The 57164-nt window shown below is 70.4% G+C and carries 46 protein-coding genes, 1 tRNA gene and 1 pseudogene (1 of these 48 only partly in view); 27 read left to right on the forward strand and 21 right to left on the reverse strand.

The genetic code is table 11. The features are described 5' to 3' along the window. Nucleotides 1–238: 238 nt before the first annotated feature. Together VZQ01_RS33225 and VZQ01_RS33230 are read left to right on the forward strand one after the other, a co-directional pair. A complete protein-coding gene (locus VZQ01_RS33225; RefSeq protein WP_426745649.1) occupies nucleotides 239–1384 on the forward strand; it encodes an efflux RND transporter periplasmic adaptor subunit in 1146 nt (381 codons plus the stop codon). Further along, nucleotides 1381–4566 carry an efflux RND transporter permease subunit gene (locus VZQ01_RS33230; protein WP_426745650.1) on the forward strand — a complete coding sequence of 1062 codons (3186 nt, stop codon included), beginning with the start codon at nucleotides 1381–1383 and terminating at the stop codon, nucleotides 4564–4566. The genes VZQ01_RS33225 and VZQ01_RS33230 overlap by 4 nt, the downstream gene beginning before the upstream one ends. A gap of 222 nt (nucleotides 4567–4788) precedes the next feature. Here VZQ01_RS33230 and VZQ01_RS33235 read toward each other — a convergent pair. Further along, nucleotides 4789–5052 (reverse strand): annotated as a pseudogene (locus VZQ01_RS33235) (transposase); the annotation flags it as partial. 261 nt (nucleotides 5053–5313) lie between these two features. Here VZQ01_RS33235 and VZQ01_RS33240 point away from each other — a divergent pair. The 12 genes from VZQ01_RS33240 to VZQ01_RS33295 all read left to right on the forward strand — a co-directional run bounded on the left by VZQ01_RS33240 (nucleotide 5314) and on the right by VZQ01_RS33295 (nucleotide 17815). After that, entirely contained in the window at nucleotides 5314–5634 is a 321-nt protein-coding gene (locus tag VZQ01_RS33240; protein ID WP_223745861.1) for a putative quinol monooxygenase, read from the forward strand. 44 nt (nucleotides 5635–5678) lie between these two features. Next, nucleotides 5679–6458, forward strand: a complete 780-nt coding sequence (locus tag VZQ01_RS33245) for an SDR family oxidoreductase (RefSeq protein WP_223784036.1) — start codon at nucleotides 5679–5681, stop codon at nucleotides 6456–6458. A 42-nt stretch (nucleotides 6459–6500) separates the two neighbouring features. After that, a complete protein-coding gene (locus tag VZQ01_RS33250) occupies nucleotides 6501–7991 on the forward strand; it encodes an aldehyde dehydrogenase family protein (RefSeq protein WP_426745651.1) in 1491 nt (496 codons plus the stop codon). Between the two features lie 4 nt (nucleotides 7992–7995). Beyond that, nucleotides 7996–9120, forward strand: coding sequence for a metallophosphoesterase (locus VZQ01_RS33255; RefSeq protein WP_426745652.1), 1125 nt, complete (start codon nucleotides 7996–7998; stop codon nucleotides 9118–9120). Beyond that, complete coding sequence (locus tag VZQ01_RS33260) at nucleotides 9113–10084, forward strand: AraC family transcriptional regulator (RefSeq protein ID WP_267700189.1); 972 nt, start codon at nucleotides 9113–9115, stop codon at nucleotides 10082–10084. The genes VZQ01_RS33255 and VZQ01_RS33260 overlap by 8 nt, the downstream gene beginning before the upstream one ends. A 130-nt stretch (nucleotides 10085–10214) precedes the next feature. After that, a complete protein-coding gene (locus VZQ01_RS33265) occupies nucleotides 10215–10862 on the forward strand; it encodes a cysteine hydrolase family protein (protein WP_223745594.1) in 648 nt (215 codons plus the stop codon). A gap of 54 nt (nucleotides 10863–10916) precedes the next feature. Beyond that, the gene (locus VZQ01_RS33270) at nucleotides 10917–11777 is read left to right on the forward strand and encodes an ion transporter (RefSeq protein WP_223745595.1); all 861 of its coding nucleotides are present in this window, start codon (nucleotides 10917–10919) and stop codon (nucleotides 11775–11777) included. Between the two features lie 143 nt (nucleotides 11778–11920). Beyond that, entirely contained in the window at nucleotides 11921–12817 is an 897-nt protein-coding gene (locus VZQ01_RS33275; RefSeq protein ID WP_426745653.1) for an NAD-dependent epimerase/dehydratase family protein, read from the forward strand. Between the two features lie 105 nt (nucleotides 12818–12922). Then, on the forward strand, nucleotides 12923–14224 hold the full coding sequence (locus tag VZQ01_RS33280) for a PQQ-dependent sugar dehydrogenase (protein ID WP_267700191.1): 1302 nt from the start codon (nucleotides 12923–12925) through the stop codon (nucleotides 14222–14224). A 238-nt stretch (nucleotides 14225–14462) separates the two neighbouring features. After that, the gene (locus VZQ01_RS33285; RefSeq protein ID WP_223745862.1) at nucleotides 14463–15182 is read left to right on the forward strand and encodes a 2OG-Fe(II) oxygenase; all 720 of its coding nucleotides are present in this window, start codon (nucleotides 14463–14465) and stop codon (nucleotides 15180–15182) included. Between the two features lie 257 nt (nucleotides 15183–15439). Then, nucleotides 15440–16354: a glutaminase gene (locus VZQ01_RS33290; RefSeq protein WP_223745598.1), complete on the forward strand. Its 915-nt coding sequence runs from the start codon at nucleotides 15440–15442 to the stop codon at nucleotides 16352–16354. A gap of 1086 nt (nucleotides 16355–17440) precedes the next feature. After that, nucleotides 17441–17815, forward strand: a complete 375-nt coding sequence (locus VZQ01_RS33295; protein WP_074956160.1) for a DUF488 domain-containing protein — start codon at nucleotides 17441–17443, stop codon at nucleotides 17813–17815. Nucleotides 17816–17902: 87 nt separating this feature from the next. Here VZQ01_RS33295 and VZQ01_RS33300 read toward each other — a convergent pair whose 3' ends face one another. The 3 genes from VZQ01_RS33300 to VZQ01_RS33310 all read right to left on the reverse strand — a co-directional run bounded on the left by VZQ01_RS33300 (nucleotide 17903) and on the right by VZQ01_RS33310 (nucleotide 23638). Then, entirely contained in the window at nucleotides 17903–21049 is a 3147-nt protein-coding gene (locus VZQ01_RS33300) for an efflux RND transporter permease subunit (protein WP_426749008.1), read from the reverse strand. Between the two features lie 76 nt (nucleotides 21050–21125). Then, the gene (locus VZQ01_RS33305; RefSeq protein ID WP_370640310.1) at nucleotides 21126–22265 is read right to left on the reverse strand and encodes an efflux RND transporter periplasmic adaptor subunit; all 1140 of its coding nucleotides are present in this window, start codon (nucleotides 22263–22265) and stop codon (nucleotides 21126–21128) included. Beyond that, the gene (locus tag VZQ01_RS33310; protein ID WP_074956163.1) at nucleotides 22262–23638 is read right to left on the reverse strand and encodes a TolC family protein; all 1377 of its coding nucleotides are present in this window, start codon (nucleotides 23636–23638) and stop codon (nucleotides 22262–22264) included. Before VZQ01_RS33310 ends, VZQ01_RS33305 begins: the two co-directional genes overlap by 4 nt. 143 nt (nucleotides 23639–23781) lie before the next feature. Here VZQ01_RS33310 and VZQ01_RS33315 point away from each other — a divergent pair, with 143 nt between their 5' ends. Further along, nucleotides 23782–24204, forward strand: coding sequence for a MarR family winged helix-turn-helix transcriptional regulator (locus tag VZQ01_RS33315; RefSeq protein ID WP_267700192.1), 423 nt, complete (start codon nucleotides 23782–23784; stop codon nucleotides 24202–24204). 106 nt (nucleotides 24205–24310) lie between these two features. Here the strand turns inward: VZQ01_RS33315 and VZQ01_RS33320 are convergent, their stop codons facing one another. After that, complete coding sequence (locus VZQ01_RS33320; RefSeq protein WP_223745600.1) at nucleotides 24311–25342, reverse strand: coiled-coil domain-containing protein; 1032 nt, start codon at nucleotides 25340–25342, stop codon at nucleotides 24311–24313. Between the two features lie 240 nt (nucleotides 25343–25582). Here VZQ01_RS33320 and VZQ01_RS33325 point away from each other — a divergent pair, with 240 nt between their 5' ends. Beyond that, nucleotides 25583–26398 carry a 2-oxo acid dehydrogenase subunit E2 gene (locus VZQ01_RS33325; protein WP_426745654.1) on the forward strand — a complete coding sequence of 272 codons (816 nt, stop codon included), beginning with the start codon at nucleotides 25583–25585 and terminating at the stop codon, nucleotides 26396–26398. Nucleotides 26399–26446: 48 nt separating this feature from the next. On the opposite strand, the gene VZQ01_RS33330 is transcribed toward VZQ01_RS33325, so the two are convergent. The 3 genes from VZQ01_RS33330 to VZQ01_RS33340 form a co-directional block, all read right to left on the reverse strand. Further along, nucleotides 26447–27433, reverse strand: a complete 987-nt coding sequence (locus VZQ01_RS33330; protein WP_223745602.1) for a zinc metalloprotease HtpX — start codon at nucleotides 27431–27433, stop codon at nucleotides 26447–26449. 746 nt (nucleotides 27434–28179) lie between these two features. Further along, a complete protein-coding gene (locus VZQ01_RS33335; protein ID WP_426745655.1) occupies nucleotides 28180–29604 on the reverse strand; it encodes an HTTM domain-containing protein in 1425 nt (474 codons plus the stop codon). After that, the gene (locus VZQ01_RS33340) at nucleotides 29597–30829 is read right to left on the reverse strand and encodes an imelysin family protein (protein WP_426745656.1); all 1233 of its coding nucleotides are present in this window, start codon (nucleotides 30827–30829) and stop codon (nucleotides 29597–29599) included. Before VZQ01_RS33340 ends, VZQ01_RS33335 begins: the two co-directional genes overlap by 8 nt. Nucleotides 30830–31028: 199 nt before the next feature. On the opposite strand from VZQ01_RS33340, the gene VZQ01_RS33345 reads away from it, so the two are divergent. Further along, nucleotides 31029–32438 carry an NHL repeat-containing protein gene (locus VZQ01_RS33345; protein WP_426745657.1) on the forward strand — a complete coding sequence of 470 codons (1410 nt, stop codon included), beginning with the start codon at nucleotides 31029–31031 and terminating at the stop codon, nucleotides 32436–32438. Between the two features lie 121 nt (nucleotides 32439–32559). Next, on the forward strand, nucleotides 32560–35157 hold the full coding sequence (locus VZQ01_RS33350; RefSeq protein ID WP_426745658.1) for a TonB-dependent receptor family protein: 2598 nt from the start codon (nucleotides 32560–32562) through the stop codon (nucleotides 35155–35157). A 49-nt stretch (nucleotides 35158–35206) separates the two neighbouring features. On the opposite strand, the gene VZQ01_RS33355 is transcribed toward VZQ01_RS33350, so the two are convergent. Then, entirely contained in the window at nucleotides 35207–35617 is a 411-nt protein-coding gene (locus VZQ01_RS33355; protein WP_223745606.1) for a hypothetical protein, read from the reverse strand. Nucleotides 35618–35775: 158 nt separating this feature from the next. Here VZQ01_RS33355 and fni point away from each other — a divergent pair, with 158 nt between their 5' ends. The 5 genes from fni to VZQ01_RS33380 are packed head-to-tail and all read left to right on the forward strand — an operon-like array spanning nucleotide 35776 to nucleotide 41219. Continuing rightward, nucleotides 35776–36834, forward strand: a complete 1059-nt coding sequence (gene fni / locus VZQ01_RS33360) for a type 2 isopentenyl-diphosphate Delta-isomerase (protein WP_267700198.1) — start codon at nucleotides 35776–35778, stop codon at nucleotides 36832–36834. Between the two features lie 36 nt (nucleotides 36835–36870). Next, nucleotides 36871–38202 carry a hydroxymethylglutaryl-CoA reductase, degradative gene (locus tag VZQ01_RS33365; RefSeq protein ID WP_223745608.1) on the forward strand — a complete coding sequence of 444 codons (1332 nt, stop codon included), beginning with the start codon at nucleotides 36871–36873 and terminating at the stop codon, nucleotides 38200–38202. A 7-nt stretch (nucleotides 38203–38209) separates the two neighbouring features. Beyond that, nucleotides 38210–39142: a mevalonate kinase gene (mvk, locus tag VZQ01_RS33370; RefSeq protein ID WP_141325181.1), complete on the forward strand. Its 933-nt coding sequence runs from the start codon at nucleotides 38210–38212 to the stop codon at nucleotides 39140–39142. Nucleotides 39143–39150: 8 nt separating this feature from the next. Beyond that, complete coding sequence (gene mvaD / locus VZQ01_RS33375; RefSeq protein ID WP_141325180.1) at nucleotides 39151–40140, forward strand: diphosphomevalonate decarboxylase; 990 nt, start codon at nucleotides 39151–39153, stop codon at nucleotides 40138–40140. After that, on the forward strand, nucleotides 40140–41219 hold the full coding sequence (locus VZQ01_RS33380; protein ID WP_426745659.1) for a mevalonate kinase family protein: 1080 nt from the start codon (nucleotides 40140–40142) through the stop codon (nucleotides 41217–41219). The genes mvaD and VZQ01_RS33380 overlap by 1 nt, the downstream gene beginning before the upstream one ends. A 28-nt stretch (nucleotides 41220–41247) precedes the next feature. Here the strand turns inward: VZQ01_RS33380 and VZQ01_RS33385 are convergent, their stop codons facing one another. After that, on the reverse strand, nucleotides 41248–41655 hold the full coding sequence (locus tag VZQ01_RS33385; protein ID WP_223784051.1) for a hypothetical protein: 408 nt from the start codon (nucleotides 41653–41655) through the stop codon (nucleotides 41248–41250). Between the two features lie 199 nt (nucleotides 41656–41854). Then, nucleotides 41855–43027 carry an Omp85 family outer membrane protein gene (gene omp85 / locus VZQ01_RS33390; RefSeq protein ID WP_223745611.1) on the reverse strand — a complete coding sequence of 391 codons (1173 nt, stop codon included), beginning with the start codon at nucleotides 43025–43027 and terminating at the stop codon, nucleotides 41855–41857. Between the two features lie 182 nt (nucleotides 43028–43209). Here omp85 and VZQ01_RS33395 point away from each other — a divergent pair, with 182 nt between their 5' ends. Then, nucleotides 43210–44757 carry an alkaline phosphatase family protein gene (locus tag VZQ01_RS33395; protein WP_426749009.1) on the forward strand — a complete coding sequence of 516 codons (1548 nt, stop codon included), beginning with the start codon at nucleotides 43210–43212 and terminating at the stop codon, nucleotides 44755–44757. Between the two features lie 80 nt (nucleotides 44758–44837). Then, nucleotides 44838–45869, forward strand: a complete 1032-nt coding sequence (locus VZQ01_RS33400) for a lysylphosphatidylglycerol synthase transmembrane domain-containing protein (protein ID WP_426749010.1) — start codon at nucleotides 44838–44840, stop codon at nucleotides 45867–45869. A 75-nt stretch (nucleotides 45870–45944) separates the two neighbouring features. On the opposite strand, the gene VZQ01_RS33405 is transcribed toward VZQ01_RS33400, so the two are convergent. The 7 genes from VZQ01_RS33405 to VZQ01_RS33435 all read right to left on the reverse strand — a co-directional run bounded on the left by VZQ01_RS33405 (nucleotide 45945) and on the right by VZQ01_RS33435 (nucleotide 51315). After that, nucleotides 45945–46028 (reverse strand) — tRNA-Leu (locus VZQ01_RS33405). 93 nt (nucleotides 46029–46121) lie between these two features. After that, a complete protein-coding gene (locus VZQ01_RS33410) occupies nucleotides 46122–46499 on the reverse strand; it encodes a 2Fe-2S iron-sulfur cluster-binding protein (RefSeq protein WP_046715064.1) in 378 nt (125 codons plus the stop codon). A 1-nt stretch (nucleotide 46500) separates the two neighbouring features. Next, nucleotides 46501–48345: a Fe-S protein assembly chaperone HscA gene (hscA, locus tag VZQ01_RS33415; protein WP_426745661.1), complete on the reverse strand. Its 1845-nt coding sequence runs from the start codon at nucleotides 48343–48345 to the stop codon at nucleotides 46501–46503. Beyond that, nucleotides 48342–48890, reverse strand: coding sequence for a Fe-S protein assembly co-chaperone HscB (hscB, locus tag VZQ01_RS33420; protein ID WP_223745614.1), 549 nt, complete (start codon nucleotides 48888–48890; stop codon nucleotides 48342–48344). The genes hscA and hscB overlap by 4 nt, the downstream gene beginning before the upstream one ends. A gap of 115 nt (nucleotides 48891–49005) precedes the next feature. Continuing rightward, nucleotides 49006–49407: a HesB/IscA family protein gene (locus tag VZQ01_RS33425; RefSeq protein WP_141325174.1), complete on the reverse strand. Its 402-nt coding sequence runs from the start codon at nucleotides 49405–49407 to the stop codon at nucleotides 49006–49008. A gap of 46 nt (nucleotides 49408–49453) precedes the next feature. Beyond that, a complete protein-coding gene (gene iscU, locus VZQ01_RS33430; protein ID WP_015351027.1) occupies nucleotides 49454–49855 on the reverse strand; it encodes a Fe-S cluster assembly scaffold IscU in 402 nt (133 codons plus the stop codon). A gap of 98 nt (nucleotides 49856–49953) precedes the next feature. Next, nucleotides 49954–51315, reverse strand: a complete 1362-nt coding sequence (locus tag VZQ01_RS33435) for an IscS subfamily cysteine desulfurase (protein ID WP_223745867.1) — start codon at nucleotides 51313–51315, stop codon at nucleotides 49954–49956. A 370-nt stretch (nucleotides 51316–51685) separates the two neighbouring features. Here VZQ01_RS33435 and VZQ01_RS33440 point away from each other — a divergent pair, with 370 nt between their 5' ends. Together VZQ01_RS33440 and VZQ01_RS33445 are read left to right on the forward strand one after the other, a co-directional pair. Beyond that, a complete protein-coding gene (locus tag VZQ01_RS33440; RefSeq protein WP_223745615.1) occupies nucleotides 51686–53512 on the forward strand; it encodes an SPFH domain-containing protein in 1827 nt (608 codons plus the stop codon). A 67-nt stretch (nucleotides 53513–53579) separates the two neighbouring features. After that, nucleotides 53580–55022: a protein-disulfide reductase DsbD family protein gene (locus VZQ01_RS33445; protein WP_223745616.1), complete on the forward strand. Its 1443-nt coding sequence runs from the start codon at nucleotides 53580–53582 to the stop codon at nucleotides 55020–55022. A 33-nt stretch (nucleotides 55023–55055) separates the two neighbouring features. Here VZQ01_RS33445 and VZQ01_RS33450 read toward each other — a convergent pair whose 3' ends face one another. The 3 genes from VZQ01_RS33450 to VZQ01_RS33460 form a co-directional block, all read right to left on the reverse strand. Further along, complete coding sequence (locus VZQ01_RS33450) at nucleotides 55056–55673, reverse strand: tRNA-uridine aminocarboxypropyltransferase (protein ID WP_426745662.1); 618 nt, start codon at nucleotides 55671–55673, stop codon at nucleotides 55056–55058. Then, nucleotides 55670–56218 (reverse strand): hypothetical protein, encoded by a 549-nt coding sequence (locus tag VZQ01_RS33455; RefSeq protein ID WP_141325169.1) that lies wholly within the window; start codon nucleotides 56216–56218, stop codon nucleotides 55670–55672. The genes VZQ01_RS33450 and VZQ01_RS33455 overlap by 4 nt, the downstream gene beginning before the upstream one ends. Nucleotides 56219–56321: 103 nt before the next feature. Continuing rightward, nucleotides 56322–57164: the 3' portion of a DMT family transporter gene (locus tag VZQ01_RS33460; protein ID WP_426745663.1), read on the reverse strand. The gene runs 27 nt beyond the window's last position; only the last 843 of its 870 coding nucleotides appear in the window; the start codon falls outside the window, past its right edge; it ends in the stop codon at nucleotides 56322–56324.

Below are 57164 nucleotides of genomic sequence, written 5' to 3' on the forward strand. Positions count from 1 at the left end.
GGCGACCTCGTGCGCCGCACGGGAGACGTCCTCGAAGACGCATTCCTAGAGCCATCCCAGTCCCCCGTCGGCGATGTCGCACGCCGCACGGGAGACGTCCGTGAAGTCGTTCCTCGTCCTGTCACCCAGGGCCGTCGGCGGTGGGCGCGCACGAGCGCGAACGCCACCGGTGTGTCCCGACCCTTGGAAGAAGTCGGAGTCCCCCATGAATTGGAAGCGTGCAGCAGTCGGAGGGGCCTTGTCCCTTCCTCTCGTCATCGGTGGTCTGGTCCTCGCGCGGAGCGAGAGCGCGGATGCGTCCGGTGGAGCAGGTGGCGCGAAGATGGCGGCGGCCCCCGTTGTCGCCGCGGAGGTCGTCACCCGGCAGGTGGCCGACAGCGCCGAGTTCACCGGTACGTTGGCGGCGGTGCAGAGCGTGGAGCTGCGGCCTCGCGTCGGCGGCTACATCGACTCGGTGCGCTTCGCGGAGGGCGGGTTGGTGACGGCGGGGCAGGTGTTGTTCCAGCTCGACTCGCGCACCTTCGAGGCCGTGCTGGACCGGGCGCGCGCGGACCTGCGTCAGGCCGAGGAGCGCCGCACGCTGGCCGAGAAGCGGTTCGAGCGCGGCGAGAAGCTGGTCGCCGAGCAGGCCATCTCCCAGGGTGACTTCGATGTGCTGACGGCGGAGCGCGCGGAGTCCCGCGCACGCGTCGAGTCCGCCAAGGCGGCGGTGCGAGGCGCGGAGGTCGACCTGCAGGACACGCGCGTGCGCGCACCCGTGAGTGGACGGGTGGGGCGGGCGCTGGTGACGCAGGGCAACCTGGTCAGCGGCGGCGCGCTGCTCACGACCATCGTCTCGGTGGAGCCCTTCTACGTGTACTTCGACGTGGACGAGGCCACGTACCTGCGCTTCGCGGGCACGACCTCCGGGGCCCGCGGGAAGGACGGGCGCGTCAACGCGGTGCCGGTGCGGGTGGCGTTGACGGGGGACGAGGGCTTCCCCCGCGAGGCGCGGCTCGACTTCCTGGACAATCAAGTGGTGGCGGGGACGGGGACTGCGCGAGCGCGCGCGGTGCTGCCCAATCCGGACGGGAAGCTGACGGCGGGGCTGTTCGCGCGGGTGCGGCTGGAAACGGGCGCGGCGCGGCCCACGGTCCTCATCCAGGACCTGGCGGTGGGCACGGACCAGAAGGGGCGCTACGTGCTGGTGGTGCGTCCGGACCAGACGCTGGAGCAGCGGCGCGTGGAGCTGGGGACGACGGAGGGGGGGCTGAGGGTGGTGCGCTCGGGGTTGGCGGCGGGTGAGAAGGTGGTGCTCAAGGGCCTGGCGAGGCCGGGGATGGCGGTGGCGCCGACGCTGGTCGCCATGGCCGGCTCCGAGCACGCCGAGGGGGCGCAGCCGTGAAGTTCGCGCACTTCTTCGTCGACCGGCCCATCTTCGCGGCCGTGTTGTCGGTGCTGCTGCTGATTGGCGGCGGCCTGTCGTTGTTCCAGCTGCCGTTGAGTGAGTACCCAGCGGTGTCTCCGCCCACGGTGGTGGTGCGCGCGGCCTATCCCGGCGCGGACCCGGCGGTCATCGCGGAGACGGTGGCCGCGCCGCTGGAGCAGGAGATCAACGGCGTGGAGGGCATGCTCTACATGTCCTCGCAGGCGACGAGCGACGGCCGGGTGGCGGTGACGATTACCTTCGGCATGGGCGTCAACCCGGACACCGCGCAGGTGCAGGTGCAGAACCGGGTGGCTCGCGCGATTCCGCGACTGCCGGCGGAGGTGCAGCGACTGGGTGTGCTCACCGAGAAGTCGAGCCCGGACCTGCTGATGGTGGTGCACCTGGTGTCCCCGGAGGGGAAGCAGGACCCGCTCTTCCTCTCCAACTACGCGGTGCTCCAGGTGCGGGACGTGCTTCAGCGCGTGCCCGGCGTGGGCAGCGTGAACGTGCTGGGCGCGGGCGAGTACAGCATGCGTGTCTGGTTGGACCCGCGGTTGCTCGCCGCGAGGGGCCTCACCGCGAGCGACGTGGTGGCCGCCATCCGCGAGCAGAACGTGCAGGTGGCCGCGGGTGTCATCGGCCAGCAGCCGGACGAGCGGTCCGCGTTCCAGCTCACCGTCACCACGCAGGGCCGGCTCACGGAGGAGGAGCAGTTCCGCGACATCGTGGTCAAGGTGGGCGAGGAGGGGCAGGTGACGCGCCTGCGGGACGTGGCCCGCGTGGAGCTGGGTGCGAGCTCCTACTCCGTGCGAGCGCGACTGGATGGGAAGTCGGCGGTGGCCATCGGCATCAGCCAGGCGTCCGGCTCCAACGCGCTGGACGTGTCCGCTGGCATCCGCGCGCGGATGACGGAGCTGAAGGAGGCCTTCCCCCAGGGCATGGAGTACAAGATTGCCTACGACCCGACGCTCTTCGTGCGCGCGTCCATCCGCAACGTGGTGACGACGCTGCTGGAGGCGGTGGTGCTGGTGGTGTTGGTGGTGCTGCTGTTCCTCCAGACGTGGCGCGCCTCCATCATCCCGCTGGCGGCGGTGCCCGTGTCGCTGGTGGGAACAGCGGCGATCATGCAGATGCTGGGCTTCTCGCTCAACACGCTGTCGCTCTTCGGCCTGGTGCTCTCCATCGGCATCGTGGTGGATGACGCCATCGTCGTCGTGGAGAATGTGGAGCGGCACATCGCGCAGGGCGTGAGTCCGAAGGAGGCGGCCCGCAGGGCGATGACGGAGGTGACCGGTCCCATCATCGCGATTACCTCCGTGCTGTCAGCGGTGTTCGTCCCCACGGCGTTCCTGGGTGGTTTGACGGGACAGTTCTATCGACAGTTCGCGCTGACCATCGCCATCTCGACCCTCCTCTCGGCGTTCAACTCGCTCACGCTCAGCCCGGCGCTCGCGGGGGTGCTGCTGCGCGGACACCACGGCCCGAAGGATGGACTGACGCGCTTCATGGAGAAGGCGTTCGGCGGGTGGCTGTTCGGGCCGTTCAACCGCTTCTTCGACCGGGCGTCCTCGGGCTACGTGTCCCTGGTGCGCAGGGGGGTGCGGGTCAGCGGGCTGGCGCTCGTGGTGTACGGCGGGCTGCTGGTGCTGACGTGGCTGGGCTTCGCGAAGGTGCCCGCGGGCTTCGTGCCTATGCAGGACAAGTACTACCTGGTGGGCCTGGCGCAGCTGCCCCCCGCGTCGTCGCTGGAGCGGACGGACGCGGTGGTGAAGAAGATGTCGGACCTGATGCTGGCGGAGAAGGGCGTGGCCAACGTGGTGGCCTTCTCGGGCATCTCCATCAACGGCTTCGTCAACTCGCCCAACTCGGCCGTCGTGTTCGCCATCCTGGACGACTTCGAGAAGCGACAGTCGCCGGAGCTGTCGGCCGGGGCCATCGCGGGGAAGCTCCAGGGGAAGTTCATGGGCGTGCAGGAGGGCTTCGCGGCCATCTTCCCGCCGCCGCCGGTGCCGGGCATGGGCTCGACGGCGGGCTTCAAGCTCCAGGTGGAGGACCGGGCGGGGCTGGGCTCGCAGGCGCTGTACGAGGCCACGCAGGCCCTGGTGCAGCGTGCGTCCGCGGACCCGCAGGTGATGGGGTTGATGTCGGGGTTCGAGATCAACGTGCCGCAGCTCCACGCGGAGGTGGACCGGGTGAAGGCGAAGCAGCAGGGTGTGCCGTTGGGCTCGGTCTTCGAGACGCTCCAGATTCACCTGGGCTCGCTGTACGTGAACGACTTCAACCGCTTCGGTCGGACGTACCAGGTGAACGTGCAGGCGGACGCGAAGCACCGCATGGAGCCGGAGGACATCGGCCGGCTGCAGGTGAGAAACCCACAGGGCGGGATGGTGCCCCTGGCCTCGCTGGTGGACGTGACGCCCTCGTTCGGGCCGGACCAGGTGCTGCGCTACAACGGGTATCCCTCCGCGGACATCAACGGGGCGGCGGCGCCGGGTGTGAGCACGGGACAGGCGGTGGCCGCGATGGAGCGACTGGCCGCGGAGACGCTCCCCGCTGGCATGAGCTTCGAGTGGACCGACCTGACGTATCAGGAGAAGCTCGCGGGCAAGGAGGGCCTGTTCGTCTTCCCGCTGGCCATCCTGTTGGCGTTCCTCATCCTGGCGGCGCAGTACAACAGCTGGTCACTGCCGCTGGCGGTGCTGCTCACGGTGCCGCTGGCATTGCTCAGCGCGATTGCCGGGGTGTGGCTGGTGGGTGGGGACAACAACATCTTCACGCAGATTGGGCTGGTGGTGCTGGTGGGGCTCGCGGCGAAGAACGCCATCCTCATCGTCGAGTTCGCCCGGGCGCAGGAGGATGAGGGGATGGGCGTGGTTCAGGCGGCGCTGGAGGCGTGCCGGCTGCGGCTGCGGCCCATCCTGATGACGTCCATCGCGTTCATCATGGGCGTGGTGCCGCTGGCGGTGGCGACGGGGGCGGGCGCGGAGATGCGTCAGGCGATGGGCGTGGCGGTGTTCGCCGGCATGCTCGGCGTGACGCTGTTCGGCCTGGTGCTGACGCCCATCTTCTACATCGTCATCCGGAAGCTCGCGCTGCGCGGCGAGGAGCGGGAGGCCCCGGCCATCCCCGCCGGCGCGACGGGGGCAGAAGGTCACTGAGTCACTCAGAAGTTGTCGGGGGCCGAGGGGCCGTCTTCTCAGGGGGAAGGCGGCCTCTCGTGTTTGGGGCGGGGTGCATGGCTCTGGACGAAGGTGCTGCGCTCGGACACGGCGCTGCTCATCATCCATGAAGAAGCGCGTCAGTGCATGTCATGGCCCCTTCGGTGCGCGAAGGGCGACGCCCAGGGGGCTCTTGGGCGGATGGAGTGGATTCTGTCCATCCAGCCGCACAACCCTCACCCCTCGCGCGAGCAGTTGCCGCAGCAGCTCCAGCCAGGAGTCCTGCGACGCGCTGCCAGCCAGGGGCACGGCCAACAGGTTCCCATCCTCTCCCACGCCGTAGGCCACCAGGGCCGAGCCGCGCTGCACCGTGCGCGCCCACCGGGCGTCCAGGAAGGTGGCGTCCAAGTACAGATAGGGGAAGGGATCGGTGCGAAGGCCCTCCACCTTCTCGTCGAGGGACTTCGTCACGCGGCTCACCGTCGAGCTCCTCGCTGCGCCGCTTGTAGCGGCCCAGGACGGCCTGCGCCGAGCCGCTTGCGCGGGAGCGGGCTGCCAGCGCTCGGAACGACGTGCCCCAGCGGCGCTGGTGCGCCTTGGCGTACTGCTCGGGTTCCGACGCCCAAGACGATCTCGAAAGAGATTCAGACGCCGCGTTATAGATGGTCTTGGGGAGAAGGGCTTATTGAGAGGGTGTGGACAACGCGGAGGCCCTGACGGCTCCGACGCTCACCCAGGAGATAAGTGATGCCCCAGGCAAGACTGAAGGCGACCCACGGCTTCCATGCGACGATGCGAGCTCGTCCGGGGCGGGCCGACGCGCTGATCGATGCACTGCTCGCGGGAGCGCCGACGAGCAACGAGAACTGCCTCGTCTATCTCGTGGGGCGCTCGTCGAGCGAGCCCGACGTCATTGACGTCACCGAGGGCTGGACTTCGAAGGAGGCCCACGCCGAGGCGTTCGCGAGCGCGTCGGCGCAGGCGCTGATCGCGAGGCTCGCGCCGCTCGTGACTGACGCCGCGCAGTACCGGGATGTCGTCCCAGTGGGCGGCTCCGTGCGCGGCTGAAGTGAACCCCAAACCCAAAACCCCAACCACCGAAGGAGATTTCCATGAACACCACGAAGACCCTCAAGACTGTTCTCATCACCGGCTGCTCGTCTGGCTACGGCGAGGCGACGGCCCGCTACTTCCACGACCAGGGCTGGAATGTCATCGCGACGATGCGCACCCCTCGGCTCGGCGAGCTGCCGAAGTCCGACCGGCTCCGCGTCCTGGCGTTGGACGTGACGAAGCCCGAGACCATCGCAGCAGCCCTCGAGCAGGCGGGGCCCATCGACGTGCTGGTCAACAACGCCGGCATCGGCGTCGTCGGCGCGTTCGAGGCCACCCCCATGTCGACGATTCGCGAGGTCTTCGAGACCAACACCTTCGGCGTCATGGCGGTGCTCCAGGCCGCGGTGCCTCGGTTCCGCGAGCGCCGGGCGGGCGTGATCGTGAACGTGACCTCGAGCGTGACGCTCGCGCCGATGCCGCTCGCCGCCGTGTACACGGCCAGCAAGCTCGCCGTCGAGGGCTTCACCGCCTCGCTCGCCCACGAGTTGGGCGCCTTCAACGTGAAGGTGAAGCTCGTCGAGCCTGGCTACGGACCGGGCACGCGCTTCACCGCGAACGGCACCACGCGCATGCAGGGGTTGATCCCCAAGTCCTACGAGGCGTTCGCGCAGCCCATCTTCGCGGCCTTCGCGCAGCCGGGGCTCACGACGACGGCGTCCGATGTGGCCGAGGCCATCTGGCGCGCGGCCAACGATGAGACCGGGACGCTCCGTTTTCCAGCCGGGCCAGACGCCGTCGCGCTCGCGAAGTCGGCGTCGCTCATCAAGGTCGCCTGACGTCGGCACCCACTTCAACCTCAACACCCAGGAGAGAACACCATGTCACAGCTCAACGCGGAACATCGTCTCTTCATCAACGGCACCCTCGTCGAGGCCGAGGGCGGCGCCACCTACGACGTCATCAACCCGGCGACGGAGGAGATCGTCGGCGTCGTAGCCGCCGCCTCCGTCGCGGATGGCGACCGCGCCATCGCCGCTGCCCGCCGGTGCTTCGACGAGTCGGACTGGTCGACCAACACCGCGAGGCGCATCCGCGCACTGACACAATTGCGTGATGGCCTCAAGGCGGTCAGCGAGGAGTGGCGGCGTCAGGTCGTCGCCGAGAGCGGGTGCCCCCTCGCGTTCACCCATGGCCCGATGCTCGACAGCCCGGTGGCGGACATCGACTACTCGCTGAAGCTCCTCGAGACCTACGACTTCGAGCGCGAACTCGAGGACCTTGGCTCGCCCATCGGAGGCCCCGCGCGTCGCCTGGTGTGCAAGGAGGCCGCCGGAGTGGTGGTGGCCATCACGCCGTGGAACGCGCCGGTGCAGACCAACATGCAGAAGAGCATCCCCGCGCTGGCCGCGGGCTGCACGGTGGTCCTCAAGGCGGCCCAGAATACGCCGTGGGCGGCGACCATGCTCGGTCGCGTCGCGGCCCAGTGCCCGGACCTGCCTCCGGGAGCCTTCAACGTGCTGACGTCGACGGGGAGCGGCTCGCTCGGCTCGATGCTCACGTCCGACCCGCGCGTCGACGTCATCTCCTTCACGGGCTCGACGGCCACGGGCCGTCGCGTGATGGAGAGCGCGTCGAAGACCATCAAGCGCACGCTGCTCGAGCTGGGCGGCAAGTCGGCGATGATCGTCCTCGACGACGCGAAGTTCCCAGAGGCGCTGAAGGGCGCGGCCTTCGTCTGCGCCAACGCGGGCCAGGGCTGCGTGCTGAACACGCGCTTGCTCGTCCCGCGCTCCCGTTACGACGAGGCCATCGCGATCCTCGAGCAGATCTACCGCGACGTTCCCTACGGTGACCCGGCCGACGTGAAGAACATCATGGGCCCGATGATCAGCGCGGGGCAGCGCGAGCGCGTGCTCGCCTACATCGAGAAAGGCAAGGCCGAGGGCGCTCGCCTCGTGGTGGGCGGCGGCACGCCGAAGCACCTCAGCAAGGGCTACTTCGTCGAGCCGACCCTGTTCGCCGACGTCGACAACTCGATGACGATCGCGCAGGAGGAGATCTTCGGCCCGGTGCTCGTCGTCATCCCGTTCGATGACGACGACGACGCGGTCCGCATCGCGAACGACTCCATCGACGGGCTCTCGGGTTCGGTCATCTCGGCGTCGCCGTCGCGCGCGATGCGGGTGGCCCGTCGCATCCGCACGGGCTCGATGAACGTCAACGGCGCCTTCTTCTTCTCTCCGAACGCACCCTTCGGCGGCTACAAGCAGTCGGGGCTGGGCAGGGAGAACGGCGTCGAGGGCTTCGAGGAGTACCTTGAGACCAAGACCATCGCCGTCCCCAGCGACTTCCCGCGCCTGGTCGGATGACATCATGGGACGCCTTCTTCCGCTCGTCGTGTACCTCCCCGCCGGCGTCGCCATCATCGGCGGGATCCACTACTACCTCTGGGCGCGGCTCGTGCGCGACGTGGGCTTCGGGCCGACGACGGCGTTCGGATTGAAGGCGCTCCTCGTGTTCCTCGCGGCGAGCGTTCCGCTCGGCGTGATCGCGAGTCGACTCGTGCCCTATCGATGGTCGGTCTGGTGGCTCGAGCCCATCTACCTCTGGCTCGGCACCTCCATGCTCCTCGCGATGGGGTTGGCCGTGATGGAGGTGCTGCCCATCACGACGTCCCGAGCGTCGAGCGCGGCTGTCGTCCTGGTGATGGGCCTCGGCGCGGCCGCGTTGGCCGCGCATGAAGCCCGCAGGGTGCGTGTCGAACGCGTGGAAATCCCCCTGCGCAAGCTGCCGCGAGAGTTCGATCGGCTGCGCCTCGTCCAGCTCTCGGACCTGCACATCGGCCAGACGCTCGGGCGCGCGTTCCTCGAGGAGGTCGTCTCGCAAGTGAACGCCCTCGCGCCCGACGCCGTGCTCATCACGGGCGACCTGGTGGACGGCCGCGTCGCGGACATCGCGGCCGACATCGCGCCGCTTGCCGCGCTCACCTCGACCTACGGCACGTTCTTCGTCACCGGGAACCACGAGTACCACGCGGATGCGCCCGAGTGGTGCGAGCATCTTGGCAAGCTCGGCGTCCGAGTCCTACGCAATGAGCACGTCGCCCTCGAGCGCGCCGGACAGGTCCTCCACCTCGCGGGCATTGACGACTATGAGGCGGCGCACTTCGACGTCGGCCATGGCCCCGATCTCGCGCGAGCCGTCGAGGGCCGCGACCGCAGCAAGGTGCTCATCCTCATGGCGCACCAGCCGAAGGCCGTTCAGGAGGCTGTGCGGCACGGCGTCGACCTGCAGCTCTCCGGGCACACTCACGGAGGCCAGTTCTGGCCACTGCGTTGGCTGCTTCGGGCGAGGCAGCCCGTCGTCGATGGGCTCCGCAGGGTGGGAGACACGCTCGTCTACGTCAGCCGAGGCACGGGCCACTCAGGGCCACCCATGCGGCTCGGCGTTCCGCCGGAGATCACCGAACTCGTGCTGAGGAGTGAAGACGATGTATGATGTCGAAATGGCAAAACGTTCGCCAGCGTCCGACATGCCGCCGCCCACGCACGAATCCTCCGACCCGCTCGCGGCGGTCATCTCCCTGCTCCGTCCGCAGACAGTCTTGCCCAAGGTCATCAGCGGCGCGGGGCAGTGGAGTGTGCGGTACCCGGCGCACAACGAGCCCGGCTTCTGCATCATGCTGGAAGGAACATGCTTCCTTGATGTCGACGGCGTCGACGGGGTGCAGCTCGAGGAGGGCGACTTCGTGCTCCTGCCTTCGACGCCGGGCTTCACGATGTCGAGCGCCCAGGGGCTGAAGCCGAGGCTCATCACCGCGGCGGACGGCAACGAGCTACGGCACGGTACGCCCACGGGCCGCCCGACGATGCGCCAGCTCGGCGGCTACTTCCTCGTGGACCGCGCGAACGCGAGTCTCCTCGAGAAGTTCCTGCCCGTGATGATCCTCATCCGACGCGATGATCCCGGTGCCGTGCGTCTGCGGCGGCTCGTCGAGCTCATCGCAGACGAGGCGGCGACCCGTCGAACAGGGCGGGCGCTGATCCTCGAGCGGCTCGTCGAGGTGCTGCTCGTCGAGGCGCTGCGCCTTCGACCCGCGGAAGCGGCGGGGCGGGAGACGGGCTTGCTCGCTGGCCTCGCTGACCCTGACCTTGCGCGTGCCCTTCGGAAGATGCACGCCGACGTCGCGCACCGGTGGACCGTCGCGGAGCTCGGACGTGTCGCCGGCATGTCGCGCGCGGTGTTCGCCGAGCGATTCGCGAGAACGGTGGGCATGCCTCCGATGGAGTACCTGCTCGAGTGGCGCATCGCGATCGCCAAGGACGTCCTGCTTCGCGAGCACACGCCCCTCGCCGAGCTCGCCGAGAGGATCGGCTACCAGTCGGCAAGCGCCTTCAGCGTCGCGTTCTCGCGTCACGCCGGGTGTTCCCCGAGCGGGTTCGCGCGCTCGATGCGCGCGTGACCGGAGGCCCGCGAGGGGCCGTCTTCTCAGGGGGAAGGCGACCTCTCGTGTTGGGGGCGGGGTGCACGGTTCTGGACGAAAGGTGCCGGCGTGCGGGGGGAGTGCCTAGCTTGGCCGCCAGGAGGTGCACGTGGCGAAGTCAGGGGCACGGTCCGGCGGGAAGGCGCGCGCGACGAAGGAGCGACGCTCGGACACGGCGCTGCTCATCATCGACGTCATCAATGACCTGGAGTTCCCGGGCGGGGAGAAGGTGCTGCCCTGGGCGCTGCGCATGGTGGAGCGGCTGGGGCCGCTGGCCCGGCGGATGCGCTCGGCGGGGGTGCCGGTCATCTACGTCAACGACAACTTCAACCACTGGCGCAGCAACTTCCGGGACGTCTATCGGCACTGCACGCGCAAGGGGATTCGAGGACGGCCGGTGGCGCGGGCGTTGAAGCCCGAGCCGAGGGACTACTTCGTCCTCAAGCCGAAGCACTCGGCGTTCTTCGCGACGTCACTGGTTCCGTTGTTGGAGCACCTGGGGACGAAGAAGCTGCTGATGGCGGGGATGGCCACGAACCTGTGCGTCTTCTTCAGCGCGCATGACGCGCACATGCACGAGTACGACATCACCGTGCTGAGCGACTGCTGCGCGGCGGAGAGCGACGGGGACCATGACCTGGCGTTGGACCAGCTCCAGCGCTTCCTGGGCGTGCGCGTGTGCCGGGCGGATGAGGTGAAGCGCACCCGCCGCGCCCGGAAGCCGGCGCATTCCGCCAAGGGGGCAGGGCGGTTGTGACGTCGGGACGCAAGGTTTCCCGAATCGAGCGCCGCCGCGTCTAGACTGCCCTGCGTGTCCAGGTCTTCCGAGCAGAGCCCCGTGGGCGGCTTCCGCGCCCGTCTCCACACCATCATCTTCGAGGCCGATACACCGGCGGGGAAGGCGTTCGACGTGGCCCTGATGTGGGCCATCCTGTTCAGCGTCATCGCGGTGATGCTGGAGAGTGTCGCCCCGGTGCGGGAGCGCCATGGCACCGCGCTCTCCATCGCGGAGTGGGCCTTCACCGCCATCTTCGCCACGGAGTATGTGCTGCGGCTCGTCGCCGTCCGCCGTCCGCTGGATTATGCGCGCAGCTTCTTTGGCCTCGTGGACCTGCTGGCCATCCTGCCCTCGTTCCTGAGCGTGCTGTTCCCGGGCGCCCAGACGTTGCTCGTCGTCCGAGTGCTGCGCCTGCTGCGCGTCTTCCGCGTGCTGAAGCTGGGGCACCTGTTGGGACAGGCGGAGATCCTCATGACGGCGCTGCGCGCGAGCCGGGGGAAGATCACCGTCTTCCTCGGCTTCGTCCTGACGGTGGTCGTCATCATGGGCTCCGTCATGTACCTGGTCGAGGGCGAGGCCCATGGCTTCGACAGCATCCCCCGCGCCATGTACTGGGCCGTGGTGACGATGACGACCGTGGGCTTCGGTGACATCACGCCGAAGACGATTCCGGGGCAGTTCATCGCGTCGGTGTTGATGATCATGGGCTACGGCATCCTCGCGGTGCCCACGGGCATCGTCTCCGTGGAGCTGGCCGCCGCCGCCCGTGGCCCCGTGGACACCCAGGCGTGCCCCGGCTGTGGCAACCAGGGACACGACCTGGACGCGCGCTTCTGCAAGAGCTGTGGGTCGGTGCTGGACTGGACGCCGCCGAAGCCTCCACCCACACCCTGAGTCGCGCCGTTGTTCGACGCAGGCCACCTGCCCCAGTCGGGATGTTCATTGCTGGCCGGGGCGTGCCCGGCCCGTGCATCAATCCGAGGCTCTCCGCTCCAGGCGCGGCACAGTGAGGCCCTTCCTTTCCTGGAGACCTCACGATGAACCTCTTCATCACTGGCGCCACCGGCTTCATTGGCGGCTCGCTGGCCGTGGACCTCAAGGCCCGGGGCCATTCGATTCGGGGACTGGTGCGCGATGAGGCCAAGGCCCGGAAGCTGGCGGCGCTCGGCGTCGAGCCCGTCCTGGGGGACCTGGACAACGTCGCGGTGCTCACGGCCGAGGCCCGGCGCGCGGACGGTGTCATCAACGCGGCGAGCAGTGACCACGAGAAGGCCATCCGGGCCCTGATTGAAGGCGTGAAGGGCTCGGGCAAGCCGCTGCTGCACACCAGCGGCTCCAGCGTCATCGGCGACGACGTGAAGGGCGACGCGCTGTCACCCAACGTGTTCGACGAGGACACGCCGTTCATCGTCGAGCCCGAAAAGCAGGCGCGGCATGCGCTCGACAACAGCGTCCTCGCGGCGCCGGGGGCTCGGGGCATCGTGCTGTGCAACACGATGATCTACGGCACGGGGAAGGGCCTGAGCCGCGACAGCGTGCAGATTCCTCCGCTGGTGGCGCAGGCTCGCAAGAGCGGCGTGGTGCGCGTCGTCGGCAAGGGCGTCAACCGCTGGTCCAACGTCCACATCGACGACGTCACGGCGCTCTACGCGCTGGCGCTGGAGAAGGCCCCGTCGGGGGCGTTCTACTTCGTGGAGAACGGCGAGGCGTCCTACGCGGAGATTGGCGAGGCCATCGCGGCGCGGCTGAAGCTGGGCCCGGTGCGGTCCTGGTCCGTGGAGGAGGCGTCACGCGAGTGGGGCGAGGGCCACGCTCGCTACTCGTTCGGCTCCAACAGCCGGGTGCGCGGGAAGCGCGCGCGGCGCGAGCTGGGCTGGGCGCCTCGCCATGACTCGGTGACTCGCTGGATTCGCGAGGAGATGCCCCTGGATTGAGGCGGCTTGCGTCCGCCGTCCGACATCCCCACATCCTTTTCGCGCGAGGCTCGCGGCACTTCGTGTTTGCTGCGCGTCGTTCGTCCCACCTGGAGGAGTGTGCTCATGCGTTCCCTGTTGGCGTCCCTGGCTTGTACTTCCCTGCTGACCCTCGCGGGGACCTCGCACGCACAGCCCGCGGGCAAACCCGCGGACCAGGGCGGCAACCTGGCCCCCGGGCAGGCAAAGGGCAGTCAGCAGACGGATCCTCGGCAGGGCCCCAACCCGACGGGCGCTCCCGTCGAGCAGGCCCCGCCCAACGTCCCCGAGTTCAAGCCGGCGTTCCCCGGTCAGACGCGCGCGCCCGCCGTCAACACGCGCACGGCCCTGCAGGTCACCGAGGTCGCCTCCGGCTTCAACAAGCCCTGGGCCATCGCGTTCCTGCCGGACAAGCGGATGCTCGTCACGGAGAAGCCGACGGGGAAGCTCTTCATCGTCACGCCCGAGGGCAAGAAGTCGCCGGCCATCGCGGGCCTGCCCAAGGTGGATGGTCGCAACCAGGGCGGTCTGCTCGACGTCGAGGTGGGGCCGGACTACGGCACCAGTGGCCTCATCTACTGGACCTATTACGAGCCCCGGAAGGGCGGCAACGGCCTCGCGGTGGCGCGCGCCAGGCTGGTGGATGGACCCAAGCCCAAGGTCGAGGGCGTGAAGGTCATCTTCCGCATGGAGCCGACGCTGGAGTCCACGCTGCACGCGGGTGGCCGACTCGTCTTCACGCCGGATGGGAAGCTGTTCGTCACGCTGGGCGAGCGCTCCATCATGGAGGGCCGCGTCCAGGCTCGCGACCTCAAGAGCGACTTCGGGAAGATTGTCCGCATCAACCCGGACGGCTCCATCCCGAAGGACAACCCCTTCGTGGGGCAGAAGGACGCGCGGCCGGAGATCTGGACGCTGGGGCACCGCAACATCCTGTCGGCGGCGCTCGACAGCAAGGGACGCCTCTGGGAGGTGGAGATGGGGCCTCGCGGTGGTGACGAGCTCAACCTCATCGAGCGCGGCAAGGACTACGGCTGGCCCACCATCGGCTACGGCGAGGAGTACTCCGGCGAGCCCATCCACAAGACGACGCAGGGCCCGGGCATGGAGCAGCCGGTGTACTACTGGGACCCGGTGATCTCGCCCTCGGGCATGACCATCTACTCCGGTGCGCTGTTCCCCGAGTGGAAGGGCAACTTCTTCATCGGCGGCTTGTCCAGCACGGCCCTCGTGCGACTGGTGCTCGAGAACGACCGCGTCGTGGGTGAGGAGCGCCTGCTGATGGACCAGAAGGCCCGCATCCGCGAGGTCGTCCAGGGCCCGGAGGGCGCGCTGTACCTGCTCACCGACGACTCGAACGGCAAGCTGCTGAAGGTGACGCCGCGCTGAAGCCAGGCGGGGTGCTCGCGTGCGGGGGCGGGCCCGGTTCGCCTCCGCGCGCGGTGGTTGACCGCAACAACCGGGTCGCCTTGCGTCATCACGTGCGTCATTCCTGAACCGTGTCCGAGCGCGAGCTTCATGCCTCGGTGACGAACGGGAGTGGGCACATGCGGAGAAGCAGGGTGGGGTTGTCGGGAGTCCAGCTGAGAGGGGCGTCGTGAGTGCCCGAGCCCTTCGTGCGCGGCCGATGCGCAGCGCCGTGTCGGTGGAGACGAAGCTGGAGGCGCTCGACTGGACCGGGCTCGGCGCGGAGCTGGATGCGCGCGGGTGCGCCACCCTGAGCGGCTTGCTCACGCCCGAGGAGTGCGGCGCCTTGTCGGCGCTCTATCCGGCGGATGCACCGTTTCGCAGTCGGGTCGTCATGGCTCGCCATGGCTTCGGGCGAGGGGAGTACAAGTACTTCGCCTATCCGCTCCCTGAACTCGTGGCTCGACTGCGGACCTCGCTCTATCCCGGGCTCGCGTCCATCGCGAATCGGTGGAACGAGGCGCTGCGCATCGACGCGCGATACCCCGAGACCCACGCCGCTTATCTCCAGCGGTGTCACGCGGCGGAGCAACTCCGGCCGACGCCGCTGCTGCTCCAGTACGGAGAAGGGGACTACAACTGCCTGCACCAGGACCTCTACGGCGACGAGGTCTTCCCGCTCCAGGTGGCCATCCTCTTGTCCGAGCCGGGGCGCGACTTCGCTGGTGGCGAGCTGGTGCTCACAGAGCAGCGTCCCCGCATGCAGTCTCGCGTGGAGGTCGTGCCGCTGCGGCAGGGGGATGGCGTCATCTTCCCGGTCCACCATCGCCCCGTGCAGGGCACTCGCGGCGTCTACCGCGTCAACATGCGTCACGGTGTCAGCCGCATCCGCTCCGGTCACCGGCACACGGTGGGCATCATCTTCCACGACGCGCGCTGACGCGGGGACAGGTCGCCTCCTCGTCGCGCCTGGTGTCGGCCGTATCCGCTCAGGGCGCTGCGCGATGGGGTTCGGCAGCCCAAGATGCTTGCTGCTGCGAAGAGAGCCTCTCTTCGCGCTGCCGGCAGGGCGTGCGCATGAAGGGCCTCGGGACAGGCCGTGTCTCGTGCCGGTTCATTGCCGCGGTGTGTCCTGGGAAACCTGCACGGAGGGCGGGCGCGCGCGGCTATCCTGGCGCCCAGGCAGGTGGGCGCGCGATGGACGACTTCCAGGCGATTCTCGACGAGGTGATGACGGCCGTCCTGCCGGTGGTGGGGCAGGGCCGTGTGGCCAACTACATCCCCGCGCTGGCCGCGGTGGACCCGTCGCGGTTCGGCATGGCGCTGGCCACGCTCGATGGTCAGGTCTTCGGCGTGGGCGATTGGCGCACGCCCTTCTCGGTGCAGAGCATCTCGAAGGTCTTCGCGTTGGCGCTGACGCTCGCGAGAGACGGGGACGCGCTGTGGCGCAGGGTGGGGAAGGAGCCCTCGGGCAATCCGTTCAACTCCCTGGTTCAGCTCGAGTACGAGCAGGGTGTGCCCCGCAATCCGTTCATCAACGCGGGAGCACTGGTCGTCACGGACCGGCTGCTCAGTCTCACCGGGGACTCACGCGGTCTGCTGCGGGAGTTCCTGCGCGAGGAGAGCGGAAATGCCTCGGTGGACTTCGACCCGGTCGTCGCCGCGTCCGAGGCCGAGCATGGCCATCGCAACTCCGCGCTGGCGCACTTCATGGCGAGCTACGGGAACATCGAGAACCCGGTGCCCCGAGTGCTCGAGCACTACTTCTGGCAGTGCTCGTTGCGGATGAGCTGCGCGGACCTGGCGCGTGCTTGTGGATTCCTGGCGCGGCATGGGCAGGGCGCCTCGGGGAGGCGGCTGCTCACGCGCAGTCAGGCCAAGCAGGTCAACGCGGTGATGCTCACCTGCGGCACCTACGACGCCGCGGGCGAGTTCGCCTATCGCGTGGGTCTGCCGTGCAAGAGTGGTGTCGGTGGCGGCATCATCGCCGTCATCCCGAATCGCTGTGGGTTGTGTGTGTGGAGCCCCGGGCTGGATGCCCACGGGAACTCGGTCGCGGGCGTGGAAGCCCTGGATCGATTCACGACGCTCACGGGCCTCTCGGTGTTCTGACGTCGCCGCGGGGATGAAGGCGAACCGGTCCTCGCGAAGTTACGCTTCCGCCGAGGACCGGCTCCCACCGCCCATCCTTCACGCCCGAGCCGTCTCACCTTGTTGAAGCGGTCTCCCGCCTCGCTCGCTGCGACACGCCCATCCAACCCGCCGCCCGTACCGCCCCGAACTACCCCGTACCGCGTGCTGCTCGTGCTGCGTGCTGCCCCGTCCGACCCGCCGCCCGTACTGCCCCGTCCTGCTCGTGCTGCGTGCTGCCCCGTCCGACCCGCCACCCGTGCTGCCCCGTGCTGCTCGTCCTGCGTGCTGCCCCGTCCGACCCGCCACCCGTGCTGCCCCGTCCGACCCGCCACCCGTGCTGCCCCGTCCGACCCGCCACCCGTGCTGCCCCGTCCGCCCCGCCGCCCGTACTGCCCCGTCCTGCGTACTGCCCCGTCCGACCCGCCGCCCGTACTGCCCCGTCCTGCGTGCTGCCCCGTCCGACCCGCCGCCCGTACTGCCCCGTCCGACCCGCCGCCCGTACTGCCCCGTCCTGCGTACTGCCCCGTCCTGCGTGCTGCCCCGTCCGACCCGCCGCCCGTACTGCCCCGTCCGACCCGCCACCCGTGCTGCCCCGTGCTGCCCGTCCTGCGTGCTGCCCCGTCCGACCCGCCGCCCGTGCTGCCCCGTCCTGCGTGCTGCCCCGTCCTGCGAACTACCCCGACCAACCCGCCGCCCGTCCTGCCCCGTACCGCCCCGTCCTGCGAACTGCCCCGACCAACCCGCCGCCCGTGCTGCCCCGTACCGCCCCGTCCTGCGTGCTGCCCCGACCAACCCGCCACCCGTGCTGCCCCGTACCGCCCGGTCCTGCGTACCGCCCCGACCAACCCGCCGCCCGTGCTGCCCCGCCCGACCCGCCCACCGCTGCGTCATCTTCGCTGCGTGCTCTACCCCATAGCAGGGCGCGTGCCGTCCGAATGACCTCCACTGATCCAAGTTTTTCCAAGCACTTGCACCGCACCCCCAGCGAGTGAGTCACGCGGTCCAGTAAGAAGTCCGGTGCCGTCCTTCCGGAATACCGAAAGCGCGCCACCGCGTTGACCCTGAATGCCCATCAAGACCCGTCGCTGGTGTGTCCCTGGCGAGCCCGATGACGGCTGGAGAGTCCTCATCTGCCGCTACAGGCCCCGCGGCCTCCCCAAGGCCAAGGAGACCTGGGACGAGTGGCGCCGCGAGCTCGCCCCCAGCCCCGACCTCTTCGACGCCTTCTATGGAAAGGGCCAGACGCCCATCACCCTGGACGCCTATCGCGCCCGCTATCTCGAAGAGATGCAGTCCCAGCGTGAAATCATCACGTCACTGGCCCGGCGCGTGGACGCCGGCGAAACCGTGACGCTCCTCTGCTCCAAGGACTGCATCCTGGAGCCGGTGTGTCACCGCACCATTCTCGCCGAGCTCATCCAGTCCGCCCGAGGCACCTGAACCCTCACCTCCCCGGACACGACTCCGCCGGCGCGGTGAAGGAGCCTGGTCGCTCCCTCACCGGCCGGCGGGCCGTACCGCCAACCTTCAGGGCGCGTGGGCCGGCGCCGGCAGCTCGTCCTCCGACGCGTCACGCCGGGACGTCTCGCCGCGCACCTTCTGCATCAGCACGTAGAGGCCCGGGATGAAGATGAGGTTCACGATGGTGGACACCAGCATGCCGCCGAACACCGCGGTGCCCAGCGAGTTGCGCGCCGCCGCGCCCGCGCCCTGCGCCAGCATCAGCGGCACCACGCCCAGCAAGAACGCAATCGACGTCATCAGGATGGGACGCAGCCGCACCTCGGCGGCCTCGACCACCGCGTCCAGCGCGCTCTTGCCCTGCTCGCGCAGCTGCTCGGCGAACTCCACGATGAGAATCGCGTTCTTGCTGGCCAGGCCCACCAGCATCACCAGACCCACCTGACAGAACACGTCGTTGGCGTAGCCCCGGAGCAGCTGCAACGCGACCGCGCCCATGATGGCCAGCGGCACCGACAGGATGATGACGAACGGCAGGCTGAAGCTCTCGTACTGCGCCGCCAGCACCAGGAACACGAACAGGATGCCCAGGCCGAAGATGATGAGCGTCTGCCCGCCGCTCTCCTTCTGCTCCAGGCTGATGCCCGTCCACTCCGCCGCCATGCCCTGCGGCAGGTTCTGCGCCGCCAGCGCCTCCATCGCCTCGATGGCCTGACCGGAGGACACCCCCGGCGCGGGCTGGCCGTTGATCTCCGCCGAGCGGAACAGGTTGTAGTGCCGGATGACCTGCGCGGACACCGTGGGCGTCACCTTCACCAGTGACTCGAGCGGAATCATGTCCCCGCTGTCGCTGCGCACGTAGAACGCGCCGATGTCCTGCGGGCTGTCGCGGAACTGCTGCTCGGCCTGCGTGTACACGCGGTAGGTGCGGTTGGCGTAGTTGAAGTCGTTGACGTACTGGCTGCCCATGTAGACCTGCATCGTCCCGAAGATCTGCTCGATGGGCACCCCGAGCGCCTTGGCCTTCTGCCGGTCCACGTCCACGTCCAACAGCGGCGTGTTCGCGTTGAACGCGGTGAACACGCCGCGAAGCTGTCCGCCCTCGTTGCCCTTGTTCACCAGGTCGTCCGTGGCCGAGGCCAGCTCGTCCAGCGTGCGCGAGCCCGCCACGTCCTCCACGATGAACTGGAAGCCGCCCACGCTGCCCACGCCGCGAATCGCCGGCGGCTGGAAGGGCAGCACGCGCGCCCCGCCGATGCGGCTCAACGGGCCGCGCAGCCGCTCCACCAGCGCCGCCACGGTGCTGTCCTTGCCGGGGCGCTCCTCCCAGGGCTTCAAGCTGCTGAAGACAGTCGCCATGTTGGCGCCGGAGCCCTGCATGGAGAAGCCGCCGATGGCGAACATCGCGCGCACCTCAGGCTGCGCCTTGAGGATCTCCTCCACCTGCACCAGCACCTTCTCCGTCTGCGCCAGCGACATGCCCTCCGGCCCCTGCACGGAGATGATGACGTAGCCCTGGTCCTCGTCCGGGATGAAGCCCGTGGGCGCCACCTTGAACAGCACCACCGTGGCGCCGATGCAGGCGAGGAACGCCAGGAGCACCAGCACCGGGTGGCGGAGCATGGCGCGCAGGCCCCGGCCGTACGCCGCCTTCGTCGTGTCCAGCACCTTGTCCACCCAGCGGAAGAACACCCACTTCTCGCCGTGGTGGTGCTTGAGCATGCGCGCGCTCAGGGCGGGCGTCAGCGTCAGCGCGCAGAAGGTGGACAGCGCCACCGACGCGGCGATGGTCAGCGCGAACTGGCGATAGATGGCGCCCGTGGTGCCCGGGAAGAGCGCCACCGGCACGAACACCGCCACCAGCACCACCGAGATGGCGATGACGGCGCCGGACACCTCCTTCATGCCCTCGCGCGCCGCCTGCCTGGGGGACAGCCCCCGCTCGGCCATCAGTCGCTCGATGTTCTCGATGACGACGATGGCGTCGTCGACGACGAGGCCCGTGGCCAGCGTGAGGCCGAACAGGGTGAGCGTGTTGATGGAGAAGCCCAACAGCTGCACGAAGGCGAACGTGCCCACCAGCGAGACGGGCAGGGTGAAGGCGGTGATGAGCACGCTTCGCCACCCGTGCAGGAACAGGAAGATGACGAGGATGACCAGGATGATGGCTTCCACCAGCGTCTGGAGCACCTCGTGGATGGAGGCGCGCACCGCCAGCGTGGTGTCCGTGCCCGTCAGGTACTCCATGCCCGGGGGGAACTGCTCGGACAGCCGGTCCAGCTCCCGGTACACGCCGTCGCGCACGTCCAGCGCGTTGGCGGTGGGGAGCTGGAAGATGCCCATGCCCACGCCCACGCGGCCGTTGAAGCGCAGGATGGTGCCGTAGTTCTCCGCGCCCAGCTCCACCCGGCCCACGTCCTTCACGCGCACCGCCTTGCCGCTCGGGTCGCGCATCAGGACGATTTCACCGAACTCCGCCGGCTCCACCAGACGGCCGCGCGCGCGCACCGCAATCTGGTACGGCTGCTCCTCGGTGGACGGCGGCTGGCCCACCTGGCCCGCGGCCACCTGGAGGTTCTGTTCTTGAAGGGCCCGCGTCACGTCCATGGGCGTGAGCTTGCGGCGCGCCAGCTCCGTGGGGTCCAGCCACACGCGCATGGAGAACTTGCGCTCGCCGAAGATGCGCACGTCGCCCACGCCGCGCACGCGCTTGATGGCGTCCTTGAGGTTCACATCCGCGTAGTTGGAGAGGAACTGGGCGTCGTAGCGGTTGTCCGGGCTGGACAGGGCCACCGTCATCAGCATCTGGCTGGAGGCCTTGTTGACCACGATGCCCGTCTGGTTCACCTGCGAGGGCAGGCGCGAGGCGGCGCGGCTGACGCGGTTCTGCACGTCGACGGCGGCGACCTCGATGTCGCGCGTGGGCTCGAAGGTGACGGTGATTTGACTGGTGCCGTCGTTGCCGCTGGTGGAGGTGATGTAGCGCATGCCCTCCACGCCATTGAGCTCCTGCTCGATGGGGATGGTGACGGCGCTCTCCACCACCTCGGCGCTGGCGCCCACGTACGTGGACGTCACCGTCACCTGCGGCGGTGCCAGGTCCGGGTACTGGGAGATGGGCAGGGTGGGAATGGCAATCAAGCCCACCAGCGTCAGCAGGATGGAGCAGACGATGGCGAAGACGGGTCTGCGGATGAAGAAGTCGACGAACACGGCGTTCAAGCCCTCGAAATCATGGTGGGGGCCGGGCCTCGCGGCGTGCCGTCCGAGGCCCGGTCCATCCAGCGCTTCAGCGGCTGCCCGCCGTCGCCGCGCCCGCGCCCGTGCTCGGGGCGCTGTCCGCGGACTTCACCTTCACGGCCATCCCGTCACGCAGGGCCTGCAGCGAGGACACCGCCACGCGGTCCCCCTGCTTCAGCCCGTTCTCGATGACGTAGGCCATCTCACCCAGCGCGCCCAACGTAATCGGGCGGCGCTCCACCACCGTCTTGCCGTCCTTCTCCTGCACCACCATGGCGAAGGGCTGGCCGCTCAGGCGCACCACCGCGAGCGCGGGAATCTGCAGCGCGTCCCGCTTGGCGTAGACGATGCGCGAGCGCACCAGCTCGCTGGGGCGCAGCCCCACCGTGTTCTGGAACGCGGCCTTCACCTCCACCAGCTGCGTGCGCGGGTCCGCCTGCGGCGCGACGAAGAACAGGGGGCTGGTGAGCAGCACCTTGCCCTGCGCGTCCAGGACCTCCAGCTGCGTGTCCGGCTTGAGCGCGCGCGCCCGCTCCGAAGGCAGCGACACGCTGACCTCCAGCACGTCCGCCTGGGCGATGGTCGTCAGGGGCGTGGTGGCGCCCACGAAGTCACCCAGGCGCACCAGCACGTCGCCCACCGTGCCCGCGAAGGGCGCGCGCACGGCGTGGAACTGCAACTGCACCTGGCGCTGCGCCACCTGCGCGGCCGCCGAGCGCGCCGCGGCCTCCGAGGCCTCCAATTGCGCGCGGCCCTGCTCCAGCTCCTGCGCGCTGGCGAGGCCCTCCTTGTAGAGCGCCTCCGTGCGCGCGAAGGTGCGCCTGGCCAGCTCGCGGTTGATGTTCGCGGAGCTCTGCTGGGCCTGCGCGCTGTCGAGCGCGGCCGTCTCCGTGCGCGAGTCGACCTCCAGGAGCGTCGCTCCCGCCTCCACCTTCTGGCCGGGCTTCACGTGGATGCGGCGCACGTAGCCGGCCACCTGGGGCAGCACGGTGATGTTCTGCCGCGACAGCAGCGAGCCCAGGTACTCACCCGTGTCCCGCACCTCGCTGGGCGACAAGGTCAGCACCTGCACCTCGCGGGGCGGAGGCGCGGCGGGCGCCGCGACCTTGCCCGAGCACCCCGCCGCCATCAACAGGGCCGTGCTCCACACCGTCATCTTCAGCGCCATCAGGGGGCGCACCCGTCTCACCAGTCGCACCGGGCCTCCGTCAAGAATGCGTCCAGGCGCGCCTGGACCGCCTCGAATTCACGCAGCGCCAGGGCCAGCTCCGCCTGGCGCAGGGCCGCGCCGCTCTGCACCAGCTCCAGGCTGCTGCCGCGGCCCACTTCAAAGGAACGTCGCGTCAGCCGGTCCGTCCGGTCCGCCAGCTCGCGCGCCTCGCTCGCCGTCTTCACCAGCGCGTCCGCCACCTCGACGCTGCGCCGGGCCTGCGCCACCTCGACGGACACGTCGCGGCGGTTGCCCTCCAGCGTCTCGGCCGCCTGGCGCTCGATGCCCGTGCGCTCGCGCACCAGGCCCCCGCGCAGGCCACCCTCCCAGAGGGGCACGGCGATGACGGCGGAGATGGTCCACGTGGAGAAGCGGCCGAAGCCCGGGTCCGTCGTCACGCCGTTCAGGTTGGAGGCCAGGCCCAGCGTGGGCAGGTAGCCCGCGGACGCCTGACGCCGGCTGTCGCGCGCGGAGTCCACCTGCGCCTTCGCGGCGACCAGGTCCGGACGGGACTCCAAGTCCTGGAGCGGCGTGCACGCCTGGCGCGCCTCCTCCATCAGCCCGTTGAGGTTGAAGGAGGGGTCCACGCCCACCGCGTGGCCGAAGCCCAGCGCGATGCCGAGCGCCTCGCGCGCCCGCCGCAGCTGCTCGTCACCGGCCACGAGCGACCCGCGCGCCAGCGCCACGTCCTGGTTCACCCGCACCACGTCCAGCTGGTTGCTCGCGCCCAGGTCGAACGAGCGCGTTGTCAGCGCGGCGCGTTCCAGCGCCTGGAGCAGGCCCACGCGGTTGAGCTCCGCGGCGCGCTCGGCGGCCACGGTGGCCACCAGCGTGCGCGCGAGGCCCAGCGTGAGGCGACGCCGGGTGTCCTGGAGGCTCGCCACCGCGCCCCGCTCGGCCGCGGACGCGGAGGAGAGGTTGCGCCACGCGCCCACGTCCACCAGCGACTGTGTCAGCGACGCCGTCAGCGTGCCCAGGATGGGCGCGGTGGGCGTGCGGCCGTCGAGCGCCGGGGAGGGGAAGACACCCACGGCGGTGTCCGGGTTGAGCAGGTCGTGGGCCGCCGTCGCCCGGGCGTTCGCGTTGGGCAGGAGCGACGCCAGGGCCTGACGCCAGCGGCCCTCGGCGCGCTGCACGCCCGCCTCGGCGGAGCGCAGGTTGGTGGAGCGCTCCCGGACGAGCGTCAGGGCCTCGTCCCAGGTGCGCACCTGCTGCTGGGCGGGCGGGACGGGGGCCAGCATCGGGTCCTCCACCTTCGTCTGGAAGGGCTGGGGCGGAGGGACGGAAGGGCTCGACTCGGGCGGCGTCGAGGTCGCGACGAGCGCCAGGAGGATGACGGTGGGGGCGGACATACCAAGGGGGTAGGCAAGGGTGACGACAGGTGCGACTGGATTCCCCCCGTGCGGCCAGATGCGCCGAGCCGATGTAATTGACAACCATTGTAGGTGACAACTATTTCGGAAGTCAGATGACTTTCGCGGAGCAACTCGCTTCCTTGCGTCGTGCCATCCGCCGCCACCTCACCGAGAAGCTGGGTGCGCGGACGAACCGGCCGTTCAATCAACTGTTGGCGTTGAAGGGCATTTCCGAGGGCGCGCGGCGACAGGCGGCGCTGGCGGAGCGGCTGCTGGTGGACGCGCCCGCCGCGAGCCGGCTGGTGGACCGGTTGGAGGAGGACGGGCTGGTGCTTCGGCGCGCGGGAGAGGACCGGCGCTGCGTGCGGCTGGAGTTGACGGCCGCGGGTGAGCGCGAGCTGTCCTTCCTGGTGGACGCGCTGCGGGAGCTGGATGGAGAGCTGGGGGAATACCTGCCCGCCTCGGAGGTGACGGAGCTGCAGCGGCTGATGGGCAAGCTCCAGGAGGGGCTGGTGACGCGGCAGTCCGGCGACGGCGCGCCCCCGACGGACGGGTGCGAGTGACGCCTCGGCGCGCGCGGGGGCCGTGTGAACGACGAAGGGCCCGGCCCACCGGAACGGATGTCCCGGAAGGCCGAGCCCCTCGGGCTCGACAGGCGCGGCGTGGGGCTCAGGCCTGCTGCGCGGACTTGGCCTCGCCGTCGGCGGCGTGCGAGTCGGTGGCGGCGGGGGCCTCGGTGGCCTGCTGCTGGGCGGCGGCCTGGGCCTCGGACTCGGCGCGCACGCGCGAGGTCTCCTCGGTGCGCTGGTCGCTGGCGGCCATCTCCTCGGGGGTGAGCTCGGTGCGCTCGGCGAGGATGCCCGTCTTCTTCTCCAGGTCCTTGATGGCGCGGCGCATGAGGTCGCGCTCGAGCAGCGTCCGGTTCAGGCGCTTCTCCAGGGCCTTGTACTTGTCCTTCATCAGGTCCAGGTCGTGCTTCGTCACGGTGTAGACGCGCTGCTGCGTCTCCGCGCGGCCCTTGACCCGGCGCACTTCCTTCTCCAGCTCCACGGCGCGGAGGCGGTCCTTGTTGGCCGCCTGCTCCAGCCGGTCCATCTTCTCCTTGTCCGCCTCGCTCAGCTCGCGGATGACGCGGCGGGGCGTGCGGTCCTCGCGCGCGGCCTCGGCGGCGGGCACCACCGGCACGGCGGCGGCGACGACGGACTCACCCTCCTTGGCGGGGGCGGAAATCTGCGGCGCGGGGGCGGCGACGGGCGCGGGAGCCTGGGGCTCACGGCGGCGGCCCTTGCCCTCGGACTCGGCCTTCAGGCGCTGGTTCTCGGTGAGCACCTGCGCCAGCTCCAGGCGGGTCTGCTCCAGCTGGATGGAGGCGTTGCGCTCCACCTCGGCGCGGGCCTTGGCCAGGTCATTGGAACCCTTGTCGGACTCCTTCTGCTCGAAGACCTTGCGCTTGGTCTGCTTGAGCTGCTCCTTCACCTCCTGCAGCTGGACCCGCTGTTCGTCGAGCTCCTTCTGCTTGCGCTGCAGCTCCGCCTCGGCGCGAGCGCGCGCGGCCTTGTGGTCGGCCTCCAGCTCCACGCGGGGCGCGTTGGTGGAGGCGGAGGAGGACGACGGGAGCGCGGCCTGCTTCGCGCCGCCGAAGAGGTTGAAATACAGCGAGATGGCGAGCCCGACTGCCAGGGCGATGACCAGGAACGACACGGGACGACCTCCACGGGAGGGATCTGCAAAAAGCGGGGCAGCCTACCGTCCAGCACAGGCGCGTCAAGGGTGCGCTGGGGGCGTGCGCGGGGTTCACCGCCTCCCTGCCTCGTCCGTGCGCGGGGGGACTGCTGGAAATCTCCACGAAGCCGGGCGTCCGGCCGGTCGGGGTCTTCCCCGCCCCGTCGTGAGCCGCGATGCTGCACCGCCGTCGATCTCCCCGTCGAGGACCCGCCTGACATGGCGCACCTGGAGCTGAGACCCAAGCCGCGCATCTCCAGCTTCCGCAAGCTGGCCCTCGGCAGCTGGGCGGCGCCGTATGACCCCACGGTCTACGGCTCGCTCACGGTCCGGATGGACCGGGCGCTGGCCTACATGGACGCCTTCCAGCGGGGCACGGGGACGCGGCTGACGGTGACGCACCTGGTGCTCAAGGCCCTGGCGGTGGCGCTGCGCCGCTGTCCCGACGCGAACGCGGTGCTGCGCTTCCACCGGCTCTACCTGCGCGAGCACGCCACGGTGGCCGCGCTGCTGGGGGACACCTCGGGTGGGGAGGCGCGGTGGAGCGCGGTGCGGGTGGCGGACGCGGACCTCAAGGGCCTGCGGGACATCGTCGCGGAGCTGGAGGCGGGGCCGCGCGACGTGGCGGCGGCTTCGCGGGGTTGGCGGTGGGTGGAGCGGATGCCTGGGCCGCTGATGCGGGGCTTCACCCGGTGGGTGTCGTTCCTGGCGGTGACGCTCAACGTGGACTTGAGCCGCTTCGGGCTGCCCCGGGACGCGTTCGGCGCGGCCATCGTCACGGACGTGGGGGCGCTGGGGCTGGACGCGGCCTATCTGCCGCTGGTGCCCTTCACCCGGGCGGCGGTGTTCCTGGCGCCCGGCGCGGTGCGCGAGGTGGCGGTGGTGGAGCAGGGGCGGGTGGTGGTGGGGAAGGTGATGAGCCTCAACGCGTCCATCGACCACCGCTTCATCGACGGCTTCCACGCGGGCGTGCTGGCGAACACGTTGAAGGAGCTGCTGGAGGACCCGGAGGCGGCGTTCGGTCCTCCGGGGTGAAGCGCGGCGGGAGCCCGGTGTCCTGGGCTCCCGCGCTCGGCGGTTCCGTCAGTACGCGTACTCCCAGCCGCCGCGGCCTCGGGCGCGCGAGCCGCCCGCTCGGGCGCTCATGGCGCGCAGCCGGCGCACCCGCTCGGGGATGGGCGGGTGGGTGGAGAACAGCGCCATGACGCCGCCCCTGTGCAGCGGGTTGACGATGAACAGGTGCGACGTCGCCGGCGCCCGGTCATACGGCATCATCTCCGCGCCGCGCTCCATCTTGAGCAGGGCGTCCGCGAGGGCATCGGGGTCCCCGCTCAGCTCGGCGCCGGTGGCGTCCGCGCCGTACTCGCGCGAGCGGCTGACGGCGAGCTGCAGCAGCGTGGCGGCGATGGGCGCCACCAGCAGCAGGCCCAGGTTGGCGAAGGCGCCGGCGATACCGCCGCCCTCCTCGTCATCGCTCCGGCCGAGCATGGAGCCGCCGAACCAGAAGAGCATCTGCGCCGCGTAGCTGATGATACCGGCGAGCGTGGCCGCCACCGTGCCGATGAGCGTGTCGCGGTTTCTCACGTGACCGATTTCATGGGCGAGCACGCCCTCCAGCTCGCGCTGGTCGAGGATCTCCATGATGCCGGCCGTCACCGCGACGGCGGCATGCTTGGGGCTGCGGCCGGTGGCGAACGCGTTGGGCGCGCGCGTGGGCAGGATGTAGACCTTCGGCTTGGGCATGCCCGCGCGGGCGGACAGCCGCTCCACCATCTGATGGAGCCAGGGGGCCTGCTCGTAGGGCAGCGGCTGGGCGCCATGGATGGCCAGGGCGATCTTGTCGCTGAACCAGTACGAGCCGAAGTTCATCACCACGGCGAAGAAGCCGGCGAACATGAGTCCCTGCGCGCCGCCCAGCCGCTGGCCGATGACGAGCACCAGCGCGGTGAGGCCCGCGAGCAGCACCGTCGTCTTGAGCGCGTTGCCCAGGCGGTGCCACCCACCGCCGCCGTGCAGCGCCGGACGTCCGCCGCCGTTCCGGGAAGTTTCGTGGGTGTCGGTGAAAGCCATGTCGTCTCGTTCCTTTCCCCCGCTCAGGGGCTTCAGAAACGTAAACAGGGGCGCTGGCTCGTCAATGAAAGCCCGTGGAGAGTTCCGTGAATCCGAGGGCTTGCGCATGCTCCGCCTCGACGCTCGGACTGTCCGTTGGCGGGCTGGCGAGCAGGCGCCTGTGTGCATGTATCGGCACCGTGAGCGCGATGCGCGCCAGGCGCCGACGTTTCAATCGGGCCTCTGTTTGAAAGACGGGAGGGTGACCGCTGCGCGGCTTCGCTCGCTCCAGGACGCGAGAGCGGGGCTCCCGTGTAGGGTCGGAGACCGAACAACAACATTCGGACGTTCACGCATGTCTCGAACATGCACCACGAGTCGGCGCATCGCGCGGGCGCAGCGCGTGAGCATGCATCCTGTGCCGATGATCCGCCGTGCAGGTGTCACGCGCCTGCGTATCGCTCAATCACGCGCCATGTGCTGACGCAGTGTCGGAGCACAATGTGCAGCCGCATCGCTCGCGCGTGTGCCGATGCTCAGTCCAAGCACGTACCCCTCGCCGACGCGCAACTTGCGCACGCACGACATGATGCGGGGGCCGGCAGACATGTGCTGCCGCATCGCTCGCGCGCGTGCCGATGCTCGGTCCAAGCACGTATCCCTCGCCGACGCGCAACCGGCCCACGCACGACCTGATGCAGAGGCCGACTGACCCGCGGCACGCGCGAGACGTGTCCCGCGGTGCCGCGGCCATCGTCGCGTGTGACTCAATGCACCTGAGCGCGCCACGTGGGGCGCAGCTTCACGGGAGGCGTCTCGGGCGCCGGGAGAATCCACGGCTTCGCGGCGAGTCCATCCTCCACGTGCGCCAGGTCCACGTCCGGGTCCACGAGCAGCTGCGCCGCGCGCCCGTTCAACGACACGCGCACGTCGGCGCGCACCTCGACGGGCCCCAACCCCCTCGCCTCGAAGTCGCGAGCGATGTGCCGCGCGAGCTGGAGGATGAGGTCCGGCTGCACGGACATCTCGCGCTCCTGCAGCCGCGTGAGGTAGTCGCTGGGCGGCACGTGCCACTCACGCCCCGTGGAGGGCGAGGTCACCACGAACGTCGCGCTGCCGTTCTTCTCCCGCGCCATCACCCGCCAGGAGAAGCGCATGCCCTGCTCGTGCCACAGCACGTTGCCGCCATACAGGTGCGTGCGCAGCGGCATCGCGACCTGGAGCACGCCGTACACCACGGCCACCGCGAGCCCCGCCCACGCGAGCCGCGTCACGGGCTGAACAGGGACGGGAAGGGCGGGCACGGACACTGGAGCCACCGTCCCTCGCCGCCACGCGCGCACCCGCGCCGCGATGCGACGAGGCCACGACGCGTCGAAGAAGACGAGCGCCGCCGTCACCATGATGAAGGGGAACATCCCGATGGGGAACAGCACCGACGTCGCCGCGTGGAAGCCCACCACCACCACGTACGCGAAGGGCCGCAGCCTGCGCGACAGAAGGAAGGCGACGATGGTCGTGTCGAACAGGAAGCCGGCCCACGCCGCCGTGTACGCCACCCAGCGCTCATCCAGGAACGGCCCCACGAGCGGGAGGCTCGTCCGCGCGGACAGCCAGATGTTGAGCGGCTGCGCGTGCACGAGCCAGTCGGACGTGAGCTTCGCCAGCCCCGCGAACACGTAGACGACGGTGACCTGGAAGCGCAGCAGGTACGTGCACCACGCCGGCAGCGTGTCGCTCCTCAGCACGGGCCTGCGCCACGCATCGAGCGAGAAGGCGCGGTGCGCGGGCACGAAGACGAGCAGCCCCAGCAACAGGCTCACCAGGTAGTAGTGGTTGAGGTAGTTGCTGACGTCGACGAGCTGCACGTACGAGAACGCGACGAACAACAGCACCGTCGTGGCCCGGTAGAACAGCCCCGCCGACAGCAGCACCCCGAGCACCGCCAGCCCCGCGAACAGCGCCTGCATCCACGGCGCGGGCAACGCCCGCACCCAGCCGAAGCCCCAATAGGTGAAGTGGTAGCGCGGCCCCGTGAAGAGCACGTCCACCCAGCCGTAGGCCAGGAAGCGCACCGACGAGACGGTGATGAGCGCGCCAAGCGCCACGCGGAACGCCACCAGCGCCGCGATGTCCCGCGGCGCCAACAGCCAGCTCCAGAGCCGCGCGGCCCCCCGAGCCTGCTCAGTCATTGTCCCCTTCGACGGACTGCGGCAGCTCCAGGTCCAGCACCGTGACGAGCTCCGTCTTCAGCACGTCCGTGACGCCCTTGAAGGCGTCATGCAGCGCGCGCACCGACGCCTTGTCCTGCGCCAGGGCCTGGTGCAGGTCGTCCTCCTCGATGGCGGAGAGCGCGGCCTCCGCGGCCACCACGCGCTCGACCAGCTTCTGCGCCAGCGCCTCCGCGCCCGCGGCCTTCAGCACGTCGTCGAAGCCCGTGCCCTGGTAGCCCTCCTCGCAGCCCTCCGCGAGCAGCCGGAAGCCCTTCACGTTGGCGCGCAGGTTCGCCTTCGAGCGGTGCGCGAACTGGGACTCGAGGTGCTCCGGGCACGTGTCCGTGGAGCACTCGCGCATGCCCAAGGGCCGCGCCAGCTTCAGGTCCTTGCCCTCGCGCTCGAAGTAGAACATCGCGTCGCTGATGGAGTTGAGCGCCGCCTGGCTCGTGGGGAACACCGCGTTGCCGGAGCCCGCCGTGGCCAGCGTGTTGGCGAAGTTGTCCTGGTCCGGCGCCCACGCCTTCACCAACTGCGTGGCCTTCACGTCCACCTCGCGCGCCACCACGGCGGCGTACGCGCGCTTGCGCGAGGCCCGCTCCTCCGTGGACAGCGCCGCCCACGTCCCCTGCGCGACGATGGGCGAGGTGCCCTGGCACACGGTGTCCTCGCCCGCGTAGAACATCAGATACTCCAGCGCGTACAGCCCGCGCCGGCTCACCAGCGACGTCGGGAAGCCCGGGGCCTCATAGCCCTTGGAGACGAGCTGCTCCTCGATGGCGCACCGGCTCACCAGCGGCCACGAGTAGATGTTGTCGCGAAGCTCCGCCCCACCCGCCGCGCTGCGAGGCGCCGCCGGGCCCACCTGCATCACCTCCGCCACCTGCCACGCATCCATGGCCGCGTGGTACGCCGCCTTCGCCTGCGCCAGGCTCGCCGCGTCCGGCTGGGCCGCCCACGCGGACACCGCCTGCGACAGCGCGGTGCTCGTCGTGTGGAACTCGCGCGCCGTGCGCTCCACGCACACGCCCGTGGCCTTCAGGAGCGCCCCCCGAGACGTGTCCGGACCACCCGGACCGCCGGGCCCCGCGTCGTCCTTGCCGCGCTCGGACTCCTTGCAGCCCCCGAGCGTCGCCAGGGCGGTGATGAGAAGCAGCGCGCGAGTGCTCCGCGCGCGAGGGGAGGAAACGGAGGGGAAAGACATGGATTCTCGCTTGTCTCGGTCGGGTTCGCGGCTCTTGCCTTGACACCCAGTGAAGCCCTGGGCTAGGAGCCGCATTCGATTTTGAGAACGATTATCGTTAGCAGGTTACTGCTTATTACCATCACCCGGGAGCGGGGCCACCATGAAGCGAAGCAGTGAGCAGCGAAAGTTCGTCGGCGTAGCATTCCTCACGGCGGCGTTGGCCGTTTTCAGCAGCGCGTGCGGTGACGACGACGAGAAGCAGCCCCAGCAGCAGACCCCGGATTCCGGCACGCCCGACTCTGGCACGCCTGACTCTGGCACGCCCGACGCGGGCCCCGGCACGGCGCTGCTCGACAGCGACATCGGCCTGATGCGCTTCAACGCGGACGGCACGGTGGACACGACGTTCGGCGCGAGCGGCACGACGCGGCTGGACCTGACCACGGTGGTGCCGGGCGGCGCGCGCGACTCCGTGTGGGGCGTGGCGGCGGATGCCACGGACCGGCTGGTGGTCTTCGGGGCTCGCCGCGGTGACGGTGACCGGGTGGACGCGGACCGCGTGGTGGTGCGCTTCGGGGCGAACGGGACGCTGGACACCACGTTCGCGACCAACGGCGTGCACACGCTGAACATCTCCAACCTGAGCGACGGCGCGCGCAACGGCATCGTGCAGGCGGACGGGAAGATCCTCGCCTCGGGCTACACCAGCCAGCCGACGGGCGCGGGCACCCAGGCGGCCAACCGCATCGTCCTGCTGCGCCTGGATGACGCGGGCAAGCCGGACAACAGCTTCGGCTGGAAGGGCGTGGTCAACGACGCGCCGTTCGGTCGGGTGAGTGACGTGAACCCCGAGTGGGGCATGGCCGAGGCGTACACGGCGGGCCAGCTGTCCGACGGCAGCTACGTCACCACGGGCTACGGCCGCAGCGCGTCCACCGGCACGGTGGACATGGTGAACTTCAAGTACAAGCCGAATGGCGAGCGCGACCTGACGTTCGGCACCGGCGGCGTCGTGCTGCTGGACCTGGTGGGCGACAACGACCGCGGCCGCAACCTGGTGGTCCTCAACGACGACCGCGTGGTGACGGTGGGCAGCGCGACGCCGGCGGCGCAGAAGATCCAGGGCCTCATCCACATCACCGACAAGAACGGCGTGCCCACCACGCAGCTCGGCACGGACGGCTACAAGCTGTACGACTTCGAGCGCCCGGAGCAGGCGTTCTTCGGCGTGGCGAAGTCGCAGGACGGCAACTGGGTGGCCGCGGCGGGCTACCGCGCGGGCGGCGACAACGATGACGACGCGGTGCTCGTCATCCTCCCGGTGGGCGCGAATCCGGGCGCGGACATCGCGATCGCCGCGCCCATCTCCGAGACGGAGAACGACCGGTTCTGGTCGGTGGCCTTCGACTCGACCAACCGCATCTACGCGGCGGGCTTCGTCACCGAGGGCGGCGACAACCGCCTGGCGGTGGCGCGCTACACGACGGCCGGCGTGCTGGACACGTCGTTCGGCACGGGCGGCGTCGTGAAGCACAACTTCTCCGTCGGCAAGACGGAGGAGGCGGTGCGCGGCATCGTGGTCCAGTCCGACGGCAAGATCGTCGTGGCGGCCACGGTCGAGAAGTAGTCACGTAGGAGTGGTCAGTGCCGGAGCCGGGGAGGTGGGTCCATGTCCGGACCCGCTCGCCCCGGCTCCTGGCGTCTGACACAGTGCCACCACAGCACCGGGATAGAGGCGTACTTCGCAGATGGCATGGCTCAAGGACAGGTTGAGGCGGGCACGAGGCTGGGCGGCCCCGGTGCTCCTGGTGGGAATCGTCGCGGCTCCCGCGGCCGGGCACGCGCAACAGGCGTCGGGCGCGGAGGGTGCCCCCGCTCCGACGGACGCTTCCGTTGCTGCGCCCCCCGACAGGGCGCCGGCCGCCACCGGGCAGGTGTCCCCCTCGACAGGGGCGGCACCGGTCCAGCCCTCCTCCGAGCAGGGCTCCGCCGCGCCGGCTGAAGCCACGACGCAGTCGGCCGAGCAGGGCGCCGCCGCGCCGGCTGAAGCCGCGACGCGCACCGCCGCTGAGCAGGGCGCCGTCGCTCCAGACGCGACCCCGGCCGGAGCCCCGCCCGCGGCGGCGGGTGACGCCTCCGGCGAGGCTGCGGGAGCGCCGCTGTCCGACCCCGCGCCCGGGCTTCCGGGGGACGCCCCGACGCAGGCCTCGGGCGAGGTGCCCCCCGCGCCTCCGGACCCGACGCCCGAGCCCGGGCAGCGCAAGTTCGAGAGCGTGGTGGTGGGGACGTCGGAGACGCGCACCAGCGGCTCGGTGCATGTGCTCAAGCCGTCCCAGCTGGAGCGCTTCAAGCGCGATGACCCGAGCATGGTCCTGATGACGGTGCCCGGCGTCTACGCGCGCGGCGAGGACGGCTTCGGGCTGCGGCCGAACGTGGGCCTGCGCGGCGTCAACCCGGACCGCAGCAAGAAGGTGACGCTGCTGGAGGACGGCGTGCTCTTCGGCCCGGCGCCCTACAGCGCGCCCGCGGCCTACTTCTTCCCGCTCGTCACGCGCATGCAGTCGGTGCGCGTGCTCAAGGGCCCCTCGGCCATCCAGCAGGGGCCGCAGACGGTGGCGGGCTCCGTGGAGTTCATCACCCGCGACATCCCCGCCTCGGAGTCCGCGTGGCTGGACATCGCCGGCGGCGGCTACCTGTACGGCAAGGCGCACGGCGTCTTCGGCGCGAGCACCGAGCGCGCGGGCTTCCTCCTGGAGGGACTGCACCTGCGCAGCAACGGCTTCAAGGAGCTGGACGGCGGCGGCACCACGGGCTTTCGCCGCAACGAGTGGATGGCCAAGGGCCGCTACTGGCTGGTGCCCGACGGCGAGGTGCGCCAGAGCCTGAACCTCAAGCTGGGCTACTCCGACGAGGTCTCCAACGAGACCTACCTGGGCCTGTCCGACGAGGACTTCCGCGCCAACCCGCTGCGCCGCTATGCCTCCAGCGCGCTGGACCGCATGGAGTGGCACCGCACGCAGGTGGCCGTCAGCCACGTGCTGGAGGCGGGCTCGCTGGCCATCACCACGACGGCCTACCGCCACGACCTCACGCGCGCCTGGCGGAAGATCAACCGCCTGGGCGGCGCCGCCATCGCCACCGTGCTCGCGGACCCGACCAGCGCGCGCAACTCCATCTACTACGGCGTGCTCACCGGTCAGCTCGACAGCTCGTCCTCGCAGGAGCTGCTCTTCATCGGCCCCAATGACCGGACCTTCGTGTCCCAGGGGGTCCAGAGCGTCGCGCGGTGGACCACCACCACGGGTCCGCTGAGCCACAACCTGGAGTTCGGCGCCCGCTTCCACTTCGACAGCATCGACCGGCTGCACACCGAGGACGCGTTCCGCATGGCCGGCGGCGAGCTGGTCGCCACCCACACCGCCACGTCCACCACCGCGAACAACAAGGACGCCACGCACGCGCTCGCGCTCCACGTGACGGACGCCATCGCCTGGGGCCCGCTCGTGCTCACGCCCGGCGTGCGCCTGGAGGTCATCCGCTCCCGCTCGTACGACCGGCTCACCGGCGAGGACACGAACGGAGCGCTCGAGGTGCTGATGCCCGGCATGGGCGCGTTCGGCGCGCTGACGCCGAACCTGGGCCTCTTCGCCGGCGCGTACCGGGGCTTCTCACCGCCGGCGCCCGGCCAGCCGGACTCGGTGGGCGCGGAGCGGAGCATCAACTACGAGACGGGCGCGCGGTGGACCCGCCGCGGCGAGCGCCTCGAGGTGCTGGGCTTCTTCAACGACTACTCGAACCTCACCGCCATCTGCACCTTCTCCAGCGGCTGCGTGGACGACGACCTGGACCGCCAGACGGACGCGGGCCGCGCCCACATCTACGGCCTGGAGGTCTTCGCGGAGAAGGTCTTCCGTCCCGGCGGCGGCCTGACGTTCCCCGTCACCGCGTCGTACACCTTCACGCGCACGGAGCTGCTCGAGGACTTCCAGTCCGCCGACCCGCAGTTCGGCAACGTGAAGGCCGGCGACGAGCTGCCGTACGTCCCCCGGCACCAGCTCTCCGCGTCCGTCGGCGTCGAGGGCCGGCTGGGCGGCGTGGCCGTGAGCGCCCTCTACATCGACACGATGCGAGAGAAGGCGGGGCAGGGCGAGGCCCCTCCCGGGGAGCTGACGGACTCGCTGCTGACGTTCGACGTCAACGCGAACTGGAACTTCTCGCGCTGGGGGCAGCTCTACCTGAGCGCGCGCAACATCCTCGACACGGTGGAGATCGCCTCCCGCCGGCCGTACGGCGCGCGCCCCAACGCGCCGCGCACCGTCATCCTGGGCTTCAAGCTCACCCACTGAGGCCCGCTCGGGCCCCGCCCCGGGCCGTGACTCCCGGGGCGGCGTGGGCCTAGAGGTAGAAGCGGTCCGTCACCCCGGCGGTGCGCTGGAGGATGGCGCTCCAGCCCAGCCAGAGCGGGATGCGGCTGTCGCCGGTGAGCGCCTCGCCGCCCAGCGCCCCGAGCGAGCCGGTGCAGCCCGCGAGCGTGCACAGCCCTGAATCCGTCAGGTGCTCCAGCAGCGCGCGCAGCGTGGGCATGCCCCGGGACTCGAAGCGGTCCGCCACGTCCTCGCGGCCCGCGAAGTCCGGCTCGTCCAGCGCGTCCTTCAGGAAGCGCTCGAGCGCCCACCAGAAGAGGTAGATCTCCGCGCGCCGTCCCGCCGCCGTCGCCGCCGCCGCGATGGACAGGCCCTGGTGCACGCGGTCGTAGTCTCCACTGTGAAGGAAGACGACCACCTTGGGCGACGCGGGGGCGCTCATGCGGGCCTCATACTGTCCCGCAGTGGATTTCGTCCATTGGCATGCCCTCTTGGACCGCTCGGCCCTTTGGCTTGCACCCCTCCCCCGGCGCTTGCTAGGTAACTCGGGCCTTCCGCACACCTCCGCCTTGTCGGGCACCCGGGACGGACCCACACCAAATGGTCGAGGACATCACAGCGCGGCGCAAGGACGCTCACCTCGACCTGTGTGCGACGGGTGACGTGGAGCCCGGTCAGAACAGCACCCTGCTGGACCTGGTCCACCTGGTCCACTGCGCCATGCCGGAGATGTCCGTGGAGGACGTGGACCTGTCCACGCTGTTCCTGGGCAAGCGGCTGCGCCACCCGCTGCTCGTCACGGGCATGACCGGCGGCACCGAGCGCGCGGGGGTGGTCAATCGCGACCTGGCCCTGGTGGCCGAGCGCCACGGCCTGGCCTTCGGCGTGGGGAGCCAGCGCGCCATGTCGGAGGACGCGACGCGGGCGGCCTCGTTTCAGGTGCGGCAGGTGGCGCCCACGGTGGCGCTCCTGGGCAACATCGGCCTGTACCAGGCGGTGCGGCTGGGCGTGGACGGCGTGCGGCGGCTGATGGACGGCATCGGCGCGGACGGAATCGCGCTGCACCTCAACGCCGGGCAGGAACTGACCCAGCCCGAGGGCGACCGGGACTTCCGCGGCGGCTACGCGGTGGTGGAGTCGCTGGTGAACGCCCTGGGCGAGCGGCTGCTGGTCAAGGAGACCGGGTGCGGCATCGGCCCGGAGGTGGCGCGGCGCCTGGTGGAGTTGGGTGTGCGCAACATCGACGTGTCCGGGCTGGGAGGCACGTCGTGGGTCCGGGTGGAACAACTTCGGGCCACGGGCGTACAAGCCCAGGTGGGCGCGGAATTCAGCGCGTGGGGCATCCCCACGGCGGCGGCGGTGGCCACCGTCCGCGGGGCCGTGGGCCCGGACGTGCGGCTGGTGGGGAGCGGAGGCATCCGCACGGGGTTGGAGGTGGCGAAGGTGCTGGCGCTGGGGGCGGACGTGGCGGGCATGGCCCTGCCGTTGTTCCGGGCGCATCAGACGGGCGGGGTGGCGGCGGCCGAGCAGGCGCTGGAGGTCATCCTGACGGGGCTTCGTCAGGCGCTCGTGCTCACCGGAAGCAGAAGCTGCGCTGAGCTGAGGCGGCGGCCGCGGGTGGTGACCGGTGTATTGAAGGATTGGATGGCGGCGCTGTAGTGGGGACCGCCAACGCAGGAAGAGGGAAGACTCATCATGTCTGAGACGGTGACGTCCCGGCTATCCGGGTTCCACAAGCTGCCGATGGACGAGCGCCTCGCGACGCTCGCCCGCATGTTCCGGCTGTCGCCCGGGGACCTGGAGCAGCTCCGTGGGACCGAGGCGCTCCAGCCGGTGCTGGCCAATCAGATGATCGAGAACGCGGTGGGGACCTTCTCCCTGCCGCTGGGCCTGGGGCTCAACCTCCAGGTGAACGGGCGCGACTACCTGGTGCCCATGGCGGTGGAGGAGCCGTCCGTCGTGGCGGCCGTGTCCTTCGCCTCGAAGATCGTCCGCGAGAACGGTGGCTTCAGCGCCGAGGCGGACGAGTCGATGATGATCGGCCAGATCCAGGTGACGCGCTTCGGCGACCCGACGGAGGCCGCCGAGAAGATTCTGGCGCACAAGGAGCAGCTGCTGGCGCTGGCCAACAGCTTCCACCCGGCCATGGTGGCGCGCGGCGGCGGCGCCCGGGACGTGGAGGTGCGCATCCTCCCGGCGCCCGAGGGCCCCAGGGGCGAGCCGCTGCTCGTGGTGCACATCCTCATCGACACGCAGGAGGCGATGGGGGCCAACCTCATCAACACCGTGGCGGAGGGCGTGGCGCCGCTCGTCGAGCAGATCACCGGCGGCAAGGTGTACCTGCGCATCCTCTCCAACCTGGCGGACCGGCGGCTGGCGCGCGCCACGTGCCGCATCCCGCTGGCGGCGCTGGCGGACTTCGAGATGCCGGGGGAGATCATCGCCGAGGGCATCGCCCAGGCCAGCCGCTTCGCGGAGGCGGACCCGTACCGCGCGGCCACGCACAACAAGGGCGTGATGAACGGCATCGACGCGGTGGCCATCGCCACGGGCCAGGACTGGCGCGCCATCGAAGCCGGCGCGCACGCCTTCGCCTGTCGCAACGGCCAGTACCGTCCGCTGTCCACCTGGTACCTGGAGGAGGGGCACCTGGTGGGCCGCATCGAGCTGCCCATGGCGCTGGGCATGGTGGGCGGCCCCATCAAGGTGCACCCCGGCGTGCAGATGGCGCTCAAGCTCTTGCGCGCCTCGGGCGTGCGCGAGCTGTCCATGGTGTTCGCGGCGGTGGGCCTGGCGCAGAACTTCGCGGCGCTCCGGGCGCTGGGCAGCATCGGCATCCAGAAGGGCCACATGGCGCTGCATGCCAGGTGCGTGGCGGTGACGGCCGGCGCGCGCGGCGACTGGGTGGAGAAGCTGGCGGACCTGTTGGTGAAGGCGGGCCACGTGAAGGTGGAGAAGGCCCGGGAGATTCTCGCCAGCCTGTCCGCCGAGGACGCCAAGGCCGCCACCACCGGTACCACCGTCTAGCGCGCCCGTGGCCACCTCGCCCCCACTGTCCACGTTCGGCGCCGGCAAGGTCATCCTGCTGGGCGAGCACAGCGTGGTGTACGGCCACCCCGCGCTCGCGGGGCCGCTGTCGCAGGGGGTGAAGGCGCGGGGCGTGCCGGCCCGGAAGTGTCAGCTGACGCTTCCCGCCACGATGAGCCGCGCCCAGCGCGCCCAGCTCACCGGCGCCTTCCTGCGCGCGGCCAGGCTGGTGGGCGAGCCTCCCGTGAAGGTGTCGTTGGACCCGGAGCTGCCCCTGTCGGCGGGGCTCGGCAGCTCCGCAGCGGTGTCCGTCGCCTGCGCGCGCATGTTGCTCTGTGCCGCGGGCCGGGAGCCCACGCCCAAGGAGGCCGGACGCCTGGCGTGGGAGATGGAGCAGGAGTTCCACGGCACGCCCTCGGGCGTGGACCACACCACCAGCGCCCAGGAGCAGCTGCTCTTGTACCGCCGCGCGCCGGGCTCCTCCGACGTGGGGCGCGGCAAGGTGGTGGACAGTCCGCGTCCCTTGCGCGTGGTGGTGGCGCTGGCCGGTGAGCGCAGCCCCACGAAGAAGACCGTGGGGGCGCTGCGCGAGCGGCAGGCGCGCTGGCCCGAGCGCTACCAGCGCCTCTTCGCGCAGATGGGGAAGCTGGCGTCGGAGGGCGCGCGGGCGGTGGAGGCCGGTGACCTGGAGGGCCTGGGCGACGCGATGAACGTCAACCAGGGCCTCTTGGCGGCGCTGGGCCTGTCCTCGCCGGCATTGGAAGAGATGGTGTATCGACTGCGGGGCCTGGGAGCGCTGGGCGCCAAGCTCACCGGAGCCGGTGGGGACGGCGGGGCCGTGGTCGGTCTGTTCCTCGAACCCGAGCCCGCGGTGGACCAGCTCACCCGGCTCGGCGTGCGCTGCTTCAGCAGCCAGCTCGCGGGTCCGCGAGCGACCTAGGTGTCCGCATGAAAGCCACTGTCCTGGCGCATCCCAACATCGCCCTGGTGAAGTACTGGGGGAAGCGGGACGACGCCCTCATCCTGCCGCACCAGTCCAGCCTGTCGCTGACGCTCTCCCCGCTGTCGGTGACGACGACGGTGGAGTTCGGCGTCCCCACGGACGCGGTGGAGCTCAACGGCCACGTCGCCAAGGGCAGCGAGCGCGAGCGGGTGCTGCGCCTGTTGGAGTCCGTGCGCGCGCAGGCCGGCGACAAGTCCCTGGGCCCGGCGAAGGTCGTCTCGCGTGGCGACTTCCCCATGGCGGCGGGCCTGGCCAGCAGCGCGGCGGGCTTCGCGGCGCTGGCGGTGGCGGGGCGCGCGGCGGCGGGCCTGCCGCGGGACACGAAGGCGGAGAGCATCCTGGCCCGGCTGGGCAGCGGCTCGGCGTGCCGCAGCGTGCAGGGCGGCTTCTGCGAGTGGCAGCGCGGTGAGCGCCCGGACGGCGACGACAGCTTCGCGGTGCAGCGCTTCGACGCGGCGCACTGGCCGGAGCTGCGCATGGTGGTGGCCATCCTGGACCGCGGCGAGAAGGACGTGAAGTCGCGCGACGGGATGAAGCAGGCGGTGGAGACCAGCCCCTACTACGCGGCCTGGGTGAAGGACGCGGAGGCGGAGGTGCCCCGCGCGCGCGAGTACATCGCCCGTCGGGACTTGCAGGCGCTGGGCGAGATGTGTGAGCGCAACGCCTGGCGGATGCATTCCACGTCGCTCGCGGCCGACCCGCCGCTCTGCTACCTGAACGCGGCCACGGTGGGGCTCATCCACCACCTGCGTGAGCACCGCAAGAAGGGCGTGCCCGTCTGGTTCACGCTGGACGCGGGCCCCAACCCGGTGCTGCTGACGGACGCGGCGAACGAGGTGGCGGCGGAGGCGCTGGCCCGCGCGTGCGGCGCGCTGGACGTGATTCGCTGCGTGCCCGGTGGTGACGCGACGCTGAAGTCGGAGCACCTCTTCTGATGGAGCGCGCGCTCTCGGCTCCGGGCAAGCTGTTCGTCTCCGGCGAGTACGCGGTGCTGTGGGGTGGGGTGGCGCGGCTGGTGGCGGTGGCGCCCCGCACGCACGCCTACGTGCGGCGGCGCGAGGACGCGCGCGTGCACGTCTGCCTGGAGGAGGGGACGCTCGCCGGGAGCATGACGCCGCGCGGGGTCCGCTGGGAGCGCGACGTGCCGGCGGGCTTCTCCTTCGTGGCGCGCACGCTGGACGAGGCGCTGCGCGCGCACGGCCGGGCGAGCCAGGGCTTCGACTTCGCGGTGGCTCCGTCCGCGGTGGGCCCCAATGGCCAGAAGCTGGGCATGGGCGGCAGCGCCTGCGCCACGGTGCTGGCGTCGGAGGGCGCGCGCTGGGTGCTGGACGAGCGCTACGACGCGCTGAAGCTGGCGCTGCTGGCGCACACGCAGGGGCAGGGCGGCAAGGGCAGCGGCGGGGACGTGGCGACGAGCTTCGCGGGTGGCGTGCTGCGCTACCGGCGCTACGACGTGGCGGCGCTGGTGGAGGCGAGCAACCACGGCCGACTGAGCGCGGCCATGACGGAGTCCGCGTCCGTCGACGTCTGGCGGCTGCCTCCGCCCCGGGTGCCCATGGCGTATGCCTTCACGGGCGAGAGCGCCTCCACGCGGGTGCTCATCGGCCAGGTGGAGGCGCGGCTGGAGGAGCGGGGCCGTCAGGCCTTCGTCGCGCGCTCGGACGCGGTGGGGCAGGCGGTGGAGGACGGGCTCGCCGGCTGGGACTTCCGGGCGTTCTCCGAGGCGGTGAAGGCCCAGCACGCGCTGCTGCTGGAGCTGGGCCCGCTGGAGACCGAGGGCATGCGCCGCGTGCTGTCGCTGGCGGCGGCCTACGGTGGTGTCGGGAAGCTGTCTGGCGCGGGCGGAGGGGATGGCTGCATCCTCTTCGCGCCGGACGTGGCGGCCCGCGCCGAGCTGTGTGAGGGCCTGGAGGCGCGCGGCTTCCACACGCTGCTGCTGGAGCCGGAGCCCGGCGTCCGCGGCGAGGCGCACCTGGACGCGCGCCTGCGGGCCTGGGTGGACGCGCTCGTCTGAAGCGGGGCCCCGGTGGGCCCCTCAGGCATCAGCCGACCGAGAGGCGCGGCCCCTCGTCGAGGAGCTCCTGGGCGGGCTCGTTGCTCGCGCGCGCGCGCCGGGCGTTGGGGCGCCGGGCCACCACGGGGGCGTTGCCGCCGAGCCAGTCCCACTTCTCTCCGTCCCACAGCTGCTCCCGCCAGCCCAGCTGGGTGGCGGCCTCGCGCGCCTTCTCTCCGTGGGCGATGAGCGCCCAGCCCGCGCGCGACTGCTTGCACTCACCGCTCTTGAACTTCAGCAGCCGGTGCTGGCCCTGGGCCTCGTCACGGTCCGCGTCCCACAGCGCCTGCTGCTTGCCGCCCGTCCCCTCGTAGTCGACGCCGTTCCACTCACACCAGGCGATGACGTCCTTGAGCCGGACCAGCTTCGCGCTCCGCGACAAGGAGAGTTCCGTCACGGCCGCCACGAGGAGGCCAGGGGAGATGACACGCATGGAAGAAGCCCCGTTGCAGGTCAGCGATTGCAGCCAACCTACAGCGGGGGTGGTGTCGGAAGGTCCATGACGACTCCATGCCTTTGTCATGGTTCTGTCATGCCTCACGCGGAGCTTGACTCGCAGCGTTGAAGACAGCGCGCGGCGTCATGGCGAGCAAGCGTCAGAACATGTGGCCGAAGGTGATGTAGACGCGCTGGCGTCCCGTCTCGGTGGAGCGCGCGTAGTCCATGCGGACCACGGCGGCGCGGCGCATGAGGCGCAGGCCTCCGCCGATGCCCGGGTGCCACTCGTGCCACTTGCCGTCGGGCACGCCCGGGTGCCACACGCGGCCCAGGTCCAGGAACATCACCGCGCCCACCTTCATGCTCTTGCCGAACACCTGGAGGTTGGCGGCGTGGTAGCGCAGCTCCGTGTTGCTGAAGGCCTTCACGTTGCCGGAGAAGCGGTTGCGCTCGATGCCGCGCACGCTGCTCATCCCGCCGATGCCCTCCGACACGTTGACGCCGCCGGTGTTGCTCCACTCGAAGAACGGCACCTCGCCGAAGAGCATGTCCAACGTCAGCCGCTGCGCCAGCGTCAGCCGTGACGACAGCTTGAGGTAGCGCCGCTCGCTCAAGGTGATGCCCGCGTACTGGTACCGGCTGCCGGTGGCCATGCCGGAGACGCGCAGGGCGATCTCCTCCACGCCGCCCTCCAGCGGGTCCGTCTCGTCGTCGCGCGTGTCCCACAGCGCGCCCACGAGCAGCTGCCCCGTCATGCCGCCCTCGATGCCCAGCGGACGCTGCTGGTGGAGCATCGATTCGTCGTACGTGTCCACGCTGGTGTAGCGCAGCGCATAGCCCACGTAGGACTGGAGCGGATGGGTGGGACCGAAGGGCCGCCCCCGCAGCCGGAACCAGCCGCCCGGCGCGCCCTTGTCGAAGGTGTAGCGCTCGTTGTCCAGGTCGCCCCGGAAGTCGGGCGCCGAGAGGTTGCCCGCGCCGAAGAAGGGGCTCTTCAGCTCGCGCCTGTACTCCAGGCCGGCCTCCAGGCGCAGCGGGCCGATGAGCCGGGGCCCGTCGTAACGCACGTAGTGGCTCTGCACGCCGCGGCTGCTGAAGAGCACCTGCGCGCCGATGCCGTGCGCGTACGGCGTCTTGCCGGGGCCGTACAGGTAGATGCCGCCGACGGCGCCGTAGCTGATGCCGTGGTCCGAGCTGAACGTCATCATCGGCAGGGCGATGATGTCCGAGCCGGAGTCCGCCTTCGTTTGAGGCAGCCCGGGCGCCGGACGGGAAGGCGACTTCACCGGAGCGGCGCCGAGCACGACGAGGAGGACAGCGGGAAGGAGCATGGGGACCGTGGTGACGTCTCTCTGAGTCGGAACCATCCCGACAGAAGGACGGCGCTACCTGCCCGCCTGCTTTCCAGGAGGGCTGCCTTCGACTGAAGGCGGCCGTCCCCCCGAGTGCTCATTCTGGCGGGTGAGGGAGGGGAGGCGTCAACGTGAGTGGTGTGATTACTCCGGCGTCCTGGATGTGGGCCCATGGGCTCGCGCGGCGGATTGGAACGAAAGTTCCGCCCGCAGCGGCGCATCGGCGCAGGAATCTGCTGCTCATCCACCTCGACGGCGTACCCAAGGCCCTGCTGGACGAGGCGATTGTCGCCGGCAAGCTCCCGTTCGTCTCACGACTCATCCGCTCCGGCACGTTTCAATTGGATGACGCCTTCTGGGGCGCGCCCACCTCCACGCCGTACTTCCAGGCGGGGCTCCTGTACGGCCTGCGGAATTCGAACCTGCCCGCATATTCCTGGTTCGACAGGGAGCTGGGACGACAGGTGCGGATGAGCACGCCCACGGATGCACACGTCATCGACGAGCGCCTGCGAGGCCAGGGGCGCGAGAGCCTGTTGGATGGAGGCGGCCACGGCTACTTCTCGCTGTTCCGCGCGGGCGCCCGGAACGCGCTCAGCATGAGCACGCTGGCGAGCTTCAAGCAGATGTCGCGCGCGTTCTCGTACGAGATGATGGGCCTGTCGGCGGGGCGCACGCGCGGCCTCTGGGACTTCCTCGGCGCGTTCGGCATGGACACGTGGCGCTCGGCGCGCGAGGTGGCCCGCTGGGCCCACGCGCTGCACGACTGGCGGCACGAGCAGTCCTTCCTCGTCAGCCGCGTGTTGTTGCAGCGGCTGGGTTGGAGCTTCGCGTACACCAAGGCGCTGGTGGACATGGTGCGCGGCGTGCCCGCCATCTACCTGGTGTTCGGAAACTACGACGAGGTGGCGCACCGCCGGGGGCCTCGCTCAACGCTGGCGCTGTCCGAGCTGCACCGCGTGGACGCGTACCTGGAGGACCTCTACGCGATGTCCCAATCGGTGGAGCGCCCCTACGACGTCATCATCCTGTCGGACCACGGCCACGTGGACGCCGTGCCGTTGGAGCAGCGCCAGGGGCGACGGCTGGAGTCGCTGCTCCTCGAGGGTGCGCCTGGCGAGCTGTCCGAGGACGTGGTGCGCGGACTGCGCGACGGACGTCCGCTTCAGGACTCGGTGCCGAGCGCGCCCTTCGAGCCCGTCATCGTCGAGTGCGGCAACTTCGCGCACGTCTATCTCTCCGGTGCGCGAGAGCCGCTGGAGGCTCGCGCGCTGCTCGCGCGACATCCGGAGGTGCTGGCGCGCGCCACGCGCAGCGAGGACATCGGCATCATCGCGCTGAGACGAGGTCACTCCGCGGTGGCGGTGATTCGCGGCGGCGTGTACGGCCCGGACGAGGTGGAGCGCGCGCCGCTGTCGCCCGAGTTCAGCCGCCGCGCGGTGGCGGACTTCCTGCGAGGGCTGCCGGCGATGACGACGGCGGGAGACCTGGTCGTCTTCGGAGAGGCGGTGCGTCGGGGCGGCACGGTGGGCTTCGCGTGGGAGTTCGGCTCGCACGGGGGCCTGACTCGCACGGAGGCCAACAGCCTGGTGTGCTGGCCCGCGCACGCGCCGGTGGACCTGTCCGGACTGGGGCACTGCGCCCAACTGCATGACCGGCTCGCGGAGGTCTACGTGCGCCAAGCGCCTCGCTTGAGGTGGGTGCAATGAAGACCCCAACGCGTCGCGCGAAGGGGGCGTGGCCCAGGCCGTCCGCGCGGGGCCTCAGCCTGCCCAAGGTGCTGCTCGGCATGGTGGGGCTGGTGCTGTCCGTCGTCCTGCTCTCCACGGCCTTCTTCCACTGGAACCCGAAGGGCCCCGGCCCGCTGCTCCAGCCGCGCTTCCCGCTGGATGACTTCCTGCGGGATTTGCCCGGTCACCTGGTGTGGCTGGTCCCCTTCGTCATGCTGCAGGGCTCCATCATCCCGCTGCGCGCGGTGCAGTGGCAGAGCACCCTGCGCAAGCGCGTGCCCTTCCGCGAGCGCTACCACCTGGTGGCCATCGGCGCCTTCGTCCACAACGCGCTGCCGGGGAAGCTGGGCGACATCCTCCGCTCGTTCCTGCTGTCGCGCACCGAGCGCATCCCGTTCCTGCGCTGCCTGGGCACCGTCGCCGTCGGCAAGCTGATGGAGTTCGCCGCGCTGATGATGCTGGTGACGCTGTCGCTGCTGGGGCCCTTCGGCTCCACCCTCACGCGCTTCCAGGGGCAGCTGAAGGTGGCGGTGTCCCTGTGCGTGGGGCTCGTCGCGCTCGTGGTGCTGCTGGCCCACTGGTCGCTCCCGCTGGCGAACGCGATGCACCGGCGCCACCGCTTCCCGCGGCTGGAGGGCTTCCTCCACCACGTCAGCGACGGGCTGGGCTCCGCGCGCTCCTTCATCGGCATGGGCAAGGTGCTCTTCTACTCGGTGGGCCCGGTGCTCGCGTCGGCGCTGGCCTACGGGCTGGCGCTCCACGGCATCGGCATCTCCGGGGGTCTCTTCGCGGGCGCGGTGGTGCTGGGCGCCATCTCCCTGGGGCAGGCGCTGCCGGGCGTGCCCGCGGGCATGGGCATCTACTACTTCGTCACCAGCTGGGCGGCCCGCAGCCTGGGCGCCACCCCCGAGGACGCGGCCGCGTTCGCCACGCTCACCCACCTGGGCACGGTGTTCAGCCAGGCCGGCGTGGGCGCCGTCTCCGTCTACATCCGGAAGATTCGAATCCGCGACCTGAGGAAGGGCGGCAGCCTGGCGCGCGAGGCCGCGCAGCACGTGGCGCATGAAGCGGTGGAGCCGGCGCCACAGTGAGCCGGGCGCGAAGCGCGGACCCCTGAAAAGCGAAAAGGGGCCCCGGTTTGAAACCGGGACCCCTTATCGACTTTGTGCCCAGGAGAGGACTCGAACCTCCATGCCCTTGCAGGCGCTAGACCCTGAATCTAGTGTGTCTACCAATTCCACCACCTGGGCAGGTGGCTTCACCGCCTCGGCGCCGTGGCGTCGCTGCGATGGGGCGGACATATAGGTGTCCTGCCCCGGCTCGTCAAGAACTACGTAACAACCTCACTTCTTCAGCGGCCATTTCCCCTCGGCCTCCAGGGCCCGGCGGATGACCGGGTTCTCGTCCATGAAGGCCGTGAGGGATTCCTCGGTGATTTCGACCACCACGTCCTCCTGGCTGACCTCCGTCTGGCAGCTCAACCGGGAGTACGGACGCACGTCGAACCCCATGTCCAACCGGTCCGCCTCCGCGTCCGATTGCTCGCTGAGCGAGTCCAGGCCCTTGCGGACCCAGATGTGACAGGTGGAGCAGCCGCAGACCCCGCCACAGCTGTGGCCCACCTGGGCCCCCGACTGTTCGGCGGCGTCCAGGAGGATGGTCCCGGGGGGGACGTCCACGCTGACCTCGGCCAGCGGGCTCTTGAAGGTGACCTTGGGCACGTCAGTACTCCTCCACCGAGTGGCCAGCGACAACCTGGGTGATGGCCTTGTTCATCACCCGCTCGATGAAGGGCCGGGACGTCTCGTCCAGGGCGTGCACGGCCTCCTTGAGCTTCAGGTAGTCGTTGCCCTGGGCCACCTCTCGCACGCGGGCGATGGCCGCGTCGATGGTGGCCTTCTCGCCGTCCTGGAGCAGCGAGGCGTGCTCGCCCAGCTGACGGTCCGCCTCGGCCAGCACGCGCTCGGCGTCCACCCGCTGCTCGCGCAGCTGCCGGGCCTGGATGTCGTCCTCGGCGTACTCGATGGAGTCGAGCAGCATCCGCTCGATTTCATCCTCGGTGAGGCCGTGGCTGGGCTTGACGGTGATGGACTGGGTGGCGCCGGTGCTCTGCTCCTTCGCGGAGACGGAGAGGATGCCGTCGGCGTCCACCTGGAAGCGCACCTCCACGCGCGCCATGCCGGCGGCGAGCGGGGGGATGCCGGAGAGCGTGAAGCGCGCGAGGCTGCGGTTGTCCTCCACCAGCTCCCGCTCGCCCTGCACCACGTGCACGTCCAGGCCCGTCTGCGCGTCCTTGAACGTGGTGAACACCTGCGCCGCCGCGGTGGGGATGGTGGAGTTGCGCTGGATGAGCTTCTCGGTGATGCCGCCCATCGTCTCGAGCCCGAGCGACAGCGGAATCACGTCCAAGAGCAGCACCTCGTCCTGCCGGTCCGCGTTGGTGAGCAGGTCCGCCTGCACCGCGGCGCCCAGCGCCACCACCTGGTCCGGGTCGATGTCGCCCAGCGGCTCGCGGCCGAACATCTCCGCCACGAAGCGGCGCACCGCCGGCACACGCGTGGAGCCGCCCACCAGGATGACACCGTCCAGCTCGCCCGCCGCCACGCCCGCGTCCTTCAGGGCCCGGCGGCACACGATGCCCGTCTTCGCCACCAGCGGCTGGATCCAGGCGTCGAAGTCCGCGCGCTTCACCGCGTGCGTCCGGCCATCCACCGTGACGGTGGCCTCGGCAGCGTCGGTGAGGGCCTCCTTGGCCTTGCGCGAGGACGCGAGCGCCTCGGCGACCAGGGCAGGGGAGGGCTCGGTGATTCCGAGCGCCTCGAACACCTTCGTGGCAATCGCCCGGTCGAAGTCGTCGCCGCCCAGGGCCGAGTCGCCGCCGGTGGACTTCACCTCGAAGACGCCGTCCACCAGCTTGAGGATGGAGATGTCGAAGGTGCCGCCGCCCAGGTCGTAGACGGCGAAGGTGCCCTGGCTGCCCTTGTCCAGGCCGTACGCGAGCGCGGCGGCGGTGGGCTCGTTGAGCAGGCGCAGCACCTCCAGGCCCGCGAGCCTCCCCGCGTCCTTGGTGGCCTGGCGCTGGGCGTCGTCGAAGTATGCCGGCACGGTGATGACGGCCTGCTCCACCTTGCTGGAGAACTGCGCCTCGGCGCGGCGCTTCAGCGCACGCAGGATTTCGCCGGAGACCTCGATGGGCGTCACCGGGTTGCCGCCCGACACGTCGAAGCGGACCACCTTGGCGCCGGGGACGAACTTGTAGTGGCCCAGCTTGCGCGTCTCGGCGTCCTCGGGGCCTCGGCCCATGAAGCGCTTCACCGACGCGATGGTGTCCGTGGGGTGTGAGGCCGCGAGCGCGCGCGCCCGGACGCCCACCACCACGCCGCCGTCCTGGCCGTAGTGCACCACCGAGGGGAGCAGCAGCGAGTCCCCCTCGTCCACCGGGACGCAGCGGGGCTTGCCCTGCGTCACCGCCGCCACCAGCGAGTGGGTGGTGCCCAGGTCGATGCCCACCGCCTGGCCCTTGGGCTTGAGCGGATCATGGATCTGCAGGTAGCCGTTCTTGCTCACGACAGACTCTCCTCCTCGAACGCTTCCACCTGCTCGAGAAAGCGCGTGAAGTAGCGCACCCGACCCAGGGCATGCGACGCCTTTCTCACCGGAGACTGTGAGTCACCCTCGCCCTCCAGGGCGCGCAGGGCACCGGCCGCCTCGTCGAGCGCCGCCTTGCGCCGCCCCTCCACCTGGGTGCCCATGGCCTGCACCCGCGCCAGGTCCTTCTTCTCCATGGCGGTGTCGAGCGCCTCGCGCAGCTCCATGACCTCCTCGAGGAACTCCAGGGGCATGTCCTTCTGCGCGCCCGCGTCCTCTCGGTCCAGGTCCACGCCGTGGAGCTTGAGCAGGTAGAAGGCGCGGCGCACCGGGTCCTTGAGCGCCTTGAAGGCCTCGTTGAGGGCGGTGGTGCCCTCCAGGGCCTTGAGGCGCTCGCGCGCGTCGGCCTGGGCCACGCGGTCCGGATGCAGCTGGAGCGACAGCTCGCGGTACTGCTTCTCCAGCGCCGGCACGTCCACGTCATAGGCGCGCGGCAGCCCGAAGACGTCGAAGTGGGTCCTCACTCGGTGTGCTCCATGGGGGCAGGGGGCGGATAAACGAAAGGGGCCCGGCGGCTGGCCGGACCCCGCGTGACTGGAGGTCCCCCGCGCGAGGCGAGGGACGAGGGCTGTCCCCACGTCAGACGGAGAAGCTCTCTCCGCAGCCGCACGCGGCCTTGATGTTGGGGTTGTTGAGCTTGAAGCCGGAGGCCATGAGCGTCTGCTCGAAGACCAGCTCCGTGCCGATGAGGTACAGGTAGCTCTTCGGGTCCACGAAGACGCGCACGCCGTCCTTCTCGAAGATCTTGTCGCGCTCGCGGGCCTTCTCGGACCACTCCATGGAGTACTGGAGGCCCGAGCACCCGCCGCCCTTCACGGCCAGCCGCAGGCCGGCCTCGGGCGTCTGGCGCTGCTCCAGGAGCTCCTTGAGCCGCGCCACGGCGCTGTCCGCCACGACGATGCCCTTGGGGGCGGCCTTGGCCACGGGCGCCGCGTTGGCCACCGGGCCGGGCGTCATCTGCTGGGTCGCCTGTTCGCTCATGGGTTCACCTCCTGGAGTCATGTGGAGAGCACCGTGCTCCCAGGACTCAAGATGCCTGGGCCTTGCGCGCGGCGCGCTTCTTCTTGAAGTCCTCGATGGCCGCCTTGATGGCGTCCTCGGCGAGGACCGAGCAGTGGATCTTCACCGGCGGCAGCGCCAGCTCCCGGGCCACGTCCTTGTTGGAGATGGTCATCGCCTGGTCCACCGTCTTGCCCTTCACCCACTCGGTGACGAGCGACGAGGACGCGATGGCGGAGCCACAGCCGAAGGTCTTGAACCGCGCGTCCTCGATGAGGCCGTCGTCCGAGATCTTCAGCTGCAGGCGCATCACGTCGCCGCACGCGGGCGCGCCGACCAGACCCGTGCCCACGTTCGGGTCTTCCTTGTCCATCGTCCCGACGTTGCGGGGGTTCTCGTAGTGGTCGATGACCTTGTCGCTGTAAGCCATGCCAACTCCTTCAACCGATGCTTCGCACCAAAGGTTCCGGCGAGCAATGCCCACCGTCCGGGGAGCCATGCGCCCCGCTGATTGCTCGGGAAGGCGCGCTAATGCGCCGTCCACTCGATGCTCTTGAGGTCGATGCCTTCCTTGGCCATCTCGTACAGCGGGCTCATGTCGCGCAGCTTGCGCACCTTGTCCACGACGAGCTGGACGACGTAGTCGACCTCCTCCTCCGTGGTGAAGCGCCCCAGGCCGAAGCGGATGGAGCTGTGCGCCAGCTCCTCATCCACGCCCAGCGCGCGCAGCACATACGAGGGCTCCAGCGAGGCGGACGTGCACGCGGAGCCGGACGACACCGCCACGTCCTTGATGCCCATCATCAGGGACTCGCCCTCGGCGTGGGCGAAGGAGATGTTGAGGTTGCCCGGCAGGCGGTGCTCCAGCGAGCCGTTGATGATGGTCATGTCCAGCGCGTCCGTGAGGCCCTTGCGCAGCTTCTCGCGCAGCCGGAGGATCCGCGCGGACTCCTCGGCCAGCTCCTCGCGCGCCAGCTGCGCCGCGTGGCCGAAGCCGACGATGGCCGACACGTTGAGCGTGCCCGAGCGCATGCCGCGCTCATGGCCGCCGCCGTCGATGATGGGGGCGATGCGCACGCGCGGCTTGCGGCGCACGTACAGCGCGCCGATGCCCTTGGGGCCGTACATCTTGTGCGAGGTGATGGAGGCCAGGTCCACCTTCATGGCCTCGACATCGAAGGGCACCTTGCCGATGCCCTGCACCGCGTCGCAGTGGAAGAGGATGCCCTTCTTGCGGCACAGCGCGCCAATCTCCGCGATGGGCTGCACCACGCCAATCTCGTTGTTGGCGAACATGATGGAGACCAGCACCGTGCGAGGCGTCATCGCCTCCTCGAGCTTCTCCAGGTTGACCCGGCCGTCCTGCTCCACGTCCAGGTACGTCACGCGCGCGCCGCCGGTGGGCAGGTCCGCCCACTTCTTGTACGTCGCGTCGTTCTCCAAATCATGCTTCGCGGAGAGCTCCGCCACCTCCTCGGGCGACACGTCGCGCTCGGCGAGCTGCGACAGGCGCAAGAGCTTGAGCTCGTCCAGGCGCTCCTGGCGCACGCGCTCCAGGCGCTTGCAGGTGTCCAGGATGGCCTTGTGCTCGGTCTTCAGGGTGATGATGTGGTCACCCTTCGACTTGTAGTACTCGATGACCCCCTTGATGGCCAGGTTGTCGGACTCGGTGGCGCCGGAGGTGAAGACGATCTCCTGCTCCGTCGCGCCGATGAGCTCCGCCACCTGCTGCCGGGCCTTCTTCACCGCCGCCTCGGCCTTCCAGCCGAACACGTGGTTGCGGCTGGACGCGTTGCCGAAGTCCTCGCGCAGATAGGGGAGCATCACGTCCAGCACGCGCGGGTCCAGTGGCGTGGTGGCGTGGTTGTCCATGTAGATCGGCAGCTTCACCATTGCGTCCCACACCTTCCTGAAGGGGCTTGCGACTGCCCCCGCACCCCGGCGCCACCCAGGGGGCGCGCTGCGGCGGGCATACACCGTCACACATGAATGTGGACCGGACTGGTCAATTATAAAATCGGGTGCCCTCGGGTCAAGCGAACATAAGGCGTACGGGAGACCCGCTGGGACTGGCCGGAAGGAGGGGCTGTCGGCGTTGGAACGGCCGCGCCGGGGTGGATCACCCGGGTGGGCCGTCCTGGCGCGGGGTGGTCCGGAATGGGGCGAGGCGGGGGCCTCATCGCGCGCAAGCGGCTGATTTCCCGAGGGGCGTGGGGCTGGCCGGGGGGCTGCAACCGGGGCGCGTCGCCAGGAGGCAGGCATGAGCGCGAACGCGAAGCGGGTGAAGGAGTCGTCGGAGTCGACAGAGCAGGGCCGTGCACAGCTCGTCCGGATGGAGGGGGGCGGTGGGGGGATGGATAAGAACCGTTACTCGGACGGCTGGCGTGCGGGGAAGCCCGCGGAGGACCCGGAGAAGATGAAGCGCTGGGGCCTCATCACCGCCCGGCCGAGCGAGTTCCTGGTCCACATGCGCCGCGGCCGCGTGCGCGACATCAGCGGTCAGGGGGCCAGCTGCTTCAAGCTGCCGGGCGACTCGGTGGCGATCGTCCCCACCAGCATCCAGCGGCTGCAGTTCACCGCGGACCAGGTGACGAGCGAGAAGGTGGGCGTGCAGGTGACGGGCCTGGCGGTGTACCGCATCGCGGATCCGCTGGTGGCCTTCCGCATGCTGAACTTCTCCTTTCCGGAGCGGGCGCAGGAGAAGCTTGCGGAGCTCTTGCGCGAGATGTTCGTGGGCGCCGCGCGCAGGCTGGTGGCGAACCTCTCCGTGGAGGAGTGCCTGTCCCGGCGCAAGGAGGGCATCGCCGCGGAGCTGATGCGCGAGATCGCGCCGGTGCTGTCGGGGCAGGGGCGCCTGGCGGACTCGACGGACGCGGGCTGGGGCGTGCTGCTGGACACGATTGAGATCCAGGACGTGCGCGTCCTGTCGTCCACCGTCTTCGAGAACATGCAGGCGCGCTTCCGCCGCGAGCAGGAGCGCCAGGCCCGCGAGGCGGAGCTGGCCAAGGAGCGCTTCGTCCACCGCGAGGAGACGGAGGCCGAGCGGCAGCTGAGCCTCCAGAAGCTCGAGGCCGAGGACGAGGTGCGCCAGCGCCGGCAGACCGCGGACGAGCAGTCGCGGCTGGAGACGCTGGCCGTCGAGGCGCGCGTGGCCGAGGCGAAGCTCGCCCAGGAGCGCACGCTCAAGCAGGAGCAGGCCACGGTGGAGCGCGAGGTGGCGCTCACCAAGCTCGCCGCCGAGCAGGACGTGCGTCAGAAGAAGCAGGTGGCCGACGAGCAGGCCAAGCTGGAGGCGCTCACCGCCGAGGCGCGGCTGGCCGAGGCGAAGATCGTCTCCGAGCGGCAGCTGGCGACGAGCCGCGCGCAGGTGGAGATGGAGAAGCTGTCGCGCGAGCAGGAGCTGGAGGGGGCCCGCGCGCGCATCGCCCTGGAGAAGCTCAAGCGCGAGCAGGACGCGGACGTGGGCCGCGCGAAGCTGGAGCTGGAGAAGCAGAAGCTGTTGCAGGAGGCCGAGGCCGCCCAGGCGCGCTTCGAGCTGGTGCGGCTGCAGCGCGAGCAGGAGACCGAGAGCGCCAAGGCGACCATCGAGCTGGAGCGGCTGCGCCGTGAGCAGGAGCAGCAGAACGCGCTGGCGCAGATGGAGCTGGAGCGGCTGCGTCGGGAGCAGGAGCAGGCGGCGGCCCGGCACGAGGGGCAGCTGGCCGAGCAGCTCCAGGAGGTGGAGAAGCTCAAGGCGCAGCTGCAGGTGGTGCAGTCGCGGCGCGGCATCGCGGAGGCGGAGGTGGCCATCGCGGAGCTGGAGGTGCGGCGGGAGAACGCGCGGCAGGAGCTGGAGCTGTCGCGGGCCCGGGCCCTGCGGGACATCGAGAACACCATCAGCCCGGAGGTCATCCAGATGACGCTGGCGCAGCAGCTCCCCCAGGTGGCGGCCGCGTTCCAGCAGAAGATGGGCGAGGTCCACGTCACGGCGGTGGATGGGGCGAACCCCTTTGGCTACATCGCCGCCGCGGTGGAGGGCGTCATGGGGCTGGCGCGGTCCGCGGGCCTGAAGGTGCCCGCCTCCTCGCTTGCCCCCACGGCGCAGTAGCCCCCGGGCCGGGGCCTGCGTATACAAAGCGGGCCCTTTTTGCTGGGGATGACGGAAGAGAGCGCGCATGGATGCCAAGAAGCTCGGGTTGATGGCCGTACTGGCCGGCGTGGCGGTGGTGGTGGTGCCGTGGCTGTTGCCCACCGGCCCCAGCACGGAGCTCGACGCGGCGCGTTTCCTGGAGTCCGGCAGCCTCTTCCTCGGCGCGGCCATCGTCTTCGGCGGCGGGCTGCTCACCGCGCTGACGCCCTGCGTCTACCCGCTCATCCCCATCACGGTCTCCGTCTTCGGCGCCCGCAAGGCGGAGAGCCGGGGCAAGGCGATGCTGCTCACCACGTCCTACATCGTGGGCATGGGCGTGGTGTTCAGCGGGCTGGGCATCCTGGCGGCGAAGACGGGCCAGGCGTTCGGCTCGATGTTGGGGCACCCCGCGGTGGTGACGGGGCTGGCGGTGTTCCTGCTGTTGCTCGCCTCGTCGATGTTCGGCGCGTTCGAGCTGGCGCTGCCGTCGGGGCTGCAGACGCGGCTGAACTCGGTGGGCGGCGCGGGGGTGGCGGGCGCGTTCCTGATGGGCAGCGTGTCGGGCTTCCTGGCGGCGCCGTGCACGGGGCCGGTGCTCACGGGGCTGCTCGCCTTCGTGGCGAAGACGGCGAACGTGACGCTCGGCGCGTCGCTGCTGTTCATCTACGCCTTGGGCATCGGCGTGCCGTTCTTCATCCTCGGGGTGTCCACGGTGAGGCTGCCCAAGAGCGGCGTGTGGATGGAGTGGGTGAAGAGCGTGCTGGGCATCATGCTCGTCGCGCTGGCGTTCAGCTACCTGAAGGACGCGTCGCCGTGGGCGCGTGACGTGGTGAAGGCGGCGGGCGCGGAGCTGGGGCGTCTGCCGGGCGCGGCGCTGGCGGGGGGGCTCGCGGTGGTGGGCGTGCTCCTGGGCGCGGTGCACCGCTCGTTCAAGGAAGGCGCGCGCGACTTCTCGTTCAAGGCGTTCGGTGTGGCGCTGGTGGTGGTGGCGCTGATGGTGCGCGGCGGCGCGCTGGACGCGGGCCCGGTGGGTGAGCTGTGGGTGCGCCTGGGCATGGCCGAGCGTCCGCGTGCGCCGACGTGGGCGTGGGACCACGTGATGCCCGCGAAGAAGGCGACCTTCTCCCGCGAGGCGTTCGACCAGGTGCTGGCCCAGGCGAAGGCCGAGGGGCGGCCGGTGCTCATCGACTTCTTCGCGGACTGGTGCGCGGCCTGCAAGGAGCTGGACCGCGAGACGTACCCGGCGCCGCAGGTCATCTCGCAGTCGTCCGAGGGGCAGTTCCTCACCATCAAGATCGACGCGACGAACAGCGACGACGCGCTCGACGCGCTGATGGAGCGCTTCGGCGTGGAGGGCCTGCCCACGGTGGCCTTCGTGTCGCAGACGGGCACGGAGCTCAAGCGCCCGCGCGTCACCGGCTTCCTGGAGCCCGTGCCGTTCGCCGAGCAGATGCGCAAGGCGCGCTGCACCGAGGGCGCCTCCTGCTGAGTCCGCTGTCCGCTTCGTGAGACGACGCGACGCTCAGTCGCAGTCGTCCTCGTCACACGAAGGCGCGGGGCCCCGGCCGCGGCTCGCGAGCACGCGGTCGATCATCTTCTCGTGCAGGTCGTAGAGCGGGCGGGACACGTCCTCACCCTCCAGGTACGTGAGCGCGCCGGCGATGGCCTCAATCGTCGACATGCCGTCCGGATGCGGCGGCCTGCGCAGCCGGCGTGAATCCAGGGGCGGCGGAGGCAGCTTCAGTCCGGGCAGCCTGCGCAACCCCGGCAGCCGCTGCACCATGCGGCGCGCCTGTCCCCAGCTGCCATCCAGGACGATGAGCCGCCGGGGCTTCTCGGCCTCCGGCGCGGCCGTCTGCTGCGCGTCCGGGAAGAGCAACCACGTGGAGCCGTCGTCCTCCAGCACCGACGCATCGAAGCGCTGACCCGGCGAGCCATACGAGACGATGTGACAGCGCGGCAGCGCGAGCGCCGCCATGCGCGCGGTGTTCGTCGACTTGAGTGTCTCCTTGTGGTGCCGGATGACGAGCAGCTCCGTGCGCGTGGGGATGCTCGGCAGCTCGGCGCACAGGCACAGCGGGGAAGGCAGGAAGCAGCGCGGACAGCGGCCCGCGAGGTCCTCCGGAGTTCGAGACCTCATTTCCCCTGACGGTAGCGCTCCATCAGGACGCGCGCCTCACGAAGCTTCTCCTCCACGAAGCGGTCATCCGCGTCCGGCTCGTAGTCCGCGTCCGGCACGTCGAGCTGGAAGATGGCGGAGAGCAGGATGGGCGCGACCTCCAGCCACTCGGCCGTGCGGTTGAGCGCGGCCTGCCGACGGCCCGCGAAGGTCTCCGGTCCATCCTCCGGCCCGCAGCGACAGATGCGCGCCGAGTCTCCGGAGACGTCCACGTAGAGCCCCAGCACCTCGGCGTCGACCTCGGCCGCCAGCGCGCACGTGGCCTCGCTGACGTACGCGGCCATGGCCTGCGCCGCCGAGCGCTCCGTGAGCGAGCGCACCAGGTACACCTGCCACCCGGCCTCCGACAGCGCCCCAGACTCCTGGATGGGCGTCAGCTCCGCGGGCGGGGCCTGGATGCGCGACAGCAGCCGTCGCACGGGCGCCTCCAGCCGCTCCAGCCTCGCGCTCGACGCGGGGCAGAAGAAGAGGACGCGGTACTCACGACTGTCTGCTGCGGTTTCCATGGGCATACGGCGTCGCAAGCACGGCGCTGCGGGGAGGAGCTGCGTTGGCCCAAGAGGACCAAAGGATTCCCCGACCTTGCAAGTGGGGAGTTGGGTGGAGATTTCAAGACGTGGCGGACGGGAGGGCCATGCTTGACGCGGGCGCCCGACGCTCGGAGGCGACCCAGACCCCCGCGGCCAGCACCAGGAGTCCCCCCGCCACGCCCACGGGTGTGAGCGCCTCGGAGAAGACGGCCCAGCCCACCAGGGAGGCCGTGAGCGGCTCCAGGTACGTCAACGCCCCGGCCGCCGCCGTGGGCACACGGCTCAGCCCCGCATTGAAGAGGCACGTCCCGGCAAGGCCGCACACCGCGCCCCCGGCGAGCACCTGGAGGGTGGCCGGGTCCAGCGCGGTCGGCAGCGCGTCCGTCCCGGCGATGAGAAGCAGCACCCCGGCGGACACCGGCGCGTGCAGCGAGGCCACGGCCAGGGGTGAGTAGGCTCGCGTCGCCGCCTTCGTCCCCAGGACGATGGCCGCGAAGAACAGGGCGCTGCCCGCGCCGAGCGCCGCCGTCATCCCCGTTCCTCCCTGTCCGTCGGGCCGGCCGATGAGCATCACCAGCCCCGCCAGCGTTACGGGCCCGGCCACCAGGGCCCGCACGGAGCGCTTCTCCCCCAGCACCCAGGGCGCGGCGAGCGCGAGCAGCAGGGGCGCGAGATAGTGCGTGAGCACGGCCACCGACACGGGGCCCCGCTTCATGGCGGCGAAGAACAGGCTGATGTTGGCCGCGTCCGCCAGGGCCACGACGAGCAGGGCCACGGTGGCGCGCCGGTCATGGAGCGGGGCGCCGCGCAGCAGCAGGGGCACCGGCAGCGACATGGCGACCAGCGCCAGGAACGCGTTCTGCGCCCAGGACAGGCCCGCGGGCCGGAGGAAGAGGGACCAGCACCCCCACAGGGTGGCCCC

Source organism: Myxococcus faecalis (assembly GCF_050039385.1).
Taxonomy (GTDB): Bacteria; Myxococcota; Myxococcia; order Myxococcales; family Myxococcaceae; genus Myxococcus; species Myxococcus fulvus.

Excerpts from the sequence above, each read along its gene's own strand:
- VZQ01_RS33450 (WP_426745662.1), bottom strand. The coding sequence starts at position 55,673 with ATGAGGTCTCGAACTCCGGAGGACCTCGCGGGCCGCTGTCCGCGCTGC.
- VZQ01_RS33245 (WP_223784036.1), top strand. The coding sequence starts at position 5,679 with ATGAACACCACGAAGACCCTCAAGACTGTTCTCATCACCGGCTGCTCG.
- VZQ01_RS33325 (WP_426745654.1), top strand. The coding sequence starts at position 25,583 with ATGGCGCACCTGGAGCTGAGACCCAAGCCGCGCATCTCCAGCTTCCGC.
- VZQ01_RS33330 (WP_223745602.1), bottom strand. The coding sequence starts at position 27,433 with ATGGCTTTCACCGACACCCACGAAACTTCCCGGAACGGCGGCGGACGT.
- VZQ01_RS33285 (WP_223745862.1), top strand. The coding sequence starts at position 14,463 with ATGCGCAGCGCCGTGTCGGTGGAGACGAAGCTGGAGGCGCTCGACTGG.
- VZQ01_RS33275 (WP_426745653.1), top strand. The coding sequence starts at position 11,921 with ATGAACCTCTTCATCACTGGCGCCACCGGCTTCATTGGCGGCTCGCTG.
- iscU (WP_015351027.1), bottom strand. The coding sequence starts at position 49,855 with ATGGCTTACAGCGACAAGGTCATCGACCACTACGAGAACCCCCGCAAC.
- VZQ01_RS33260 (WP_267700189.1), top strand. The coding sequence starts at position 9,113 with ATGTATGATGTCGAAATGGCAAAACGTTCGCCAGCGTCCGACATGCCG.
- VZQ01_RS33380 (WP_426745659.1), top strand. The coding sequence starts at position 40,140 with ATGGAGCGCGCGCTCTCGGCTCCGGGCAAGCTGTTCGTCTCCGGCGAG.
- VZQ01_RS33440 (WP_223745615.1), top strand. The coding sequence starts at position 51,686 with ATGAGCGCGAACGCGAAGCGGGTGAAGGAGTCGTCGGAGTCGACAGAG.
- VZQ01_RS33310 (WP_074956163.1), bottom strand. The coding sequence starts at position 23,638 with ATGTCCGCCCCCACCGTCATCCTCCTGGCGCTCGTCGCGACCTCGACG.
- VZQ01_RS33255 (WP_426745652.1), top strand. The coding sequence starts at position 7,996 with ATGGGACGCCTTCTTCCGCTCGTCGTGTACCTCCCCGCCGGCGTCGCC.
- VZQ01_RS33425 (WP_141325174.1), bottom strand. The coding sequence starts at position 49,407 with ATGAGCGAACAGGCGACCCAGCAGATGACGCCCGGCCCGGTGGCCAAC.
- fni (WP_267700198.1), top strand. The coding sequence starts at position 35,776 with ATGGTCGAGGACATCACAGCGCGGCGCAAGGACGCTCACCTCGACCTG.
- VZQ01_RS33395 (WP_426749009.1), top strand. The coding sequence starts at position 43,210 with ATGTGGGCCCATGGGCTCGCGCGGCGGATTGGAACGAAAGTTCCGCCC.
- VZQ01_RS33280 (WP_267700191.1), top strand. The coding sequence starts at position 12,923 with ATGCGTTCCCTGTTGGCGTCCCTGGCTTGTACTTCCCTGCTGACCCTC.
- VZQ01_RS33455 (WP_141325169.1), bottom strand. The coding sequence starts at position 56,218 with ATGGAAACCGCAGCAGACAGTCGTGAGTACCGCGTCCTCTTCTTCTGC.
- omp85 (WP_223745611.1), bottom strand. The coding sequence starts at position 43,027 with ATGCTCCTTCCCGCTGTCCTCCTCGTCGTGCTCGGCGCCGCTCCGGTG.
- VZQ01_RS33445 (WP_223745616.1), top strand. The coding sequence starts at position 53,580 with ATGGATGCCAAGAAGCTCGGGTTGATGGCCGTACTGGCCGGCGTGGCG.
- VZQ01_RS33240 (WP_223745861.1), top strand. The coding sequence starts at position 5,314 with ATGCCCCAGGCAAGACTGAAGGCGACCCACGGCTTCCATGCGACGATG.
- VZQ01_RS33250 (WP_426745651.1), top strand. The coding sequence starts at position 6,501 with ATGTCACAGCTCAACGCGGAACATCGTCTCTTCATCAACGGCACCCTC.
- VZQ01_RS33340 (WP_426745656.1), bottom strand. The coding sequence starts at position 30,829 with ATGTCTTTCCCCTCCGTTTCCTCCCCTCGCGCGCGGAGCACTCGCGCG.
- VZQ01_RS33400 (WP_426749010.1), top strand. The coding sequence starts at position 44,838 with ATGGTGGGGCTGGTGCTGTCCGTCGTCCTGCTCTCCACGGCCTTCTTC.
- mvaD (WP_141325180.1), top strand. The coding sequence starts at position 39,151 with ATGAAAGCCACTGTCCTGGCGCATCCCAACATCGCCCTGGTGAAGTAC.
- VZQ01_RS33350 (WP_426745658.1), top strand. The coding sequence starts at position 32,560 with ATGGCATGGCTCAAGGACAGGTTGAGGCGGGCACGAGGCTGGGCGGCC.
- VZQ01_RS33295 (WP_074956160.1), top strand. The coding sequence starts at position 17,441 with ATGCCCATCAAGACCCGTCGCTGGTGTGTCCCTGGCGAGCCCGATGAC.
- VZQ01_RS33365 (WP_223745608.1), top strand. The coding sequence starts at position 36,871 with ATGTCTGAGACGGTGACGTCCCGGCTATCCGGGTTCCACAAGCTGCCG.
- VZQ01_RS33335 (WP_426745655.1), bottom strand. The coding sequence starts at position 29,604 with ATGACTGAGCAGGCTCGGGGGGCCGCGCGGCTCTGGAGCTGGCTGTTG.
- VZQ01_RS33355 (WP_223745606.1), bottom strand. The coding sequence starts at position 35,617 with ATGAGCGCCCCCGCGTCGCCCAAGGTGGTCGTCTTCCTTCACAGTGGA.
- VZQ01_RS33290 (WP_223745598.1), top strand. The coding sequence starts at position 15,440 with ATGGACGACTTCCAGGCGATTCTCGACGAGGTGATGACGGCCGTCCTG.